Here is a 53,701-nt window from a genome sequence, read left to right as displayed (position 1 = left end):
CCACGCGGGCGCAGAACTTGGCCATCACCAGCGAGTCCGCGCCCAGGTCGTGGAAGAAGTTGGCGTCCACCGGCACGTGCTCGATGCCCAGTACATCGGCCAGCACCTCCGCCAACCGGTCCTGCACCTGCGCCGTCGCCGATGTCTCTTCCTCCGGTGCCAGGAACGCGGCCAGCGCAGAGATTGAAGGGTGCTGGTAGATGTCCTTGATCGACACGGCCGGCAGGTCCGGCTGTTTGCGCACACGGGCGCAGAACTGCGCCATGACCAGCGAGTCCGCGCCTAATTCGAGGAAGAAGTTGGCGTCCACCGGGACGTCGTCCTTCTTCACAACTGATGCGAGAAGATCCGCTAGGCGGCGCTCCAAGGCAACGACCGCACTCGTGGCCGGAGAGCCGTTCCCTGCCTGAGCCGCGGATGCCGCGGGATTCGTCGGAATTATCGGAATCGTGGGACCTGGCGACGTTGACAGCGTGTCCACGGACTTGTTCACTGCGAGAAGCTCCTTAGTGAGGCAGTGGCCACGGAGTCTTTCAACGGGCCGGCTGCGGGAAATTGTGGCCCCGACACCGGGTCAGTCTGTAGACCGGGGTCTGACGTCTGACCCGCGTTGGCGAGCGCCTCGGCCCCGAAGTGGTCGAGCACCCAGTCGGGCTGGTAGATGGTGTCCAGGTACGGGCGACCCAAGTCGGGTGAGATGGTCACCGCGGTGACGTCCTGGGCGTGGTGGTCGGCGAGCCATGTCATGGCGCCGTGGACCACGGTCCCGGTTGACCCGCCGAGCAGCAACCCGCCTGCGGCCAGGCGGTGGCAGGCGCGCACCGTGTCCAGCTCCTCGACGAACACCACATCATCGAGCAAGGACTCGTCGAGTTGGGGCGGCCGCACGCTCATGCCGAGGCCGGGGATCAGGCGGGGCGCCGGCGGGCAGCCGAAGGAAACAGATCCGACGGCATCGACCGCGACGATCCGTACGTCGGGGCGGTACTCGCGGAAGTACCGCGCGCAACCCATCAGGGTGCCCGTGGTGCCGGCTCCGACGAATAGCACGTCGAGGTCGGGAAATTCGGCGGCGATTTCGGGGGCCGTCCAGCGGTAGTGCGCGCCCCAGTTGCCGGGGTTGACGTACTGATTGAGCCAGACGTACCGCTCGTCGGACGCGCACAGTTCCTGGACGTGGTTGAGCCGGGCCCCAAGGAACCCGTCGACGGGATCCGGTTCGGTGACCAGGTCAACCTGTGCTCCGAGCGACTCCATCAGCTGCCGGGTCGTCGGATTGCACCGCGGATCCACCACACAGACAAAGCGGTATCCTTTGCTGGCCGCGATCATGCTGAGTGCGACGCCGAGGTTCCCCGACGAGGACTCCACGAGTGTGGAGCCGGGCCCGATTAGCCCCTCCCGCTCGGCGCGCTCGACCATTTCCCGCGCGGGCTTGAGTTTGATCGAGCCCGCGAAGTTGAACCCCTCGATCTTCAGATAGAGGCGGCGGCCAAGCACCCCTTCCAGGTCGACGAATAGGCTCTGCTCGTTGAACAGGTGCGGATCCTTAATAATCGACATGGTCTCCCTCGTTTTCCAGCCATGAGCTTGGTCACAAGGGTCGCCAGGGAATGGCGGGTCGGATCAGTGAGCATCGCTTGTTTTCCCCAACAGAACCCCAATGAAGCTGCAAGTTTGCAATGTCTTTACAGTGGAACCCCGCTCCCGTTATCGTGCCGTTATTGTGTCGTTATCAGCACGTTAGGCCGGACACTCCTCCCCGCTTGGCGGTATGCAAACTTCACGATGGGTTGACCGTGAGGGCTAATGATCCAAGCAGGTCCCCCCAGAGTTGCGCGCCGTCGGGGACCGACATTTAGCCACTGACATTGCTGTGGGAGGATGTGCTCATGGGCAGGACCGGCGCCATTCCGCCTTGGCTTCATCGAACGGGCATCGAACTGCTCGGCTGGGCCCTCATTGCCGTCGGACTCGCCGCACTTGTACTGCCCGGTCCAGGCCTTCTTGCCCTCGCTGGCGGCCTGGTGGTTCTTTCCCTGCGTTATGCCTGGGCCAAGCGACTGTTGGTGCCGATCAAGGCCGAGGCGCTCAAGATAGCCGAGAAGGAGGTGCGGACGTGGCCGCGCATCGTGGCCAGCGCCGTGGGAGGGCTCGCGGCTATTGCTGCAGGAATCTTGTGGGGCATTCGGCCCCCGATGCCGGGCTGGTGGGCATTCGGTGACCGTTGGTGGCTGCCAGGAGGCTGGATCGTGGGATCGACGTTTGTCGTCTCCGGGCTAGTGGCCCTTGCCCTCATGATCTACAGCTTCCACAGATTCCGTCGGTCACGCACCTCTTCCCTCCGCGGGGACTCTTCCGCATGATTTGAAGTGGCCGGGCAAGGAATGTACGCGATGTTGCGCTCCCTGTCCCATAGACCTGAGACGGGTGCCGGGGCGGGCGGTCTCCCCAAGGACCTGCCCGTGCCCCGCACCGGATGAGCCGAGACGAGCCGCCCGCGAATGTCCTTGCACTCCCCAGTAGCTGGACTCCGGCTTCAGCTCTCGCCATCTGCTGGTTCTAGGGTGACGGAGCAAGCTCAATGCTTGCGCACTGTTAGCTCAAGATTTGATCAAGAAGCCTGCGGTCGTGCCGGCGGCTTGCGGCCATACTGTTTGACCTCCGGTGCTTGTCGCAAGAAAGCTGAACGTGGGATATGCGCGTAACCATTTTCAGGGAAAGCATCGGTGGAAGACTTTCACGGAAAAGCCCCGGCCCGCCCTTGCCGAGGCTCTTCTAGTTCCGCAACCGAAACGCATTGGTGGCCAGCCATACGGCGAGGCCTCCGCTGCGCACTAGATGACAGAAACGATCCAGATAATCAGGGCAATGGCCAACAAAATGCCAACGATTGTCCAGACAAGGTTGCTTCCGCGCATGCTGCTTCCTCCGTTCATTCGCTACCGACGACTCCATTGTCGCCCCTGGCAACCGTTTCATCCATGAAATCAGCAAAAGCTTTCGACAGGAATCTGTAGTCAGCGCTTGACGGCGCCGATTCGGTTCGATTGTGCGGTCCATGCAGCAACGCATGCCTCAAGCCACGGAAACGGAATCATCACAGTAATCACAGGCCCGCTACGACGTGCGGTCGGCAGGTCCCGGACCCGAGTGCCGGGGCGGGCAGCCTCCCCAAAGGCCTGCCCGTGCCCCGCACCGGATGAGCTGAGACGAGCTGGCCCTGAAGATCCGTGTACTCCCCAGTATTCGGACTCCGGCTTCAGCTCTCGCCATCTGCTGCTTCAAGCATGGTGGAGCAATCTCAACACTGTGCCCTGCTTTAGCTCAAGATTGGCTCAAGATGCGCGGGCCGCAACACCGCCGTCCAACGTGGACACAAAGAACGACGGCGGGAGGCCGCCGTCGTTCTTTGTCATTGCACGTTAGATTCCGGCGCCCCGGTTCCTGTCGTCGTCCTCGATGTCTTGCCGCACCCGGTCGGACTTCGCGGCGATCTCTTCCGGGGTCAGGGCCGCACCGGTGTCTACGACCGGCTCGGTGACGATCGGCGCAGTCTCCACCACGGGCGTTGCCGGTACCGGTTCTACTACAGGCGTGACTGGCGCGTCTTTATCGGCACTGTCCTTCTTGGCGGCAGCTACGCCTGCTGCGGCCGCTGCCGCTACACCGACCCCGGCGGCCGCAACCTTGCCGGACACGCCAGCCTTTCCGCTGTCGCCGCGCGATGCGCTGGCGTCCTCGACGCCGGGCGTCCCTGTTGCCGCGCCTTCATTGATCGAACCGCGCCATGCACCAGTGGCGTAGCCCTCAGCCTCGATGAACTCCTTGAATTTTTGCAGGTCCGCTTCGGCCTGCTTCTCCACGATGTTGAGCTTATCGCCCACCTTCTCGACCATGCCCTCGGGCTCGTATTCGAGCGTCATTCGTACGGACGTCTGGCCGCCACCCACGTCCTCGAAGGACACCGCTCCAGCGTTCGTGGCGCCTTCGATTGCCGCCCAGGCAATCTTCTGGTCCGGCACCTGCTCAACAATCCTCGCCTCCCACTGCCGACGGACTCCGCCGATCTCGGCAACCCACTCGAGCCGGTTGTCGCCGAGCTGCTTTACGCTCTTGACGCCGCCCATAAAGTGGGGAAATTCCTCGAACTGGGTCCACTGGTTATAAACCGTGCTCACCGGCACGTTAACCATGACTTGCTTCTCGACCTTCGTGCTCATTGCGTCTCCTTTTGATTGGAAAAGACCGTAGAGGCCTGCGATTGATCAGCATGCTTACCATATCGTTTCTGTCTCTTCTGGGCTAGTACGCAAGCAGCTTTCAGATTCTGTCAGTGCGATATGCCACGGTAAGAGTCGATAGAATTCACGGAATCCACTGGAACGATAAACCGCATTTTTGGCGGCGGAACCAGTTATTGAAAGGAACCTCTTCACGATGCTGGGAGCCCATCATGCCGCCAGTGGAGCCGCCGCCTGGATAGCGCTCACCACCCAGTTTGAAGTTTCCCTCGGTCCCTTGGCTGAGCCCCTGGGCCTCGGCAGCCATTCCGTACTGTTAGGCATGGGTCTGCTGGATGTGGGACCCATCGGCGTCATCTCCGGCGCCTTGGTCACGGCCGGGGCTGCCTTGGTTCCGGACGCGGACCATCACCGGGCCACGATTGCCCATTCGCTTCCGCCCGTGTCCAATGCAGTTTGTGCCGGCGTAGGCACGCTGGCCGGCGGCCACCGGAAGGGGACCCATTCCATCATTGGGATGTGCGTATTCGTCCTGATCGCTTGGATGGCGGGCTTGGTGACGTGGGAGACGGAGCGGTTTGGAACCATATACCCGGCCGCCGGTGTCCTCTGCATCCTGCTGGTCGCCTTCGCCGCCAAAGCCCTCAGATTCATACCCGACCGATTAAAGAAGACCCCTTGGGCGGTTGGAATCTTCGTGGCCGCATTCATCACCTTTTTCGCCCCGGAACAACAGAACTGGTTTCCGCTGGCCATGGGCATCGGCGTAGTCATGCATATCCTCGGTGACATGGCTACAACAGGCGGTGTGAACTTGGCCTGGCCGCTGCGGATCAAACCACCCAGGGCCTGGCGGCGAATTCCCGTATTACGCTGGATCTGGCGTCCCAACGGATACTTTGCCTTACCGATTCTTGGGAACGCAGGTTCCTGGCGGGAGTGGCTGCTGCTGATTCCGGTCAGCCTTTACGTCGTGCTGGTTCTCGCCGGTGCTACCGCCGACCTCGGGCAGGTCGGCATGTCCACATTCGTCGCTTCGCGTTAGTCCGTGCGCAGGTTCGGAAATGATTAGGCGGCCTGCCGTGTTGAACCGATGGCAACATAGTCCAACAGGAGGAACGCCATGACCAGCGCCGGAGCACCCAGCGCCGTAGACCGCGAGCAACTGCGTTTTGCCCGTTACCGGCAGATCCGGCATGAAGCACTGGCCGCCGAGTTCGGCTGGCTGACCCTCACTTCGCTGCAGTGGCTCGGGTCGGAACCGACAACCGTTGAGATGCTTCCCGGTCTTTGGAGCGCCAACACATCCGCCTCGGCCGGCGGAATTGCAACGCTGACCGCTACTGCTGCGGACAACCTGGTCTTTGCCGACACCGGTGAGCCTGTGGACGGCAGGGTGACAGCCCGGCTGGCCAATGAGGAGTCGCTGAACTGGGTGCGGTTCGGCAATATCATGGTGGAACTTGCGGTCCGCGCAGACCGCTATGCCATCCGCACCCGCGACCTCGACTCCCCCGTCTACACCAGATTCAGCGGGGTGCCTACATTCGATTTCAATCCTGACCTCGTCGTGACAGGGCATTTCAAAGCGTACGACGGCGAACGCCAGGTTCCGATCGCCACATCGCATCCGCAGGTGCAGAGCACCGCCACGGCAGTAGGGGAAGTCAGTTTCGAGCTAGGTGGCGCCAGCCACCGGCTGGTTGCGGAGCCGGGCACCTTGGGCGGCCTGACGCTGAACTTCCACGATCTCACCAACGGCACCAGCACCTACGACTGGCGCAAGGTCACCACCGCGAAGCCGCGTCCGGACGGCAGTGTCATCATCGATTTCAACCGCGCAATCAACTATCCCAGCGCCTTTACCCCGTACGGCACCTGTCCGCGGCCCATCCGTGGCAACCAGATCGACGCGCTCATTGAGGCCGGAGAGAAACTTCCCTAGCAGAAGCAGGTCCAGCTGCAGTTGGCATGGCTGGCGGATGCTGTGAGTATGAACGTATGAACCCGGAGCAGCCAACGCGCAATTCCGTCCAGCGCGCCCTGTCCTGGATCAAGGCCGGCGTGACCGGCCCGCGATTCATGCTGGCCATAAAGGCAGCCATTGCCGTCGGAATGGCGTGGTTTGTAGCTGGGTACATGCCGGGCGTAGTCGACGACTATCCGTACTACGCGCCGCTGGGCGCCTTGGTCAGCATGTATCCCACCCTGATGGGTTCAGCCAAGGCCGGTCTGCAGACCCTCCTCGGACTGTTGCTCGGGATCCTGCTGGCAGGCGTGATTGTGCTGTTCGCAGAACCCAGCCTGCTCACGATTTCCGCGGTAGTTGGCGTTGCCGTCCTGTTCTCCGGGGTTCGCTGGCTCGGTCACGGCAAAGACTACGTTCCAATGGCGGCACTTTTCGTTCTGATCATCGGCGGGCAGGATGTTGAGTCCTATTCCATTGGCTATGCGGTCCAGATGACCGTCGGCGTGGGATGTGGGCTGCTGGTCAATGCCGTGATCCTGCCACCGCTGAATTTCAACGCAGCAATTCTGAAATTGTCCCGCTTCCGCACCATGCTGGCGCGGCACCTGGAAGGCATGGCTGACGCCCTGACCGATGAATGGCCGCCGGAACCGGAGAAGTGGACTCGCTACAATGACGAGCTCTCCACGGCCGGGCATGAAGTGCGGGAAGCGGTTTACCACGCGGATGAGAGCCGCAAAGGCAACCCGCGGGCCAAGCTGCACCGGCGCAATCTATCGCAGGACTACCGCGACCTCCGGGCTTTGGAATCTGTGTCGTTCCATGTCAAGGACATTACCGACACCCTTGCCGGCGTTAGCGCCGGCGGTAAGGAGCCGTTGTCCAACGAACTGCCCACCGAACTGCTTCAGCCGGTCAGCGAGGCGCTCCGGGGTGCAGCCGAGATGCTGAAGGCCTGGGAATCCGGATCGGAGCTTCAGGACCGGTGGGAGGAAGTGGAGCGGGCCTTGAACGACTTGCTCGACCAAGTCGATGCACACCGCGACGCCGGCGCCGCGGCCTTTAGCCCGGCCGCCAGTGTGGCTACGGCGGTACGGCGGATTCTTGACACCCTGGAACCTTGTATCAAGCAGGATGCGGCGGCAACGTAGACGCGTTCAGGAGAAGTTCGGTTTCTCCTGGTCGACGTAGGTCCGCAGCAGCTCCATGGCACGGTCGGCAGACTCGGCGCTCTCCTGTCCCAACGCCTCGGCGATAGTTCCGGCCTTCTGCTCTCCGGCAGGGAACGGCGGAAGCAGCGGAGTTTCCGGATCCGTGACCACGTCGATCAAATACGGCCTATCTGCTGCCAGCGCGGCATCCCAGGCGGCGCCAACCTGCTCCGGGTCATCAACCCGCTCGCCACCGAGTCCCAGCAGTTTTGCATAGCCGGCGTAATCGAAATCCGGCAGAGCCTGGCTGGCTTCGAAGCGGGGCTCCCCCTCCATCTCGCGCTGTTCCCAGGTCACCTCGGCCAGTTCCCTGTTGTTCAGCACGCAGATAACAAAGCGCGGGTCCTGCCACGTCTGCCACATTCTGCTGACGGTAATGAGCTCCGCGATACCCGTCATCTGCATGGCACCGTCACCGGTGACGAGCAGCACCGGGCTCCCCGGCTGGTCCAGTTTTGCGGCGATGCCGTAAGGCACCGAACAGCCCATGCTGGCCAAGGTGCTGGACAAGTGGGCCGGCACGCCGAGCGGCAGCCTCAGCTGCCTGGCATACCAGTAGACCGAGCTGCCAACATCGACGGCGAGCCGGCCATCTGCCGGGAACCTGCTGTTCAGCTCAAGCAGCACCCGCTCCGGATTGACCGGATCCGCCTTGGTCATGGCACGCTCGGTGGAAAGCTCGTGCCAATGCGAGACCCACTGCTCCACCTGGCCGCGCCATGGCAGATCCCGCTTGTCCTCCAGCAGGGGCAGCAGCGCTTGCATGGTGCGGGACGCATCCCCGGGCAGCGGCACCTCAACGGGGTACCGGTTGCCGATAGCACCGGAGTCCGTGTCGATCTGGACGGCGCGTGCGGCCCCTGGCGGTGGGTAGAACTCGGTCCACGGGTCATTGGAACCTATGATCAGCAGCGTGTCGCACGCGCCGAGTACCTGGCCGCTGGCGCTGGTACCCAAATGCCCCATGGTGCCTGCAACATTCGGCAGTGACTCGTCCACGTACGGTTTGCCCAGCAGGCTCGTGGTGATGCCGGCACCGAGGCGTTCGGCCACCGCGGCAACCTCTTTCCAAGCGTGCCGGGCACCCTGCCCCACGAGCAGCGCCACTTTGCTGCCGGCGTTGAGCACCTCCGCTGCCGCCTTGAGGTCGTCGTCCACCGGTACATTGGCGGACTGCTCCCAGCGCGGGGCGGTGGCAATGATGCCGTGCTTGTGCTCCAGTTCCGGGGCCGGCATCTTCTGCACGTCATGGGGAACAATAACGACGGCGGGTGCCCTGTTTGCGAGCGCGGCTTTGAAAGCCCGGTCAAGCACCATCGGCAGCGCATCCGGTGTGTTGACCTGCTCGCGGAATGCCGAGGCTACGTCCTTCGTCAGGTCCAGCAGATCGACTTCCTGCATGTAGCCGGAGCCGAGGACACTGCGCGACTGCTGCCCGATGATGGCCACCACGGGAACGCTGTCCAGTTTCGCATCGTAGAGACCATTGAGCAGGTGGATCGCCCCGGGTCCCTGGGTTGAGGTCACCACGCCTACGCCGCCGCTGTACTTCGCGTGGCCCACGGCCATGAAGGCCGCGTTTTCCTCATGACGCGCCTGGATGAATTCCACTGTTCCGGCGCGCCGGAGCGCGCCCATGAAACTGTTGATGCCGTCCCCGCTGTAGCCGAAGACGCGCGGCACCGCCCACGCCTCGAGCCGTTCGACAATGGCATCGGCAACGAGACGCTGCGGCATCCGCTTCCTCCTGTCTGCTTAGTAGGAGATGAATTCGACGAGTTCCCCGACCCTGTCCTCGGGGTAATTGCGGGCGACGTCTGCCTGGCTGAGGATGCCCACGAGGTCGTGGCCGTCGATCACGGGCAGCCGCCTGACCTGGTGCTCCTGCATCGTCTTGATGGCTTCTTCGATGCTGTCGTCCGCGCCGATGGTCACCGGCTTGCCTTCACCTAGTTCTCCCGCCTTCACACTCCGCGGATCGCCGCCTTTGGCCAGGCACTTCACCACGATGTCGCGATCGGTGACAACGCCCTTGAGCCGGTTGTCTTCGCCGCAGATCGGCAGAGAACCCACGTCCAGGTCCAGCATCTTCTTCGCTGCCTGTTCCAAGGTTTCATTCTCACCGATGCACTCGGCGCCGCCTGTCATGATTTCGCGTGCTGTCAGCATCCGTATCAACTCCCGATTGTTGGCTTTACTAAGGATACTTACTGTTTATCACTGACCGCAGAGGATTTGAACCCCCTCCCCGATCTCAGGTCTCGTGAGCCGATCCGGTGAGCCACGCCGTCGTATCCGGGGGCAGCTGATCCCCCATCAGCTTCGAGCTACTGATGAGAACCTTGCCCGGTGGCAGGGTCAGCGGCTCGCGGCCGAAGTTCGTGATCGACTGCCATTGGCCGGGACGCCTGAAATGAAGGGTCGATTCGCCGGTACCGCTGATCCACTCCAAATCCTCATAGCTCTGCAGCTGCCCCCGCAGTTTCAGCGCATGTCGGTAGAACTCCAGCGTGGATCCCGCAATGCCGTCCTGGGCTTCGACGGAGAGGCCGCCGAACCAGTCCGGCTGCGGCAGGTGGGCTCCATTGGTCCCGAACCCGAAGGATTTCCCTTCCGTGGTCCAGGGCAGCGGGATACGGCAACCGTCCCGGCCCTTGCGCTGATGCCCGGTTCGCTGCCAAATGGGATCCTGCAGGGTGGCCGCCGGCAAATCCGGCACCTCGAACAGGCCCAGTTCCTCGCCTTGGTAGAGATAGGCCGATCCCGGTAGGGCAAGCATCAGGAGGGTAGCGGCACGGGCACGGCGGAGTCCTGCAATCCGGTCCACCTCAGGTTCGGAGCCGTCTGTCATAAGCCAGGTACCATAGTCCAGGCCGGCCGGCAACCCATAGCGCGAGGGATGCCGTACGACGTCGTGGTTTGAGAATACCCAGGTTGAGGACGCGCCTGATTCTTCCGCCTGGGACAAGTTGTTCGTGATAACGGAGCGAAACTGCTCCACGTCCCAGTCCGCACGCAGCAGATCAAAGTTGAAGGCCTGGCCCAGACCTTCAGGGCTCGCATACGCCATCCGCCGCGAGGCGGGAACCCAGGCCTCCGCGACGGCGGTGCGGGGCGGGTCATACTCGTTGAAGACCTTGCGCCATTCGGCATAGATGTCGTGGACCTCGTCCCGGTCGAAGAGCGGATCCTTGCCGTCCACCGGAGTGAGCTCGTCCGCCACGCTCGGCTTGCTGCGCAGCGGTTCGCTCATGTCCTTGGCGAGCGCATGGGCCACGTCCACGCGGAAGCCATCGACCCCGCGGTCCGACCAGAACCGGAGCGTTTTCAGGAAGTCTTCGCGGATTTCCGGATTCTCCCAGTTCCAGTCCGGCTGTTCCTTGGCGAAGAGATGCAGATACCACTGGCCGGGCTCGCCTGAAGGCTCGGTGATCCGGGTCCAGGCGCTGCCGCCGAAGTGGGAAACCCAGTCCGAGGGCGGCTTTCCGCCGTCGTTACCCAGGCCATCGCGGAAAATGTACCGCTCCCGCTCGGGCGAACCCTTGCCGGCGGCCAGCGCCTGCTGGAACCACTCGTGCTGGTCCGAGGAGTGGTTGGGGACGATGTCCGCGATCAGCTTGATCTCCGCGGCGTGCAGCCCCGCAACCATTTCATCAAAGTCCTCCAGCGTGCCCAGACGGGGATCCACATCACGGTAATCGGCCACGTCATAACCGCCGTCCGCCAGCGGCGACGGGTAGAACGGGCTGAGCCACACGGCGTCGATGCACAGTGCCGCCAGATAGGGAATTTTGGCGGTGATGCCACGGATGTCCCCCAGACCGTCGCCATCCGCGTCGGCGAAGCTTCGCGGGTAGATCTGGTAGACGGCCGCCTGCCGCCACCAGTTCGGGTCCGGTTTGGGTTTGAACTGGTCAAAAGTGTCGGTCATAGTCGGTTCATTCCTCTCCTGCCGCGGAAACGGTGGTATCGGCTATGCGCATGGTTGCTCCGTCCGGATCCGGCCACTGCCCATCTGTCTAGCACCGTGTTTGGGCCTTGTCGAGGTGCATCAGCATCGTTCGCCCTTATTTGATGACAAACGGGCAGCAGCCTTACTAAAATGGAATGCTCTAGTCAATTAGTTTCTGCGGGGGCCTGCAGGAGGGACACACGATGAAAGATCCAATACCCGGCGGCTCCCTTCAATATGTACTGCTGCCCCAGAAGTTCGGCCGGCACCAGACCGCCGTCACGGAATTTACAGTGCTGTGCGTAGAGATCTGGAGCACCGGCATCGTGGTCAACATGCAACTGCCTCCCGCCAACGGTTCTCAGCCTCCGCAGCCAAGGATTGCCGTCCAGGACCATTTCGGTACCGAGTATTCGCTGGAAAGCAGCGCAAGCATCGGTTCCCGCCACCTGCAGGTCTTTACGCCGTCCGTTCCCGCCGGAACCAGAAGCCTGACTATTACGTCAAGGGACGACGACGGCGCACGCTTTGTGGTGGCGCTGGCCGTTCCGGCGGGCAACTTCCGCGGCGGCCGGCTCAAAGTAGGCCATATTCACCTGGCCGGGTTGCCCGATCTGCCGTCGCCCGAACAGGGACACCGGGGCATGCCGCAGGGGCCCGATCTGACGGAGCATAGGGAAGCTGGCTGATACCTCAGCCGGTCCGCCGAAACTGCCAGCGGCTCTGCTCCTGACAGCCTGCAGCCGGGCAGCCGACGGGCTGCCCGGCTGCAGCGTTCCGGCCCCAGTGCGCCGGCATCAGCTGTTCAGGAGTGGCCCAGGTTCTCTTCGGGATCGGTGCCGGTGGCAGGTCCGTCCGCGAGCGCACCGCCTTCGCCTGCCCACTCTCCGCCCGGACGGTCATCCATCGCCGGGTCGGATGAGACATCCCGCATTGTTTCCGGTCGGCCTGCCGCTGCAGCAGCCCCGACGCCCGCGGCGCCGGAGCCGGCTACTCCGGTTCGCGCCGAAGCAGCACTCGCGTCGCCGCTCCACGCATTCCCGGACGACGCGCGGCGTCCTGCCCGCGGGCCCGTTGACGATCCGCTCCGCACTGAATCATTTTGGCGCGTGTTCCTGGAAATGTTGCTGGCCCACAACTCCTGGGCGGCGTCCCTCAGCTGCTCGTAACTGCCACGGCCCGCGCGTGAGCCGAGGACGAACCCGACTGCGAGCCCGGCTCCCAATATGAGTTTGTTTTTCATTGCTTGCTACTCCTCATGGCCTTGGTCCGAACTCATCTGGTCCTCTGCTGGTGGAGTTTCTCCCGGTGGGACTCCCCCGCCGGGTTCCAGGCCAGTGATGTTCTCCGTCTCCGGATCGGGGTTGACCCTGTCCGCCTTGTCCTGCGAGGACCTGCCCTCTTTCATCGGCGGCTCCACATCCGGAACGTTGCTTTCGTGCTTGTCCATATTGCTCATGATCCTGCCCTTCGTCGTCCTAAACCAGGTCTCTGGGAATTGCGCGCTGCCAATTGTCAGAGTAGACACGAGGATTCCCGCGCTGGGTGTCGAGTTCGTAGGCATCGAGTTGTGCGCTGATGTGGAAGTCCGTCGGTGTTGACGTCAACACCGTCCGGGTCACTATTTCCACCCTCCAGTCATCGCGCTCGAAGCGCCGGATCGTCCGGGTTTCGCCGCGGACGGAATTAACCTCGTTCCAGCGGAAGCTGTACCACTCGTTGGTGCTGCGCCGGACTATGGTGTCCGTTTCGTCGATCCGGAAGCTGCCTTGGTCGTTGGCCACCTCTAAGGTCGACACATTTGTGACCAGATCGCGGGAGACACGCCAGTGGTGCTCGCCCGGTGTCAACGGGGTGATTTCCAGACCCGGCGCCGCTTCGGGCTCGCCGAATTCCCTGAGGGCGGCGTCCTCCGGCCGCGGAGGGCGGACCGGCAGGGTGAGCGTGCTTGCGCCGGCCGTCAACGTCACCATGGCGGCCTCCGGCGAGGGCCAGGCCAAGGGCCAATAGGACGTGGACACCGACAGCCTGAGCCGGTGGCCTGCGGGGATCGTCTGCGCAATCCCGTTTAGGGCGATCTCCACGCGGTATTTGCGTCCCGGTTCCAGCGGCTGCGGGTTTTCGCTGCCGTCCCGGTGGGTCAGATTTAGCAGTCCATAGGTGAACCGCGTGGCTTCGCCGTTCGGCGCCACATCGGACAGGCGGACCGCAAGCATTGCGACAGGCTTGTCCGCGGAGACTTCGAAGGTGACCGAGGGCAGCCCGAAAATCTCCATCGTTTCCTGGAGCGGATCCGTCTCGTAGACGAGTGCTCCGCCGTCTTCCTCGCGTTGGTCGAACGGAAGATCGGGAGTGGCGGCATACGAGGCCCATTTACCGGCGAACATACCCACGCTCAAGGGTGATTGCAGGGTGACGTCGTGACCCGGTTCATCCTTGGCGTCGCCTTGCTCGATGCCATGGCGATTCAGATGGTAGCGGCGTTTTTCGATGGCCGGCGAGGGCCAGCTGTCCTCGGCGACCCAGCGGCCGGGACGGTCAGAGTAGGACGGCTCCGGAGAGACGCTGTCCTGCATCCAGGCACGCAGCATCGGCTCTTCCATCAGGCCGGTGTCCTTGCCCTTGAGCCAATGGTCCCACCACCGCACGACTTCCTGAAGGAAGCCGATGGCCGGGCCTGGAATGCCGATATGGGGATATTTGTGTCCCCATGGACCGATCAGGCCCTTGCGCGGCACGTCCAGGTTCTCCATCAAGCGGAAGATGGCGTTAGTGTAGCCATCGGCCCAACCGCCTACCGCCATCACCGGAACCTGGACATCGCTGTAGTCTTCGCAGACCGAGGCAGGTTTCCAGTAATCGTCGCGGCGCTGGTGTTCGAGCCAGGTTTCAAGCCAGAGCCCGCTGCCGGCAAGGCGTTCGTGCCACATGTCTCGCCAGCGGTCTCCTACAATGGCCGGATCCGGCGGAAGCGAGTTGAAGGCGAACATGACGGTGGCCTCCGACAGGTTGTCGGCCAGCAAGCAGCCGCCCATGTAGTGCATGTTGTCCACATACAGGTCATCGGTCGCCGAAGCACTGATGATGGCTTTCAACGCGGGTGGTCTGCGTGCGGCAATCTGCAGGCTGTTGAAACCACCCCAGGAAATCCCCATCATGCCTACGTTGCCGTCGCACCACCGCTGTTCTGCGAGCCAGGCAATGACGTCCTCAGCGTCCTCGTGTTCCTGTGGCCGGTACTCATCCACGATGACGCCGTCGGAGTCGCCGCTGCCGCGCATATCGACCCGGACCGCGACGTAACCGTGGCCGGCAATGTAGGGGTGGTTCATGGCGTCCCGGCCGCGCGTGCTGTCCCGCTTACGGTACGGAAGGTATTCCAGCACGGCGGGAACGGGAAGCTCCTCGGCGTCCACCGGCAGCCAGATCCGGGCCGCTAGCTGGGCGCCGTCGCGCATGGGAATGAAGGTGTTTTCGATGACCCGGACTTCATGGGGAAATTCGGTGATGGTCTTCATGCGGCTCCCTCCTGGCCGGCGGTCTGATCCACCGGGGCGAACTCAAACGGCAGCTCGGACAGGATGGCGTTGTACCGTTCCACCAGCTGCTCCCGGTTGTCCGCGCCAATGTAGAGCTTGCCCAGAATGTAGCGGTAGCTGTCCTGGCCCGGCAGGTCCGAGAGCTTCTCCCCTTCCTTGACCTGCAGGGTCACGGTAGTTTCCGGATAGCGTTCCCGGATGGCGGCCTTGTCTTCGGCGCTGGGTACGCGCGTCACTATGGCATCTTCGTCGTGGAAGATCATGCATTGTGATGCGACGGCGAAGTTCCCTTTCCGGCGCGGCATCTTCGGCTCGTGGCCCAGCGCAATGTCAATAGCTACTTCGTGATTGGAGACTCCGTCTACCTTCGCAAAGAGGTCACTGTGGGACTGCGAGATGCGCGTGTTGATTTCCACGAGCCACAGCTTGTCCTTGGCCTCGTCCCACATGAATTCGGCATTGAAGCAACCGTTGTCAAAACCGACATGGTGCATGTAGCGCTCGGTGAGGTCGATCATGCGCTGCTGGACACTCTCCGGGACGCTGTTGGCAGGATAATCGAGGCGTTCGAAGCTCGTTCCGGCTTCGTCCTTGTGCATGTCGAAAACACCATGGACGTGGAATTTTCCGCCGAACATTGTTCCCTCAGGGGCGGCCTGTATGCCGGAAATGAACCCCTCGGCCAGACAGGTGTTGCCGTCCGCGTTCCTTAGCTCCGGCGGCAGATCGACCATGGCGAGTACATCGTTGAAGGCGTCGCCAATCTGTTCTATTTGGTCGCGGATTTCCCGGACCGCTTCGTTGAACTGCTCCTCGTTCTGGATTTCGAAGCCGAGGTTTGAGGAGTGCGACTTCACCGGCTTGACCCAGAACGGGTAATCAATGTCGATCTTCGACAGTGCGTCGTCGTCGAACGGATCGAAAGAGGCGAACTGCGGAACACATTCGGGTATCGAGGCTTTTTGCTCGAGCCGGCTCCAGTACTTGTGCTCGCACTTGAGCAGGCTCTCCAACGAGGGTGCAGGCAATCCGTGTTCCTTCGCCAGCAGCGGTCCAATCACACTGGCCGGGAAGTCCCAGTGCGTCACGATGGCGTCTACCGCCCCATCGAATTCCTGCAATTGGCTCCGCGCCTTGGCCAGCAGGCCCTTGAAATCGATTTCCGAGGTGTTTACCACGCTCTCGTAGTCGAGCAGGTTGCGGAATACGTAGTTTTCGGCACCGTTGACAGTTTCCAGTTCCCCCCGCTGAACATCAGTCAGTGCAAGTACGAATACATTCTTGGCTGTCATTGTGCCGTCCCTTCTCCGTTGGCGGGCGAGTTTGCCCGCCGCGGTCTATGGTTCCCCCCAACGATCTGCTCAGCCGGCTTGCGCCGGCCGCTGGTATTGCGCGAGCAGGTTGATGACCTCGGCGTCATCCACTTGGTCGAAACGGTCATAGGCTTGGCCGACGGCGACCAGATCCTGCGGATTCCAAGGGCACACCACCTCGTCGGCGATGCTGCCCACGTCCCTGCAGGTGCCGCTGAGGCCAACCGGAATGGCCGCCACGATGCGCGCCGGCGATTGTTCCCGCAGAACGGTAATCGCCGCCCGCATGGTGGCACCGGTAGCCAGTCCGTCGTCCACCACGATCAGTGTGAGGCCGGCAACGTCCAACGGTGGCCTGTCGGCGCGGTAAACCCGCTCCCTGCGGTCCAGTTCCGCGCGCTCCTTTGCAGCAACCTGGTCAAACGCACCGGAGTCGCCGTAGCGTTTGGCGAATTTGGCCAGCACGTCTTCATTGCGCACGGTGTCAACGGAACCGGCCACCGAAGCCATCGCTCCCATGGCCACCTCCTGATAACCCGGAACGCCGATCTTGCGTACTAGGACTACGTCCAGCGGCGCCTTGAGGCTTTCGGCGATGACTGCGGCTACGGGGACGCCGCCCCGAGGCAAGCCGAGTACCAGAACATCCGGGCGACCACTGTAGGAGTCCAGTTCCGAGGCGAGCGTTCTGCCAGCATCCTGCCGGTCGGCATAGCGCTCCCTGCGGTTCCGGTTAGTAGTCATTGCACTTCCCATCCCTGGCAGTTGGTTCCGTTACCCATGCCGGCGGTTGTTCAGTTCGTGGCGTTTCCTCCACCGTATGACCGATACCCGAAGGTGACAAGGAGCTTGCTGAAGGTGTGACTGGCACCATGGGCTGCGGGGCCATGCCCCGGTTGGACCAGCGGGGACCGGGACAACAACGTCGCCGGCCTACGGGTGGCTGATCGGCTTCAAGCCATTGTTTTCCTGACCGGGCTCCTCTAAGAATGAACTATGTCGGTCACCATGAGGTCCCTTGAAACCGCCGTTCCCGAGACCATTCTGGTCCAGTCCCAGGTACGCGACGTCTTCGCCGCACAGCCGGGCCTGACCCGCCTGGGCCAGAGGCTGGTGGGGACGTCCTTTGACTATTCAGGAATCGAGACGCGCTATACGGCGGTAGAAGAACTGACCCTGGAGCGGCGCTCGGAGACGCCGGTCTTCTTCGATCCGGAGAGCCGGCTCATCCTGAGCCCCAGTACGAGGGTCCGAAACGACAAGTTTGCTGATGCAGCCACTCCGCTCTTCATCGAAGCAGCTTCCAAAGCCCTGGCCGCCTGTCCAGGGATCACTGCTGGCGACGTGACCCACGTAATTACGGTTTCCTGCACGGGGTTTTTCAACCCCGGGCCGGACTACAAAGTGGTGCGGGCTCTCGGGCTGAGCCCCGCCGTACAGCGCTACCATCTGGGCTTCATGGGCTGCTATGCAGCTTTTCCCGCCCTGCGCGCCGCGAAATCTTTCTGCGAGGCCGATCCGGACGCAGTTGTCCTCGTGGTGACCGCGGAACTGTGTACCCTGCACGTGCGCACTTCCAATGACCCGGATACCATCATGGGCTCGTCCCTGTTCGCCGACGGCGCCGCCGCGGCGATCGTCACCGCCCGGGACCTGCCGTCGTCGTCCCCTGGTATTGTGTTCGATCATTTCGAGACGGTGCTGACCCCTGTCGGCGAGGAATCCATGGCCTGGAACATTGGCGATGAGGGCTTCGAGATGGTGTTGGGCACTTATGTACCGCACATCATCGACGAGCATATCGTCGGCGCGCTGGAACCCCTGCTGGCCCGCGATGCCTCCGTGCATGGCCGGCCCTATGAAGAGATCGAGCATTGGGCCATCCACCCCGGGGGACGCAGCATCCTGGACAAGGTGGAAGCAAAACTGCAACTGCGCGAAGACCAGCTGGTCCCGGCCCGGGAGACCTTGCGCGACTACGGCAACATGTCCAGTGCCACCGTGATGTTCGTGCTCAAGCACATTATGGACGCGCCGTTCGCCGGAGACGACGAACGCATCTGCTCCATGGCCTTCGGTCCGGGGCTGACTGTGGAAACCGGACTGTTCACCAAGAGCGGCGCTCCGACGATCACGACGTCGCGGGCAGCGGCCAGCGAGCCGGCTACTGTCTAGGCACGGCAGGCAGCAGTAGTGGGTTTTCTGGCGGAGCGGGCGGTCGACGCCGTCGAGGAGATGGACCGGCCTGACTGCGATGAGCGGAAGCTGGAGCGCACCTACCGGCAGTTTCCGGTCATTAACTGGGCGGTGTCGGGCTGGCACGGCGTTTACCGGCGGCAGCTGCGCCCGTTGCTGAGGCCGAACGGGCCCAACACCTTGCTGGATATCGGCTCGGGCGGCGGCGACATTCCCCGGGCGATCGCCAAGTGGGCCGCCCGCGACGGCATCCCGCTGGAGATCACCGCGATCGACCCGGATGAGCGGGCCCACGCGTTCGCCGTCTCCCGGCCCAAGGTGGACGGTCTGGTATTCCGCCGAGCGCTCAGTTCCGAACTGGTGGCACAGGGGCGCACCTTCGACCTGGTGACGTCCAACCACCTGCTCCACCATCTGGACGCCACCCAGCTGCCGGCGCTGCTGTCTGACTCGCAGCAGTTGTGCCGCCGCGCGGCTTTGCACAACGATATCCGCCGCAGCCCGCTGGCCTACGCGCTTTTTTCCGCCGGGACGCTGCCGTTCTTCCCCGGTTCCTACATCCGCAGGGACGGACTGACTTCCATCCGCCGCAGCTACACCTCCAGCGAACTACAACAGCTCGCGCCGCCAGGCTGGACGGTCAGCACCAAGAGGCCGTTCCACCACCTGCTCACCTACAGGCCGCAGAGCCATGCATGACGTGGCTATTGTGGGCGCCGGTCCGGTAGGGCTGCTGCTCGGAATCCTGCTTCGACGGCGCGGCCTCGACGTCGTTATTCTTGAGCAGCGCAGGCAGCGCAGTGCTCACTCGCGTGCGATAGGTATCCACCCGCCCGCGCTCGCCGTCCTGGCCGAAGCCGGGGTTGCCGAAGAGCTGATTGCCTCCGGGGTGCGGATCAGGGACGGAGTGGCGCGCCGCAGCGGCCGCGACATCGCTGTTCTGGACTTCGGATGCGTGCCCGGACCACATCCGTACGTGCTCGCAGTGCCCCAGGTGATGACGGAACGGATCCTGGAGCAGCAGTTGCAGGCTCTCGGCGGCAGGGTTCATTACGCCAGGACGGCCCAAAGGATTGACGACGGCGGGGGCAGGGTCACGCTGGAAGTCGGCCGCTGCAGCGGGACAACCGGCAACGCCGGCGGCAGCACCGACCGGGAACTGGAGAAGGTCTACGCCCGGCTGGCAGTGGCGGCCGATGGTGCCCGTTCCACCATCAGGGACGTTTTGCAGGTGCCCGTGGCCTCGCGGCGCTATCCCGATACCTACCTGATGGGCGACTTCGCGGACACTACGTCCGACGGAGCCACCGCCGTTCTCTACCTGGAGCCGGACGGCATCGTCGAGTCCTTTCCACTGCCCGGGGGCCTCCGCCGCTGGGTGGTCAGAACCCCTGCCCTGGACCATGAGCCGCAGCCGGAGCGGCTGGCCGATCTGATCTCTGGGCGCACCGGCCGGAACGTGGACGTCGCCACCAATTCGATGCTCAGTTCGTTCGCCGTGCGCTCGCGGAGAGTCCGCCGGATGGTCCACGGCCGCGTTGCCCTGATCGGGGACGCCGCCCATGAAATCAGTCCCATTGGCGGACAGGGCATGAACCTGGGGTGGCTGGACGCTGCCGCGCTTGCCCCGATCATTTCCGCGGCACTTCAAGGGCAGGACACCGGTGAACAATTGCGCGTATTCGAGCGCAGCCGGCGCGCAGCTGCGGCCACTGCAGGATGGCAGGCCCATCTGAATATGGCGCTCGGCCGGCCGCTTCCGCCGACGGTCCTGGACGTCCGGAACAGGCTGCTGCTGCCCGCCCTGGCCGTCCCCGGTGCAGCCGCACTGGTGGCCCGCCGGTTCACCATGCACTAACCCTCGCTGAAGCTGCCCTGCCAGACGGCCCGGGCGCCGGATTCGCCCACCTGGACAATCATGACCGTGGCCCCCACACACACGGCAGCAACCACCAGCACGGCCAGGGCCGCCAGAACCCGGGTCCCCACCTTGCCGAGCTTGCGGCGGATGCCCGCCGCCGCCGTCGTGCCGTAGCGGAACCACAGCCACTGGCCCAGTGCGGCGATAAAGATGCCGATTACCCAGGGCAGCATCATTTCGCCCAGCGCTTGGTGCTCCTGCACCAGCGGTGTTACATCGATCCGCGTTAGCAGCCAATCCCCGGCCTGCTGTGTGATGGGCACCAGCACCAGGGCTGCAAGGGCGATCAGCGGGGTCACAATGCCAAGCCTTCGCCGCGCGGTCGGCCAGACCAGGCTCAGAATGGTGCACAACGCCGCAACCGGAATCACGATGACCGTGGCATGGACCAACAGAACGTGCATCGGCAGTCCATTGACTTCGTACTCCATGACGGTGTTCCCCTCAACTCCGATGGCTTTCGTTGCCAACTCCGTCGGCTTTCGTTGCCGCGGCAGGCTGTGACGTTTCATCGACCCGAACGCGTTTACTGATCCAGACGCGTCCGGACGGCAGAAGGTTCAGCACCGACTAAAGTTGATGCTACGTCCGCCAGCCCTGAGGGAAGGAAGCCCATGCGCCCCCTGCGCCGAATTGCGGTCCTTTCCCTCCATACCTCGCCGCTGGCTGTGCCCGGCGGCGGCGACGCAGGCGGCATGAACGTTTACGTCCGGGCAGTCTCACGGGAACTGATTGCGATGGGAGCGCAGGTGGATGTCTTCACCCGCTCCACGGTGGAGGATCAGGAGCCGGTGGAGTATCCGCGGCCTGGGGCGCGCGTCATCCACCTGCCCGGCGCCCCCGCGGACACCGTGCCCAAAGAGGAACTCCCCCGGCTGCTGCCGCGGCTGGAGGCAGAACTGCGCAGGTTTACCTCCGCCGACAACGCCGGCGCTTACGATGTCATCCATTCCCACTACTGGCTCTCCGGCGCCGTAGGGCTTCAGTTGCAGCGCGATTGGCGAGTGCCCCTGGTGCATTCGATGCACACCTTGGCCAAGGTCAAGAACCGACACCTGCAGTCCGGCGAATCCCCGGAGCCGCAAATCAGGATCACGGGCGAACAGGACGTCGCAGACGGCGCGGCGCGCCTCATCGCCAACACGCTCACCGAGGCCGGCGAGCTCAAGGAGCTGTACGGGACCGCCGGAGACAAGATCGATGTGGTTCCGCCCGGGGTGGATCTGTCGAACTTCACGCCGGAGGGCCGGGACGAGGCGCGGCGCAACGCGGGCATCGCCCCGGAGGTTTTCCACATTTGCTTCGCCGGGCGGATCCAGGCCCTGAAGGGACCACAAGTATTGGTCAACGCGGCGGCCCGGCTGAAGGAGCTCTGCCCCGACATGCGTCTGCAGATCACCATCATCGGTGAAGCCAGCGGCGCGAGCAAACTGGAACTGGGACCGCTGATCCACCAGCTGGGCCTGGAGGAGACGGTCCGGCTGCTGCCGCCGGTGGACGCCGCGGAACTGGCCGAACACTTCCGCAGCGCCGACGTGGTGGCAGTGCCCTCCTACAGCGAGTCGTTCGGCCTCGTGGCGCTTGAGGCACAGGCCTGCGGCACGCCGGTGGTCGCCACCAACGTCGGAGGCCTGCCCTCGGCGGTCAGCCACGGCGTTACCGGGCTGCTGGTGGACGGGCATGCGGCACAGGACTGGGCCTCGGCCCTGCGCGAGCTGTACGAGTACCCGGGCTTCCGCCACCGGCTGGGGGTCAGCGCGGCGATCCATGCCGCGGCCTTCGGCTGGGAACAGACCGCTGCCCTGACCGCCCACAGTTACCAGCATGCGGTGGATCACTTCGCGTAGCGCCGCCGCCGCCATTCCGGTCCTGTCCGGCCGGGCCGCCGGCTGGCAGCCGCGGTCAGCCGAGCGCGAGTTCCGCCTGGATCGCTGCCACCCCGACATAGACTTCTTCGAAACTGGTGGACAAGGGCGATAGTCCCAGCCGCAGGCCGTCGGGTTCGCGGAAGTCCGGAATGATTCCCTGCTCCCAGAGCCTGCCCACCACCTTCTTGAACGAAGGATGGTCGATGGTGATATGGCTGCCGCGCTGCGCGGGGTCCCGGGGTGAGGAAATAACGACGCCGTGGCCCGCCAGCAGCTCCTCCGTCACCTCGACGGCAAATTCCGTTAGGGCCACGGACTTGGCACGGACATGCTTGATCCCGGCGGTGCCGATCAGGTCCACCATGTCCTGGATGGCCGTCATGCCGATGATCGGCGGCGTGCCGCTGTCGAACCGGCCGATGCCCGGGGCGGGCTCATAGCCCTGCCCCATCTCAAAGGGATCTGCACTGCCGATCCACCCTTGGACCGGCTGCCGGAAATGGTGATGCTCGGCCCTGACATAGGCCCAGGCCGGGGCGCCGGGACCGCCGTTGAGGTACTTGTAACTGCATCCGACGGCGAGGTCCACGCCCCAGGCGTCCAGCTCAACCGGGACGACTCCAACGGAATGGCACAAATCCCATAAGACCAGAGCCCCGGCGTCGTGCACCGCCTGGGTAATGGCGGGCATGTCGGCCAGATACCCGGACCGGTAGGCCACATGGCTGAGCAGCACCAGTGCCGTGTCCGGACCTACGACCGATCGGACGAGTTCGGCGTCCACACCGCCATCCTGCGGTGCCTCGAGCCAGTCGAGTTCGAGTCCGCATTCGTCCGCGATGCCCTCCACGATGAACCGGTCGGACGGAAAATTGTCGCGGTCAATGACAATCCTGTTACGTCCGGGGCGGGCCTGGATCGCGGCCCGGGCCAGTTTGTACAGCAGCACCGTGGTGGAATCCGCCACGATGCACTGGCCCGGCGCAGCACCCAGTGCCACGCGGCCCAGCTCGTCCCCGATCATTTTCGGCAACTGCAGCCAGGTTTCGTCCCAGCCGCGGATCAGACGGCCGCCCCACTGGTGCACCATCAGTTCCTGGACCCGCTCCACGCTGGCCTGGAGCGGGCGTCCCAGGGAGTTGCCGTCCAGATACGAGCGGACGGTGGCGTCGTCGTGCCCCACGAAGCGGGTCCGGAACGACGCCAACTGGTCCGCCGCGTCCAGCTCGCGGGCACGCTTCAGCAATCGGTGGTCTTCAGTCATGGTGCCAAGCATACTTCCGGCGGGTCAGAGGGCGCGGACGCTGCCGCTGAAGTGCTTGCGGTGGCTGCGCTCGCCCCAGCCGGTGAAGTCCGCAGAATCCCACCGGCCGTCCGCTTCGTGGTCCTCAATCCGCAGGGCAACCGTGGCCGGCAGGAACACCGGCGCGGCGAACTCGATGTCCCAGGCGAATGGCTCCGCCGCAACGGCCTCGACACTGTTGATGACCCGGGCAGCCAAATACATGCCGTGGGCAATTGAACGTTTCAATCCCAGGATCTTGGCAGACAGCGCGCTCAGGTGGATCGGGTTGAAGTCGCCGGAGACGGCGGCATACTCCCGTCCCGCTTCCGGACCAAGGCGCCATTTGGCCGTCGGTTGGGGCGGCACGAAGTCCTGCCGTTCGGGGCGGCTCGTCTTGTCCAGGCCGGGCAGGTACAGTCCCTTGGCCAGATAGGTGGACGTGCCTTCCCAGACGTTCTCCCCCGTTGCCTGGACATCGACACGCACGTCCACACAGGTACCCGCGTGATGGCCGGCCAGGTTTTCCGCCCACGCCGTGACCGTCAGGGGTTCACTGAAGTCGATGCTGCGCAGGTGCCGAACCCGGTTGCCCAAGTGGACCATGCCCAGCAGCGGGAGTGGGAAATCCGGACGCGTCAGCACACTCATGACTACCGGGAACGCTACCGAGTGGACGAACACAGAGGGCAGGGTGTCCCGCACCGTGCCGTGCAATAGGTGCTGGAACGTGGTGACGTGCTCCAGGCTGACCTGCACGTCCGCGACGGTGTGCTGCACGTGGGGCAGGGCATGGCTGCGTTCCAGCGACCCCAGCTTGGTCCTTGCGGCCGTCGAGAGGGCGCTGACATACAGCTTGGACAGGGACGGCAGTTCCGGGAGCGCAATGGCTTCGCGGGTGCTCATGCGCCCACCAGGCTCTGGCCGCAGACCCGCAGTGTCTGTCCGTTAATGCCCCCGGCCGCATCGCTGACCAGGAAGGAGACCGTCTCGGCGACGTCGAGCGGAAGTCCGCCCTGCTGCAGGGACGGCAGCATCCGGCGTGCGATTTCCCGGGTCGCCAGGGGAATCCTCGCCGTCATCTCCGTTTCGATGAAGCCGGGAGCGACGGCGTTAATGGAACCGCCGCGTTCGGCGAAGGCCCCCGCGGAGGCGGCAACCATCCCGATGACCCCGGCTTTGGAAGCCGCATAGTTGGTCTGCCCGCGGTTGCCGGCGATACCGCTGATCGAGGCAAGCGAGACCACGCGCGGAGCCTGCGGGAACAGCTCGGAGGCCAGCAGGACCTCGTTGATCCGCAGCTGGGAGGCGATATTGACGCTGATCACCGAATTCCACTTGGCTTCATCCATGTTCGCCAGCAGTTTGTCCCGGGTAACACCGGCATTGTGGACCACGACGTCCAGCCTTCCGTAGCGGCTGTGGGCATGTTCCAGGATTTTCTGCCCGGCACCGTCACCGGTGATATCGAGCTGCAGCGCCGTTCCGCCGGTTTCGTTGGATACCTTTGCCAGCTGCTCGCCGGCGGAGGGTACATCCACGCAGATAACCCGGGCGCCGTCGCGGTGCAGGACCTTGGCTATGGCAGCGCCAATGCCACGGGCTGCACCGGTAACGACGGCGACCTGCCCCGCCAGCGGCCGGTCGAAGTCTGCCGGCAGCTGCCCTTCTGGTGACCCGACGAGCAGGAACTGGCCATCCACGTAGGCACTGCGGCCGGAGAGGAAGAAGCGCAGCGCCGCCAATGCACTGGGGGCCTTGGCATCCACGCCTTCGTCGAGCAGGATGCCGTTGCCGGTGGCGCCGCCACGGAGTTCATGCGCGAGGGAGCGCAGCGCGCCTTGGACCCCCTGCCGGGCTGCCGCCCGTGCCGGGGCTTCCGCAGCGGACGCCGGGCGGGAGATCGTCACGACGCGCCCGCCCGGCAGGAGGCTCCGCAGCGAGGAACCGACGGCCAACATCGGCTCGGCAAGTTCCTCGGGATCGGATACCTCGTCCAGCACGGCGATAATCGCCCCCAGCTTGTCCTTGGGCCCGGCGTGGCGGCGCACATCGAGTCCCCACGCCAGCAGCTCCGTGGCCAGCGCCTCGGTACCGGCACTGCTGCCGATCAGGAGCACGGGTCCGGGAACCAAGGGCTGGCCCGGGTGGTAGCGCCGCAGGATGGCCGGCCGTGGCAGGCCAAGCTTCTTCGCAATGTTCTTGGACAATCCGCTGTTGACGAGCGTCAGGTAGGAATCCGTCATGGCTTAGCGGGCCTCCAGGATGGCGACGACGCCCTGGCCGCCTGCTGCGCAGACCGAGATCAGTCCGCGTCCGCGGTTGCCCTCGGCTGCCGCTTTCTCGTGGAGCAGCTTGGCCAGCGTCGCTACGATCCGTCCCCCGGTAGCGGCGAAGGGATGACCGGCCGCGAGCGATGAACCGTTGACGTTGAGTTTGCTGCGGTCGATGGCCCCGAGCGCTTTGTCCAGCCCGAGCTTGTTGCGGCAGAATTCTTCGCTCTCCCACGCGGCCAGGTGGCACAGTACGGTGCCGGCAAATGCTTCGTGGATCTCAAAGTAGTCGAAGTCCTCGAAGGTGAGGTTGTTCCGCGCCAGCAGCCGCGGGACGGCGTAGGCCGGTGCCATCAGCAGCCCTTCCTTGCCGTGCACGAAGTCCACGGCTGCCGCTTCCGAGTCGACTATGTCCGCAAGCATGGGCAGATCGTGCGCGCGGGCGTAGTCTTCCGAGCCAATGAGGACGGCCGACGCACCGTCGGTCAGCGGCGTGGAGTTGCCGGCGGTCATGGTCGCCTTCTCGCCGAGGCTCTTGCCAAATACCGGCCCCAGCTTGCCGAGCTTCTCCAGCGAGGTGTCGGCGCGAAGATTCGCATCGCGGGTGAGGCCGTGGTAGGGGGTGACCAGATCGTCGAAGAAGCCGCGGTCGTAGGCGGCGGCGAGGTTTGTGTGGCTGGCCAGGGCCAGTTCGTCCTGTGCTTCCCGGGAGATGTTCCAGGCGGCAGTGGTCAGGGCCTGGTGCTCCCCCATCGACAGCCCGGTACGGGGTTCGGCCGTACCAGGGGCATTGGGCGCCAGGTCCTTCGGCCTGAGTTTGGCCACGGCGGTGAGCTTCTGCTGCAGCGTCTTTGCGCGGTTCAGCTCCAGCAGCACAGCGCGCAGTCCCTCGCTGACTGCTATCGGCGCATCTGAGGCGGAGTCGACACCGCCCGCGATTCCCGATTCGATCTGGCCCAGTTTGATCTTGTTCGCCAGTCCCATGACCGTTTCCAGTCCCGTGGCGCAGGCCTGCTGCAGGTCGTAAACGGGCGTCTCCGGCGAGAGCGCGGAGCCGAGCACGGCTTCGCGGGTGAGGTTGAAGTCCCGCGAATGCTTGAGTACCGCCCCGGCGGCGACCTCGCCGATGCGTTCGTCCTGCAGTCCGAAACGGGCAACCAGGCCGTCGAGGGCCGCGGTGAGCATGTCCTGGTTGCTGGCTTTGGTGTAGGCGCCGTTGGCGCGGGCGAAGGGGATGCGGTTTCCACCGATGACTACCGCCTTGCGGATTCCCGCACCAGCGGCGGAGTCAGTGGAAGCGGCGGACACATCGGGTGAAGCAGCCATGGGGGCGTTCTCCTCGGAGCTCGGTGGCAGATCAGGTAGTTACTGCTACCTAGCGTACCTGATACGCTGAGTATCGTGAATACAGCTCTTGCCCATGGACAACCTGCGGCAGATGGACGATCGGCTCGGTGGGATGCCCACCGGGCTACCCGGCGCCGTGAGCTCATCAGGGCGGCCCGACAGGCTGTGCACCGGCTGGGCCCGGACGCGTCGATGGAAGAGATCGCCGCGGCAGCAGGCACCTCGAAACCAGTCTTTTACCGCTACTTCGGCGATAAGGCGGGTCTCCAGCGGGCGGTCGGCGAAGTGGTGATCGGACGCATGCAGGACAAACTGCAGGAAGCGGCGGAGACCGCCACAACAGCCCGCGAAGGGCTGCATGCGATGGTTTCGGTCTACCTGCAAATGGCTGAATCATCGCCCCATGTCTACGCCTTTGTTACCCGGCCCGGCGGAGCGGAAACCTCTTCAGTGACGGGAATCGAGGCGGACGGTGCCGGTGGCGCGGCGGTCCTGAGCCACTTCTTCGCCGCCGTGACGGCCATGATGGAGGCTCCGTTCCGTGCCCATCTCACAGCCGGCAAGAGCACCGAAGCCCAGCTCAAAGCCGCCGCATACTGGCCTCCCGCCGCCATCGGTATGGTCCGCGCAGCTGGCGAACATTGGCTCGGAGCACCAGAAGGCGACGACAAGCCCAGCAGGGAGCAAATGACGGAGCAGCTCACCGGTTGGCTCTTTGACGGCATCGCCCAGATCGCGTCGAACGCCGGCGGCAGCACTAGCAACAAGAACAAAACCACCATCTGAAGGATCAAGGATGACCCAAGTGACAGTCACCAACACAAGCGCCCCCGAACTCCCGGAAGACGGCATCACGGCCCCGGTCGCCGTGGATGTTGCTGCGCTGGGCGGCCATCTGCTCGGCAACTGGGCGGACATCCGCCGGCAGGCCCGCGAGCTGGCCGGCCGCCCCGAGGTCCAGGGCATTGACGGGCTGACCATGACCGAACATCGGGAACGAGTATCCGGTCAGCTCAAATACCTCGTGGACAGCGGCGCGGTCCACCGCGCGTTCCCGAAATACCTCGGCGGAGAAGACAACCACGGCGGCAACATCGCAGGCTTCGAGGAGCTCGTGGTGGCGGATCCGTCCTTGCAGATCAAGGCCGGTGTCCAATGGGGGCTCTTCGGTTCAGCCGTGCTCCACCTGGGCACGAAGGAACACCACGACAAGTGGTTGCCGGGGATCATGAACATGGATATTCCGGGCGCCTTCGCCATGACGGAAACGGGGCATGGCTCCGACGTCGCCAGCATCGGCACCACCGCGACATACGATCCGCAGAGCCAGGAGTTCGTGCTGCACACACCGTTCCGGGCAGCGTGGAAAGATTACTTGGGCAACGCGGCCAAGGACGGGCTTGCCGCCGTCGTTTTTGCGCATCTGATCACCCGCGGGGTCGACCACGGTGTGCATGCCTTCTTTGTCCCTATCCGCGACGAACAGCGGAACTTCCTGCCCGGCGTCGGCGGTGAGGATGATGGCCTTAAGGGCGGTTTGAACGGCATCGACAACGGTCGGCTGCATTTTGACCACGTCCGTATCCCCAGCACCAACCTGCTCAACCGCTATGGGGACGTTGCCGCAGACGGCACCTACAGCTCCTCCATTGCCAGCCCGGGCCGGCGCTTCTTCACTATGCTGGGCACGCTGGTGCAGGGCCGAGTGTCCCTGGACGGTGCCGCCGTAGCCGCAAGCAAGGTAGCGCTGTCCATCGCGATCAAATATGCCAACGAGCGGCGGCAATTCAATGCGGCTTCGGACACTACCGAGGGAGTGCTGATGGACTACCAGCGCCATCAGCGGCGCCTGCTGCCGCGGCTCGCGACTACGTATGCAGCCTCCTTCGCCCACGAGGAACTGCTCGAGCAGTTCGACGGTGTCTTTTCGGGAACCCACGATACCGACGAAGACCGGCAGGACCTGGAGACGTTGGCCGCGGCCCTCAAATCCTTGAGTACCTGGCACGCCCTTGACACCATTCAGGAGTGCCGCGAGGCCTGCGGCGGCGCCGGCTTCCTCGCGGAGAACCGGCTCCCGTCGCTGCATGCCGATCTGGATGTCTACGCGACCTTCGAGGGTGACAACAACGTCCTGCTGCAGCTGGTCGCCAAGCGTTTGCTGGCCGACTATGCCAAGGAATTCCGCCATGCCGACTTCGGCGTGATGGCCCGCTGGGTGGCCCACAAGGCCGCAGACGCCACGCTGCATAGGACCGGCCTGCGGCAGGTCGCTCAGACCTTTGTGGACAGCGGCTCCGAGAAGAAGTCCGCCAATTACCTCAAGGATGAAAACACCCAGCGCCAATTGCTGACCGAGCGGGTGTCCGCGATGGTCAAGGAGGCGGGTAACGCTTTGCGCAGCGCCAGCAGATTGCCGCAGGCCGAAGCCGCAGCGTTGTTCAATGAGCACCAGAACGAGCTCATCGAAGCGGCGCGCGCGCATGCCGAGCTGCTGCAGTGGGAGGCCTTCACCCGGGCGCTACCTGGAATGGAGGACCGGGACACCCGCCAGGTGCTGACCTGGGTCCGGGACCTCTTCGGGCTGGGTCTGGTGGAGAAGAACCTGGGCTGGTACCTGATGAACGGCCGGCTCTCCGCACAGCGCGCCCGGACGCTCGGCGACTACATCAACAGGCTGCTTGCCCGTCTGCGCCCGTTCTCGCTGGACCTGGTGGATGCCTTCGGCTACGGCCCGGAGCACCTTCGCGCGAAGATCGCCTCCGGTGCTGAAGGCATGCGCCAGGAAGAAGCCATGGCCTATGCACGCACACGCCGCGCCAGCGGCGGGGCTCCCGTGGATGAGAAAATTCTGATCGCCCGCCAGAAGGCGGCAGCCAAACGGGAGAAACGCCAGGCAGCAGCGGGGAACTGACCCAACGCTCAGCCCCGCCGCCAGGGCTACCGGTTCGGCGGGGCTCTGCGCTCTACTTCAGTACGCTGCGGTAGACCTCAAGCGTGGTCTCCGCGATGGAGTGCCAGGAGAAATGCTCTTCCGCGCGGCGGCGTCCGGCCTCGCCCTGCTTCCGGGCGCGGGCCGGGTCGCTGACCGTCTCTGTCAATGCGGCCGCGAAATCCTGCACGAACTTTTCGGGATCCAGCGGCGTTCCCGTGCCGTCCTGGACCTGTTCCAGTGGGACCAGCGTGCCGGTGACGCCGTGGTCGACAACCTCCGGAATGCCTCCGGTGGCGCTGGCGACGACCGCGGCACCGCAGGCCATGGCTTCGAGGTTGACGATGCCGAGGGGTTCATAAATGGACGGGCAGGCAAAGGCCGTCGCATGGCTGAGCACCTGGATGAGCTCGTTCCGGGGAAGCATCCGCTCGATGAGCACCACGCCGTCGCGTTCCGCGCGCAGGTCTTCGATCAGGGCGTTGACCTCGGCACCGAGTTCCGGGGTATCCGCCGCGCCGGCGCAGAGCACAACCTGCACCTCGGGCGGAAGCAGCTTGGCCGCACGCAGCAGGTACGGCACGCCCTTTTGGCGCGTTATCCGGCCCACGAACACCACGCTGGGACGGGACGGATCAATACCCAGGGCGCGAACGGCGTCGTCGTTTTCGTCCCGGTGCCACAGTTCGACGTCGATGCCGTTGTGGACGACCTTTACCTTGTCGGGGTCCACATCGGGGTAACTGCGCAGGATGTCGTTCCGCATTCCGGCGGACACCGCGATGATTGCCGCCGCGGCCTCGTAGGCAGTCTTCTCCACCCAGGACGAAACCGCGTAGCCGCCGCCGAGCTGCTCGGCCTTCCACGGGCGCAGCGGCTCGAGTGAATGCGCGCTTAATACGTGCGGAATGTTGTGTAACAGGCTGGCCAGATGTCCGCCCATGTTGGCGTACCAGGTGTGTGAATGGACCAGGTCCGCGCCCTCGATGCCCGCGAGCATTTCGAGGTCAACTCCGAGTGTCTGGACCGCGGGATTGGCCTCGTTCAGGGACGCCGGAACCGCATAGCTGCGCACCGTCGCCCCGTGGAAGTCAGCCGGGCGGTCAGCCCCGAAGGCGTGGACACGCAGATCCACTTTGTCTGCCAGCACACGGCTGAGCTCGGCCACATGAACACCGGCGCCGCCATAGATGGCAGGGGGGAATTCCTTCGTCACAATATCTATCCGCACGAAACCTAACGTAGTGCACCCGGGGGTTCTCCTCTAGTCTGAAGTCGTGGGGGACTTCATAGTTGGTTCACGGACGAACTAAGCGACTGAACGGGGAAGATGCAATGCCACAGAAGAAAGTTCTCGCCGTAGTCTTAGCAGGCGGCGAGGGCAAGCGGTTGATGCCATTGACGGCAGACAGGGCCAAACCGGCCGTGCCGTTTGCCGGCAGCTACCGGCTGATCGATTTCGCGCTGTCCAACCTGGTCAATTCGGAGTACCGGAAGATTGTCGTGCTGACCCAATATAAGTCGCACAGTCTTGACCGGCACATCTCCGAGACCTGGCGGATGGCAACCCAGCTGGGCAACTATGTGGCATCCGTGCCGGCGCAGCAGCGCCGCGGCAAGAGCTGGTTCCTGGGCAGTGCCAACGCTATCTACCAGTCGCTGAACCTGATCCATGACGAAAATCCGGACATCGTCGTCGTAATCGGTGCGGACCACGTGTACCGGATGGATTTCTCCCAGATGGTTGAGGACCATATTGCCAGCGGGGCACCGGCCTCCGTCGCCGCCGTCCGCCAGCCGCTGAAGCTCGCTGACCAGTTCGGCGTGATCGAAACCGACCCGCAGGCGCCGACACGCATCAAGGCCTTTGTCGAAAAGCCCGCCAGCACCCCGGGCCTGCCGGATGATCCGGACAGCTTCCTGGCGTCCATGGGCAACTACGTGTTCAATACCGATGCGCTGCTGGCTGCCTTGGAAGCCGACGCCGAACGGCTGGACACGAACCACGACATGGGCGGGGACATCATCCCGTATTTCGTGAACCGCGGTGAGGCTGCCGTCTACGACTTCACCGCCAACGACGTGCCCGGTTCGACGGCTGCCGACCAGCAGTACTGGCGCGACGTCGGAACGCTGGATTCCTACTACGACGCGCATATGGACCTGATCAGCCCGCTTCCGGCATTCAACCTGTACAACCTTGAGTGGCCGATCTATACCCGGCAGTCCGTCTCCCCGCCCGCCAAACTGGTCCGCGGGGTCAGCGGGGCCGCCGGGACCGCGCTTGATTCGATCCTGTCCCAGGGTGTTGTGGTCTCCGGTGCCGAGGTCTCCGGTTCGGTTCTCGCCACTAATGTCTTTGTGGCCGAGCGGGCGGAAGTGTCGGACAGCGTTCTGATGGACAAGGTGACCGTGGGCGAAGGCGCTGTCATCCGCCGGGCCATTCTGGACAAGAATGTGCACGTGCCTGCCGGCGCCAGCATCGGCGTCGACGCCGAGCTGGACCGCGCGCGCGGATTTACCGTGACCGATTCCGGGTTGACGGTGTTGAGCAAGGGCCAGGAGGTCCTGCTCCAGAACCCGTCGCCGGTGGCTACCCCGTAGGCTCCTGTCCCCCGGGTTCAACGGACGGAGCCCGGGGGCAGTAAACTTGGCAAGGCCCGGTATCAATGCGGGCCATCCCCTGCCAAGTCTTCCGGAGTGAAACAGCACCACATGAGCAAGCCAGACCTGACCCCGGAAGAAATCGCCGCGTGCGTGAAAGTGCTCGAGCAGATCCATGTCCTGGATGAGGACCATCCGGACTATGTGGCAGTGCGCCGCGCCACCGGGAAGATGTTCAAGTCCGTCAAACGGCACCGCAAGATCCAAAAGCGCGACGCCGTTGCTGCCGCCGACCGGGAGGTCATGTCGCGGACTGCTACCGCGGCCGAGGACCGGATCGACGACGAAACCCAGGGGCTGCAGCTGACCTCCTCCGCCCGGGGCGACGTGGCCGGACATCTGATCCGGCCGCGGAACTGCTACATCTGCAAGCAGCCGTACACCCAGGTGGACGCCTTCTACCACCAGCTCTGCCCCGAATGCGCGGCATTCAGCCACGGCAAGCGGGAAGCGCGGGCCGACCTGCACGGCAAGCGTGCCCTGCTGACCGGCGGCCGCGCCAAAATCGGCATGTACATCGCCCTGCGCCTGCTGCGCGACGGCGCCCACACCACGATCACTACCCGTTTCCCGAAGGACGCGGCGCGCCGCTTCATGGCGTTGGAAGACAGCGCGGACTGGATCCACCGGCTGCGCATTGTCGGGATCGATCTGCGCGACCCGGCACAGGTCATCGCCCTGGCCGATTCAGTCGCCGAAGCGGGACCGCTGGACATCCTGATCAACAATGCCGCCCAGACCGTGCGCCGCTCCCCCAATGCCTACCGTCCCCTCGTCGACGCCGAATCGGAGCCGCTGGCTGCCGGGGCCGGCACCGTCCCCGAACTGGTGACCTTTGGCCACGCCCATGACAAGCATCCGATCGCCCTGGCCGGCTCAGTTTCCTCCCACCCGGTGCTTGCGGCGGACGAGATCACGGCCCTGGCATTGACCGCACGTTCCGCGACGCCGGAACGGATCAGCAACGGAACAGCGATCGACGCCGGTGGACTGGTCCCCGACATCACGCACATTAACAGCTGGACGCAGGTTGTTGACCAGGTGGATCCGCTGGAAATGCTCGAAGTCCAGTTGTGCAACGTGACGGCGCCGTTCCTGCTGGTCAGCCGGCTGCGCCCCGCCATGGCTGCCTCGTCCGCGCGGCGGAAGTACATCGTGAACGTGTCCGCCATGGAAGGGCAGTTCTCGCGTCGTTACAAGGGTCCCGGCCACCCGCACACCAATATGGCCAAGGCATCGTTGAACATGCTCACCCGAACCAGCGCGGAAGAAATGTTCACCGAGGACGGCATCCTGATGACCGCCGTGGACACCGGCTGGATTACCGATGAGCGGCCGCACCACACCAAGATGCGGCTGGCCGACGAAGGTTTCCACGCCCCGCTGGATCTCGTCGACGGTGCTGCCCGTGTCTACGATCCCGTGGTCCAAGGGGAGGAAGGCGTGGATCTCTACGGCTGCTTCCTGAAGGACTACAAGCCATCACCATGGTAGATCCAGATACAAAGTCTGAACGTCGTGCTTACCTAGGCTTGCTGTTGCCGCCACTGTTCAACCTCGGCCAGCAATTCGCGCCGGCGCGTGTCCGTCAGGAAGGCTGACCTGACGGAGTTGGCGGCCAGATCGGCTAGCTGCGCGGTGCTCAAATCGAAGGCCGCGCGCACCTGGCGGAAATTCTCGTCGATATAACCACCGAAGTAGGCTGGATCATCCGAGTTTACGGACACGTTCAGGCCGCGCTGCAGCATCTGCGGCAGAGGGTGCTCGGGCAACGTGTCCACAGCCCGCAGCCGCACATTGGATAGCGGGCATACAGTGAGCGGAACCTGCTCGGCGATGAGGCGCTCCACCAGTTCCTCGTCCTCCATGCACCGGATGCCGTGGTCGATCCTGTCCACCGCCAGCAGGTCCAGCGCTTCGCGGATATAGTCCGGCGGCCCCTCCTCTCCCGCGTGTGCCACGCATTTGAGGCCCGCTTGGCGGGCCCTCTCGTACAGTGCCACGAAGTTCCGGGGCGGGTTGTCCCGCTCGGCTGAATCCAGGCCGATACCGATGATCGGTACTTCCATCTCAAGCAAGTCGTCCAGTACGGCGAGTGCCTCTTCCGCGGGGCGATCCCGCAGGAATGCGGCTATCAGCTCTGTGCTGACTCCGAATTCGGATTCACTCTTCGCCAACACTTCGGCAACGGCTCCCACCGAGGTGGCCAAAGGGATTCCGCGGGACAGGTGGGCCTGCGGGTCCATCATGATTTCCGCGTGGCGGACCCCCGCGGCCGCCGCCCGCGTCAGGTACGCCCTGGTCATGTCGGCGAAATCATCCGCGGTCCGGAGTACGGCCATATTGCTGTAGTACAGGTCCAGGAAGGACTGCAGGTCGATGAACTCATAGTGCCGGCGTAGCTCTTCGATATCTCCATACGGCAGCTCGATGCCGTTTCGTTCGGCTAGCCGGAAGATCAGCTCCGGCTCCAGCGTTCCCTCGATGTGGATGTGGAGTTCCACGGTAGGTAGCTCGCTCATTTCGCTCCTCTGCGTCTTCATGCCAGCCGGGTTACCTCGACCTGCACCTTGAGTTCGGACCGGCCGCCGCCGGAGAGTATGCCCTTCAGCGGAGAGACATCGCGGTAGTCCCTGCCGCGGGCCACGGACACATGCAGGTCGCTGATCGGGCCGGCGTTGGTGGGATCCCAACTGCGCCATTCTCCGTCCCACCACTCCAGCCAGGCGTGGGACTCCCCCGTTACCGTCTCGCCGATCCCCGCGTCCGGCTTGGGATGCAGGTACCCGGAGACGTACCGGGCGGGAATACCGAGGCCGCGCAGCGCGCCGATGCCCAGATGTGCCAGGTCCTGGCAAACGCCCTTGCGGTGGTTCCACACCTCCTCAGCGTTGGACTGCACCCCGGTGACGCCGGGGACGTACTGCATTTCCGCCTTGAGCCAGGCCATCAGGGCGTGGGCGGCCTCATGCGGCGGCAGTCCATCCGTCAACTCGCGCACCGATCTCAGGACCTCCTCGCCAGGCTCGCTGAGAGGGGTCTGGGGCAGCCAATCGGCGTAGTCGTCCAAGACCGGATCGGACCGCAGCACGTACCAATCCGCCGTTTCCTCCGCGGCCGGAATCCTCTGGCTGCGATGGACTTCTACTGTGGTCAGCGAGGTGACTTCGAGGAAGTCGTGCGCCGTCTGCATATCGAAGGCCGTGACTCGGGTGCCCCAGTAATCGCGGTAATTGCTGACGACGGCGCTCGATGGGCTGACCGTCAGGGATGATTCCAGCACCACTTGCTGGGAGTCGGTGAGGGGCGTCATCCGTGCCTCGTTGTAGGAGAGCGTGACGCTGCGGTCGTAGCGGTACCCGGTCCGGTGTTCGATGCGCAGCCGGCTCATGAGACTTCCCCCACCCAGGACAGATCGATGGGCTGGGCGAAGTAGGTCCGGGTGACGGCATCGGAAGCCTGGGCGCAGGCCCTCTGGACGCGGTCCATGTGCTCGGGCAACTCGGCCAGCAGATCATCGGGCTGGTGGAACTCCAGGAAGGTGCGGGCCTGGCCAACAATCCTGCGCGCGTCGTTGATGAAGCCGATCCGCTGATAGGACGGATCCAGGCGCTCGAGGGCCTTTTCCGCGTCGCTGAGCGCGTAGACAATGGACCGCGGAAACAACCGGTCCAGCAGCAGGAACTCCGCGGCCTGTTCTTCACCTGAGGCCCCGCGCCGGGTGCGCAAGAAGGACTCGTAAGCTCCCGCGCAGCGCAGCATGTTCACCCAGGACAGCCCGGCAGAGAGCACCCCTTGGGTGGAGAGCATGCGGGCCGTCATGTCCGCCCTTTCAAGGCTGCGGCCCAGGGCGAGGAACTGCCAGCTCTCGTCGTGGCTCATGGTGGTATCGGCCAAGCCTTTGATCATGGCGGTGCGTTCCAGCACCCAGTGGCAGAACCGGTAGGTGCCCACCACGTCCTTACGGTGCTGGCTGAGCCCGTACCAAGTGGTGTTCAGCCCTTCCCAGAGCGTTGAGGAGACGGTCTCGCGCGCCCGGCGGGCGTTTTCGCGTGCAGCCCCGAGCGCACCGGCGATGGAGGTCGGACTCACCCGGTCATAGGCCAGCTTGTTCAGCAGATCGCCCAGGCCGAAGTCGTCACTGTCCGGGCGCGAGCCCATGATCCCAAGCAGTTGCCGCGCCACCAGGCGCTGCTCGTCCGGCTGCAACTGGTTCAGCCGCTCCAGATTGACGTCCAGAATGCGCGCCGTACCATCGGCGCGTTCCACATACCGGCCTATCCAGAACAGGGATTCCGCAATGCGGCTCAGCATCGGTTCGTGCCTCCTTGGTTCAGTGTCACAACGTCCTTTACTGTTCCGGCTGGCTGTCGGGCCAGTTTGAATCCACCGGCCAGACACTCGCCTGTTCCCGCGCCGGCGGGGCAGGCACAACGGCAGGACTGCCGGTCGTTTCGACCTGCGTGTCCGACGAATCGTCGGCGAGCACCCAGGTGTCCTTGGACCCACCGCCTTGGCTGGAGTTGACGATCAGCGACCCCTCCTTCAGCGCCACCCGGGTCAATCCGCCGGGCAGCACCCAGACGTCGTCGCCGTCGTTAATCGCAAAGGGGCGCAGGTCCACATGGCGCGGGCTGAACTGGCCGCCGGACATGGTGGGGACCGTGGACAGCTGGAGCACCGGTTGGGCAATCCAGCCGCGCGGATCCTGGAGAACCTTGGCGCGCAGCGTCTCCAGCTCCTCTTTGGTGGCATCCGGCCCGATCACGAGTCCTTTGCCGCCGGAACCGTCCACTGGCTTGACCACCAGTTCATCGAGCCGGTCCAGGACTTCTTCGCGGGCCTGGGGTTCCTCCAACCGGAAGGTGTCCACGTTGGGAAGGATAGGCTCTTCGCTCAGGTAGTACCGAATCAGGTCCGGCACATAGCTGTAAACGAGTTTGTCATCGGCGACGCCGTTGCCCACTGCATTGGCGATGGTCACGTTGCCGGCCCGGGCCGCATTGACGATGCCGGGGCAGCCCAGCATCGAATCGGACCTGAACTGCAGCGGGTCGAGGAACTCGTCGTCGATCCGCTTGTAGATCACGTCCACGCGCTGCTCGCCGCCGGTAGTGCGCATGTAGACCCGGTTGGCACGGCAGATCAAGTCCCGGCCTTCGACCAGTTCCACGCCCATCAGTCCGGCCAGCAGGGTGTGTTCGAAATAGGCGCTGTTGAAAACGCCGGGAGTGAGTACGACGACGGTCGGATCCTCAGCGCCGGCAGGTGCGGTTTTGCGCAGCGCCGTCAGCAGCCGCCGCGGGTATTCCTCGACCGGGCGGATGGGCTGCTGCCCGAATGCCTCCGGCAGGCCCTTCGCCATGGCGCGTCGGTTCTCGATCACGTAGCTGACGCCGCTGGGAACGCGGACGTTGTCCTCCAGGACACGGAAGGTGCCGGACTGGTCCCGGACCACGTCGATTCCGGCGATATGCACGCGCACGCCTCCGGCCGGATCGAAGCCGTATGCTTCCCGGTGGAAGTTGGCGCTGGAGGTGATGAGCTTGCGCGGAATCACGCCGTCCGCCACCACCGACATCCGGTTATAGACGTCGTCCAGGAAGAACTCCAGTGCCCGGACCCGCTGGGTGACGCCGCGCTCCAGGATGTTCCAGTCGGACCCTGAGATGATCCGCGGCACGAGATCCAGCGGAAAGGGCCGTTCCTCGCCGGCGAAGTCGAAGGTGACGCCGCGGTCCAGGAAGGTCCGGGCCATGGAATCTGCCCGTGAGGTGACATCCGCCAGCGTCAATTCCCCCAGTGCTGCCGCCACATGCGCGTACTCGGCGCGCGGCATCTGGCCGGCGCCGAACATCTCGTCGAAGGCAGGGCTGCGTTTCGCCGCGGTGGCGTAGTCCTCAAACAAGTCCGACATGGCAAAAGCGTTTCACGTATTTGGCTCCGGCACACGCTTTTGCTCCACAACAGCGTGTTTACCGCGGACCAGTGCGCTGGCCACCATGGTTAAATGGGCCGGGTGAAGAACGAGAATCTTAGCCGGTCCGAGGCCCGCCGACGGTCAGAACTCATCGAAGTCGAGAACTACGATGTAGCGCTGGACCTGCGAGGTGTCCTGGACCCGGAGGCAACCGGCTACATTTCCCGCTCCGTCATCACGTTCAAGTGCAATGAACCGGGAGCCGGGACCTTTGTGGACTTTATCCACGATGGCATCCACTCGGTCATGCTGAACGGGATCCAGCTGGATCCGAACGCCGTCGTGGACGGCTCGCGTATCCACCTCGCGGACCTGGCCGCCGAAAACCAAGTCACCATCGTCGGTACTGCCCCTTACAGCCGCAGCGGCGAGGGACTCCACCGGTTCGTGGACCCTGCGGACGGCCGGATCTACCTGTATACGCAGTATGAGCCGGCGGATGCCCGCCGGGTCTTCGCCAACTTCGAACAACCTGACCTGAAGGCCAGCTTCACCTTCAATGTCGCTGCGCCGTCGGACTGGCAGGTGTCCTCCAACAGCCCGCTGGCGGTGTGTGAGGAGATGACCTCTACGCCCGGATTCTCGATCCGGCGCTTTGCCCCGACCGAGCGCATCTCCACCTACATCACCACGGTCCTCGCCGGCCCGTACCACTTCGTCGAGGACAGCTGGAAGCGCACCCTTGCGGACGGCACCGAACTGGAGGTCCCGTTGGGGGCCTATTGCCGGGCATCGCTGGCGGAGGCTTTCGATGCGAAGGAAATTCTCACGCTCACCAAGGCCGGACTGGACTTTTTCCACGAGTTGTTCGAGTACCCCTATCCCTTCGGCAAGTACGAGCAGGCCTTCGTGCCCGAATACAACCTCGGTGCCATGGAAAACCCGGGGCTGGTCACTTTCACCGAAACCTACGTCTTCAAATCCAGGGCCACGGATGCCCAGTACCAGGCACGCGGAAACACCATCATGCACGAGATGGCCCACATGTGGTTCGGCAACCTCGTCACGATGCAGTGGTGGGATGACCTCTGGCTCAAAGAGTCCTTCGCCGACTACATGGGCTCGCTGGCGCTGGTGGAAGCCACCGCGTGGAAGGACGCCTGGGTCGCGTTCGCCAACCGCCGCAAGGCCTGGGCCTACGTGCAGGACCAGCTGCCCACAACGCATCCGATCGTCGCCGACATCCGGGACCTGGAGGCCGCCAAGCAAAATTTCGACGGGATTACCTATGCCAAGGGCGCCGCGGTGCTCAAGCAGTTGGTCGCCTATGTCGGCTTCGACGCCTTTATCGGTGCCGCCCGCCAGTACTTCCGGGACAACGCCTACTCGAACACCAGCCTTGATGACTTCCTGACCGTCCTCAGCGACGCCTCGGGGCGGGATATGCGCCGCTGGTCCTCCCTGTGGCTGCAGACTGCCGGCATTTCCACGCTGGTTCCGGAGACTGAGTACGACGGCGACCGGCTGGCCCGGGTGCGATTGGTCCAGGAGGCAATGGATCCCGTCACCGCCCGGACCGTAGAGAGGCCGCACCGGCTCCGGCTCGGTTTCTACAACTTCGACGCCGGTGGTGCCCTGGTGCGGACCGATTCCGTGGAGCTGGACCTGGCCGGAGCGGCGACGGACGTTCCGGAGCTCGCGGGGCGGCCAGCCCCGGCGCTGCTGCTGGTCAATGACGACGACCTGACGTACGCCAAGGTCCGGTTCGATGCCGCCTCGCTGCAGACCGTGCTCTCTGCCTTGGACAAGATCACCGATCCGTTGGCCCGCGCCCTGTGCTGGTCAACCTTATGGAACATGACCCGCGACGGGCTGCTGGCACCGGCAGACTACCTGGGCGCCGTGGAACGCTTCGCTCCCGCCGAATCGGACAACGGTGTGCTGCAAATGCTGCTCGACTGTGCCAGGACAGCGCTGGATCGCTACCTGCCCGCAGTTGAGCGGACGGTACAGCGGGAGCGCTTTGTTGACTCCGTGCGGCTGGAACTGGGAAAGGCCGCGCCCGGCAGCGACCAGCAGCTGACCTGGGCCCGGTCCCTGGCCGCATTATCCCGCTCGACCCCGCGCTATGCCGGCTACATCGCAGACCTGCTGAACGGCACTGAAAGCGTTGCCGGGCTGACGCTGGACACCGACCTGCGCTGGCGTTTCTGGCAGGCACTCGCCGCCACCGGCCACGCCAGCCAGGAGCAGCTGGACACGGAGCTGGCGGCGGACCTGAACGCAGCCGGCAGAGCAGGGCACCTGACAGCCATGACAGCGCGTCCCGATCCTGCAGTCAAGGCGCAGGCTTGGGCTGACGCAGTGGCCGGCTCCGAACTGTCCAACCAACTGCTCGATGCGACCATCGACGGCTTTACCGCCGCCGACCATGAACTGTTGGATCCCTACGTCGAGCCGTACTTCCAGAGCATCGAAAGCGTCTGGGCGCAGAAGAGCATCGAGATTGCCAGCCGCATTGTCAGGGGTTTCTATCCCCTTGCCCAGGACCTCGAGCCGGGCGCCGAGCCGCGGCAGCACGCCGTCGTTGTTCGTACGGACGAATGGCTGGCCGGCCACAGCGACGCGCCGGCCGCCCTGCGCCGGATCGTCATCGAGCAGCGCGACCATCTGCTCCGCGCCCTGACTGTGCAGGGGCGGCAGTTGGTCCAGGCATTCTGATCAGGTTACCCAGGCCACGTTGACGCGTGAGTCTGGGAGGTAGACGCAGTAAGTCCCAGTCCGGATGGTCCGCTCGAGGTGCTCCGCCAACGGCGGGTCGTGCTCACGAATCCGGTCCATGGCATGGCGGATTGCCCGGGTCACGCTGACGCGGGCGCGTTCGGATGCGGAGCCGGCGCGCCGGCCACGCCCGCTGAGTCCGACAGCCCTAGATAGCTCGCGGATGAGGAACTCGCGTTCCGCCTCCGCCTGGACAACACGCCCGCGGTCCCGCATGAGACGGGCCTCATCGAGGTCCTCATCGATCTCCGCAAGTCGCCGACGATAGGCGTTCTTCGCCTGGTCGTCCAGCATGGGGCCTGCGTCTCCCCAGCCGGAAGACGGGAGCTCGGGATCAGGCAGACCCGCATGGACCGCAGCTGGATCAGTCCCGCTCGATACGAGGTCGAGCACGTGGAACTCCCTGCCGGGATGTGCGAGGAGCCGCGCCAGATAGTGAAGCCCCTTCAGATCGCGCAGGGCAACAGTGTTTTCCTCGAATGAGATGAACCAGTAGTCGCCTGTCCGGCGGAGGGAGTTGGGCCCGCTTTTGCGTTCTTCTGCCTGATGGCCCGCTCTAAGGATTTCGACGGCAGCATCGGCAGCCGCCTGCTCCAGGCCGGCACTGATTTCATCCCCCGCAGCGCGGTGCGCCTGTGCGAGCCCGGTGCGCGCCAAGGCGACTTCGTAAGGTGCTCCTACCAGGCTCCACAGCTGCACGGCACTCTGGAAGGCACTCCGGGCTCCGGGCACCTCACCGGCGGCGAGCCGCACTCGTCCGTTCGCCATAGCCGTACTGGCAGACAATGCCCTGCTCTCGAACGAGGCGGCTATCTGGGCAAGTTCGTCGGCGGAGTCACGGGCGGCCACGAGGGCTCCGGCCGCCGCTTCGATCTCGACGCTTGCGGCCAGCAGCGGAGCCCGGCGTAGTGCGGTGTTCGGCGGGAGTTCCTTGGAAGGGACGGTCACGGGATGTTCGAGTGAGTCCCGGATGGATGCGGCCGCCAAAGCCACGTCGCCCTGAGCCAGCCGCACAAGGGCGAGGCCCGGTTCCGGATCCCAGCCAGCCTGGCGAGCTGCGAGGAAAGCTTCCTCCGCACCGTTTAGATCGCCTAACTGGTATCGCGCGCGGCCCAATTCTGTAAGTGGCCACCCGAACTCGCGCCGAAGATATGGCCGGAGCTCCGCGCACGCCGCCAGGGCCACCTGCTCCGCTTCGGCGGTTGCCCCGCGAAGCCGCAGGATCTGGGCACGGTGGACACGGCAGCGACCATGGGTGCTGCCGATACCGTTTCCGTGGCGCCACCGCTCCATGGCCTCCGTCCACTCCTCGGCGAGGTCGTACTGAGCGAGCCCCTGGAGCATGCACACGAGCTCGCAGTAAACCATTCCCGTCGACATGGCATCCAGTTCACCGGAGACGGCGGCCACCGCGGCTTCGTCGACAAGTATCAGGCCCCGGCGGACGTCCCCCTCCAGAATTACCGCGTGGGCCTCTGCCACCCTGCCGACGGCAGCCGCTGCCGGGTTGCAGCTCGAACCCACCTCGACCGCCCGGGCGGCCCATTCGCGCGCGGCGCCGACGTCGCCTATCATCAGGCGCTCGTAGCTCCTGATGACCGCCAGCCAGGCATGGACCGGCGTCTCCTCCTGGCCCGCCAAGAGCCGCTCTGCCCGTTTGACCCACCCGCGGATCGGCGCCATCAGAGCAGTATCCATGAGCAGATGCAAGGCTACGCGGGCCGCCGCACCGGCCGCTGCGATCGGGTCGCCGAGGCGCACAGCCTCCGCATGCGCGCGTTCCCACGCCTCGATCGTCACGTCGAGATGACCGGCGCCATAGGCGGCTTCGGCCAGAAGCCCCAGGTCCTGCACCGAAAGTCGGCCGCGCGCGTCCAGTCCGACGAGCAGGTCGTACGCCTGCGACCACTCGCCGCTGGAGTATGCCTCGCGCGCCTGCTCCACCAGCGGCGCTTCGGCGTCGTCGTACATCGCTCACCGATCCCCAGCCATGCCTGCTCAGACCCGGCCCCGGTGTAACACCGGGGGTTACCCATGTAACAGTGTTCCCCACGCGTAGGGGTTTACCAAGCCCGATCTCTGGCCGCGGGAGACGCCGCGAGCCGATGACGGGTCACTCACAAGGAGCATCAATATGAACACGAACCAGGCAAAACTGCCATCAGCGGGCACGGTGCAGACGAACGGGCAGGTGCTGTATTACGAAATTCATGGAGAAGGACCTGAACTCGTCCTGGTGATGGGAATAGGCTACGACTCGTCGCTCTGGACGTTGGCGCAGGTCCCGGCCCTGTCCACCCAGTTCCGGGTGGTCTTGGTCGACAACCGCGACGCGGGCCGCAGCTCGAAAGCCAGCCATCCGTACACCATTGCGGACATGGCGGACGACCTGTCCGGCCTGCTTGACGCGCTGGGGATTGCCCGGACCCACCTGTTGGGGCTTTCCATGGGCGGGATGATTGCCCAGGAATTCGCCCTACGGCACGCCGACCGGCTGGATCGGCTGGTGCTCGCCGCATCGGGAGCCGCGCCGGCCAGAAGCGCCGTCGACCCGATCCAGATCTGGAGCTGGGTCAAGGCGAACGACGCTACGGGGCAGGTGTTTGGCGGCCAGCAGTTCGTGTCGCTGTTCTCCACAGCCTTCCTCCGGAACCACGAGGCTGTGCGGGACACCGCCGCGCTATTGGCAAGCAATCCGTATCCGATGAGTCCCGAGGCCTACGGGCGGCAGGCAGATGCCTACCTGCAGTTCGACGCCCTTGACCGGTTGGGCGCAATCACGGCACCCACTCTGGTCCTCGTTGGCGAGCAGGACCTGCTGACGCCACCCTGGATAGCGCGCGAGGTCGCCGACGCGATCCCCGGCGCACGGTTCGAAGTCATCCGTGGAGACGGGGCCTCGCACGTTGCGGCGATCGAGCGCGCCGACGACTTCAACCGCCTCGTTTCGGAATTCCTTGCACCGAAGGTTCAGGGCACGCGGTTGAGCCATTCGTCGGTGGCGAACTTGGTGGCCGCGAGTTCCTTGGCGGCAGCCAGTTCCTCTTCGGAAATCCCGGCCTCCACCGCCCCGTAGCGGTCCTTGAAGGTATCCATCATGGTGTTGATGATCTCGGCGCGGGACAACCCGGTCTGACGGCGCAGCGGATCGACCCGCTTTTTGGCACTGCTGATGCCCTTGTCGGAAAGCTTCTCCTTGCCGATCCGGAGCACGTTGGTCATCTTGTCCGCATCGATGTCATAGGACATGGTCACATGGTGCAGCATGGAACCGCTGGCCAGCCGCTTCTGCGCAGCCCCGCCGATCTTGCCCTCCGGCGTCGCAATGTCATTGAGCGGCTGGTAGAAGGCTTCTACGCCCACCTTCTTCAGTGCGGCCATCGCCCAGGCGTCCAGGAACGAATACGAGGCTTCAAAGGACAGTCCGTCCACGAGGGTCTGCGGCAGATACAGGGAGTACGTGATGGCGTTGCCATGCTCCATGAACATCGCTCCGCCACCGGTGATCCGCCTGACTACCGTGACGCCGTGGCGCTCGGCTCCGTCCGGATCCACCTCGTTGCGCACGGACTGAAAGCTGCCGATGACCACAGACGGCTCGTCCCAGTCCCACAGGCGCAGCGCGGGCGGCCGTTTGCCTTCGCCCACCCGCCGTGCCAGTACCTCGTCCAGGGCAACGTTGAGGTGGATGGGCAGCGTCTGCGGCCCGATGACCTGCCAGTGATGGTCAAGCCATCCAGTTGCTTTGGCCAAGGCGCGCCGCACTGCCACGGCCACCGCATCGGCCGAAAATCCGAAAAGCACGACGTCGGCAGCCAGCGCGGCGGAAATGGCTGCGGAATACTCGCCGTGGCTGGCCTCCGTGGACAGTCCGTTCAGGGCTGCGTTGATGTCCGCCAGCGCCTCGTCGGGCTCGAGGAAGAAGTCCCCGCTGATTGAAACGTTGGCCAGCCGGCCATCAAGGACGTCGAGGTCGGCGACAACCAGCTTGCCGCCGAGGACCTTGTATTCACCATGCCGGTGTTCTGACATCTGCGCTCCCTGTGCTCCACGCCTACCAACTTAACGTTCCAGTCTTACCACCGACGGCGGCCAGTGCGCGAAGCGGGGCAGGTCAGCTGCGCAGCGTCTTCATCGCCCCGGCCCAGGCAATGACCTGGTCGAAGAGCGGCGTGAGGGCTTCGGTGGCCTCGTCCGTGGGGACGAAGTCCTGGTCGTCGTCGAATTCATCATCGAAGGGCAGGAAGACCTGGGCCCTGACATCGGCCAGCTGCAGTTCGGCCGCAATCCCGCGCAGGTGTTCCACCACACGGGTGCCGCCGGCACTGCCGTAGCTGACGAATCCGGCCGACTTGTTGTTCCACTCCGCGTACAGGAAGTCGATGGCGTTCTTCAGGGCGCCGGGAACCGAATGGTTGTACTCCGCGGTGACGAAGATGTAGCCGTCGAACGGGGCAATCTTCGCCGACCACGCCTTGGTATGGTCCTTGCTGTATTGCCCGGTGGACGGCGGCATCGGCTCGTCGAGCAGAGGCAGGTTCTGCTGGGCGACGTCGATCAGCTCGAATTCGGCATCCGTACGCTGGCGGGCGTGCTCATAAACCCAGTTGGCCACGGGCGAGCCAGTGCGGCCGGGGCGGGTGCTGCCGAGGATGATCGCGATTTTCAACATGGCGGACTTCTCCATTCGACGAAGGCGGTTCAGTCGTGCTCGTATCTGCGGCGCGGTGGGCCTAGTCGCATCCTAACCTCCCGAGGGCGTGAGGTTCCGTTAAAGCACGAATGCCCGCACCAGAACGGTACGGGCATTCGCGGAAAGCTGTGGGCGAAGAATTACTTCTTGCCGAAGCCCTTGAAGCGTGCGTTGAAGCGCTCCACACGGCCGGCGCTGTCCATGATGCGCTGCTTGCCGGTGTAGAACGGGTGCGACTCGGAGGAGATTTCAACCTCGATCAGCGGGTAGGTGTTGCCGTCTTCCCACTCAACAGTCTTGTTGGAACCAACAGTGGACTTGGTCAGGAAGGAAACGCCGGACGCCAGATCGCGGAAAACAACCGGGGCGTACTTCGGGTGAATATCAGACTTCATTGTGTAACCTTTGATCGCGCCCCTGGATTTTGCCAGCGGCTTTAAGGATTGGAAAGAGAGCAGTCCACACAGGACCAGCAATAAACACTACCGTATCCAAGCCCCCACGTCGAAACCGGAAGGCAACCCGGCTTGGCAGCGGGCCCGTCGCGGCGCGCACCCATGCTCCGGACATTTCAGTCCGGGCGGCAGGCCCAGAAAGCCACCGCGCTGGCGGCGGCCACGTTGAGGGAATCCACGCCCGCGCGCATGGGGATCATGACTTTCAGATCGACGCCGGCCAGGGTCTCCGGCAGCATACCTGCACCCTCGGTGCCCAAGACCAGGGCGAGCTTGTCGAAATCGCGTGACTCGAGTTCATCGAGGGTGATGGCGTCCTCGGTAAGTTCCAGCGCCGCCGTCGTAAATCCTTCTTGGCTCAACAGGGCGAGTTCACCCGGCCAGTCGTCCAGCCGTGCCCACGGGATCTGGAAGACCGTCCCCATACTCACCCGGATGCTTCGGCGGTAGAGCGGGTCCGCGCAGCGGGGGCTGATCAGCACCGCGTCCATGCCCATGGCGGCAGCGGAACGGAAAATGGCGCCGACATTGGTGTGGTCCACGATGTCTTCCAGCACGGCCACGCGGCGGGCGCCGGAGAGAACCGCGGCGACCGGCAGCGGGGTAGGGCGGTTCATCGCGGCCATTGCACCGCGGTGCAGGTGGAAGCCGGTGATCGCTTCGAGGACCTCGGGCGCGCCGACGAACACCGGGACATCCGGGAACTGCGTGATCACATCCTCCAGGTCCGCCAGCCATTTTTCGGCCAGGAAGAAGGATCGCGGGGTGTGGCCGGCGCCGATGGCCCGGCGCAGCACCTTGGAACTCTCCGCAATGTACATGCCTTCGGCCGGTTCGCGGCGCCGGCGCAGCGCCGTGTCGGTCAGCTGGGTGTAGTCGGCCACGCGGGGATCCTGGGCCGAGGACAGATACTGCAAGTTCATGCGATGAGGTTCGAGATCATCACGTAGAGCGCCACGAGGCCGAGGACAACGATGATGCCGCGCAGGACAATAGGCTTGAGCCGCCGGCCCACGGCGGAGCCTGCCAGGGCGCCGATGAGGGAACTGACCGCGATGATGAGCACCACCCACCAGTCGATCCGGTCGAACGCGAAAATCATGTAGGAGATGGCGGCAATGATGTTGACGCCCAGCACCAGCACGTTCTTTATGGCGTTGGCCTGCTGGATCGTGCCGTGCAGGAACACACCAAGGATCCCGACGAGCAGGACGCCCTGGGCGGCGACAAAGTAGCCGCCGTATACGCCGGCGAAGTAGACCAGGAACAGCAGCACCCAGGGGTGGCTCTTCTCCCGGGCCTGGGCGGCCTCGCGTTCACGCACCCACTTCTGCAGCCGGGGCTGGAAGACCACGAACAGCAGGGCGATCACGATCAGGAACGGGGCGGCGTATTCAAACACTGCTTCGGGCAGGTTCAACAGCAGGGCCGCTCCGGTGATGCCGCCGAGCAACGAGGCAGGCAACAGGACCTTGAGGGTGCTGCGGAGCCCGGAAAGTTCACGCCGGTAGCCGTAGACTCCCCCGACGTTGCCGGCGATCAAACCCATGGCATTGGAGATGGTCGCCGTCACCGGGGCGAAGCCGAGCGCCACCAGGATGGGGAAGGTGACCAGCGTGCCGGAACCGACAATGCTGTTGATCGTTCCGGCCCAGAGCCCGGCCAGGGCAATGATTCCAGCCTGCAGTAAATCCATCTAGGGGCAGAGCTTAGCTGCGCCGGGCGACGGCGGTGTAGCGGCCGCCGTCTTCCTTGAGTTCAAGCGGCATATCGAAGGCCGAGCTGAGGTTTTCTTCGGTCAGGACTTCGGTTATGGGGCCCTGCGCCACCACGCCGCCTTCGCGCAGGAGCATGGCATGGGTGAAGCCCGGCGGCACTTCTTCGAGGTGGTGGGTGACCAGGACAAGGGCGGGAGCATCCTCGTCGGCGGCCAGTTCGCTCAGGCGCTGCACCAAGTCCTCGCGGCCGGCCAGATCCAGTCCGGCGCCCGGCTCATCCAGCAGCAGCAGTTCCGGATCCGCCATCAGTGCACGGGCGATCTGCACGCGCTTGCGTTCGCCTTCGCTCAGGGTGGCGAACGGGCGGTTCAGGAAGGTGGACATGCCCCACTGGTTCAACAGTCGGAAGGCGCGGCGTTCGTCCATCTTTTCGTACTGCTCGCGCCAGCGTCCGGTGACACCGTAGGAGGCCGTCACCACGACGTTGAGGACCGTTTCATGCTCGGGTATCTGGCTGGCCAGCGCCGCCGATGCCAGGCCGATCCGGGGCCGCAGCTCAAAAACATCCACCGAGCCCATGGTCTCTTCGAGGATGCCGGCTTCGCCCTTGGTAGGATGGAGACGGGCACCGGCGATCTGCAGCAGCGTCGTCTTACCTGCACCGTTCGGACCGAGAATAACCCAACGCTCACCGTCCTTGACCTGCCAGTCGACGCTGTCAAGCAGGGTCTTGCGCCCGCGGACAACGCTGACTCCGGCAAATTCAAGAACATCGCTCATAGGAGTAGACATTAGGCTAAAAGCCGTAGCATTCGCCAAACGCTACGCCGGTTACCGATGATGGGATCCGGCACATTTCCCCGTTGTTTATCCGTCCGGCCCCGCAGTTAAGATAAGGATCTATCCCGCATGCTCTCGCTTTTCCGCGTTGTTTCCTACGGCGTCGAACTCCCCGACGACTATCTTGCCGCCGTCCAGCACGCCGTGTCCGAAGCCGGCGGGGACATTGTGGAACTGGAAAACTTCAAGAACGACCGCTTCAAGGCCACCATACTGACCGTCGGGTACGACGGCGATACCGCCGCCGGCCTCTCGGCGCTGCGGGCGGCGGTCAAACCGGTGATCACCGATACCTTAGGAACGGCGGTCATGCCGGCCGAACTGGCGGGACCACGCCGCAAGATGCTGATCATGGACGTGGACTCCACGCTGATCAAGCAGGAAGTGATCGAACTGCTGGCCGAGCACGCCGGCACGCATATGGAGGTCGCTGCCGTGACCGAAGCGGCAATGCGCGGCGAAATGGACTTTGCCGAGAGCCTCCATGCGCGGGTGGAGACACTTCGGGATCTGCCCGTGGACGTGACCGAGCGGGTCCGGGAGACCGTTCAGCTCTCTGACGGGGCCGCCGAGCTTGTGGAAGCATTCCTTGACGCGGGGCATGTGGTGGGCGTGGTATCCGGCGGCTTCAGCCAGATCCTCGACCCGCTGGCCGAGGATCTGAAACTCCATTACTGGCGGGCCAACCTGCTGGGCACGGCGGAAGGTGCCCTGACCGGATTGGTGGATGGCGCCGTCGTCGATCGGGCTGCCAAAGAAGCCTCGCTGCGTGAGTGGGCCAAGGCCGAGAACATCGACCTGGCACAGACCATCGCGATCGGTGATGGTGCCAACGACCTCGACATGCTGGCCGCCGCCGGCCTTGGCGTGGCCTTCAACGCCAAACCGGCCGTGCGCGAAGCCGCCGACGCCGCTATCAACATCCCTTATCTGGACGTCGCCAGGCTCTTCGCCGGCGTCTGACCGGCTTCGAGAGGTTCTGGTCTTTCTAGTTGCATCGACTGGCAGTGCGCTTAAATGGCCGGCGGCTGCCGCGGAAGGACTCCGCTGCAGCCGCCGGCTCAGGTCCCGGTTGAGGTCCCGGTTGAGGGACTCAGGCCTGGGCGTTCTGGAACCAGTCGGCTCCGCCGACCAGCTCGGTGTGTCCCGAAGGAACGTCCGCCCTCGCCATTCTGGCAATCTCCACGGCAAACTCCTCGACTGAATAAAGCTTTCCTGCCGCCTCACGGCGGGCCTCGATGGCCCCGGGCGCCGCGCGGTCCAGCAGGGTGGCGGTCACGGTGCCTTCGATCATGTCGCCGGAGACCACCACCAGCGAGATGCCCTTCTCTTCCAGCGCCGGCAGTTCGGCCCGCAAGGCGTCCTCGCCGGCCCGCTTGCTCCGGGCCACCGGCTCATACTCGGGCATCGTGGGGACGGTGTCGATGAAGTGCGCCTGGTGGCTGGTGACGAAGACGACGCGCGAACCCGAGGGCATGACGTCCACGGCGGCCTTGAGCATGTTCACCTGGGCGTCACGGTTCAGGCGCATGGCGTAGTCCTCACCCAGCCCGGTCTCCATGCCGCCGGACGCATTGAGGACCAGCAGGTCCAGTCCGCCGAAGTTTTCCTTGGCTGCGTCGACCAGCGCCTGCGCGCCTTCCGGCACGGTGAGGTCCGCCCCGACGGCCACCGCGCGGCCGCCGGCTTCTTCGATCTGCGTCACTACCTTGTTGGCGCGGGGCGCCTTCTGGCGGTAGTTGATGACTACGGAAGCGCCTTCAGCGGCGAGGTTCTTCGCTACGTCTGCGCCGATCCCGCGGGACGAACCCGTCACGATGGCCGATTTGCCTTCCAATGCGCCCATGGCTGCTCCTCAATTTTTGCGGGGGACTCCCCTGCGCCTCCTTGTAGGAAACGCTTAACGGTAATGGTTGTCTGCTTCCATACTGCCAGTACGTGAAGCCGGACCTGTTGTAGGAAACCGACAAAATGCAGCCGAGGCCGCGAGGCCGCCGCTAGTGCCCCATGCCAAGGCCGCCGTCAACGGGGATGACGGCGCCGGAGATGTAGGCGGCCTCGTCGCTGGCGATCCAGCGGACCACATTGGCCACCTCCTCCGGTTCGGCGAAGCGGCCGGCCGGAATGCTGGCAAGGTAGTTCTTCTGGGTATCCTCGGGCAGCTCGGCCGTCATGTCCGTGTTGACAAATCCCGGGGCAACCACGTTGGCGGTGATGCCGCGGGAGCCGAGCTCGCGGGTCAGCGACCGTGCCATGCCGACCAGGCCGGACTTTGACGCGGCGTAGTTGATCTGGCCGGGGGAACCGTACAGGCCGACAACGGAGGAGATCAGGACAACGCGGCCCTTGCGCAGCCGGATCATGCCCTTAGAGGCCCGCTTGATGACGCGGAAGGCGCCGCCAAGGTTCGTGTCCACGACGTCAGTGAAATCGTCTTCGCTCATCCGCAGCAGCAGCGTGTCGCGGGTGATGCCGGCGTTTGCCACGACTACTTCCACCGGGCCGTGGGCGGCCTCGACCTCGGTAAAGGCTGCGTCAAGGGAAGCGGCATCGGTGACGTCGGCCTTGACGCCCAGCAGACCCTCGGGAACGTCACCGCTGCGGTAGGTGATGGCTACCTTGTCGCCGTTGGCCAGAAAGGACTTGGCGATGGCCAGTCCGATCCCGCGGTTACCGCCCGTGACCAGGACGCTTCGCCCGGTCTGCTGTTCGTTGCTCACTTTTACCTCCGTTGAACGCGGTTTATTTCTAAAGAATCCTAGCCTTCTGCAGGCTGCGGACCCGCATGTGACCATGGCCATCCCGGCGATCCCGGCCACGGACTTCGTCTGGGTTCCGGCACGTGGGAGAATTGAAGTGGGTCTTTGGAGCGTGATGAATAAGCAGCCAGATGATGATCGGGAAGTCCTCAGCATTACGGATGTCCCCGAAAGCCACACGGACGAGATGCACCGTCGGATGGTCAAGTATTCCCTTGCGATGGGAATCCGCTTGGCCTGCCTTCTGCTGTTCTTTTTCATCGACGGCTGGGCCAGGTGGCTCTTTGTTGCCGGAGCAGTCTTCCTGCCCTGGATCGCGGTCGTGATTGCCAATGGCGGCAGCGACCAGAGCAATCTCAAGCACAGCGATGCGTTGCTGGACCGCGCACCCGCCGGCGAACTGGAATCCGCGGAAGCCGCTGCGAAGGCCGCTGAACCCGTGGTGGTGCCCGGCGAGATCGTGGACGAGGAACAGGAAACCGCCACGGCGGCAGGCCCGGCCGCACCCGGCGAAGGACCGGAACGGGCAACCGGCTCGGAAACAGTTCACCGGCGCGCAGGACCTGCCGCGCCCGTTCATGACAGCTATGAGGTCTTCGAGGGCAATCTGAGCCCGGTGACGAAGCGCCGGAAGGACGAAAGCGCCGCGTGAGTATTTTTGACCAGCTGTCCGGAGGCGGGCAGCCAATGCCGGCTGAGACGGTGTGTTCCAGAAAGGGCTGCCGCGCTGCCGCGGTTTGGCAGGTGCGGTGGAACAACCCGAAAATCCACACGCCCGAACGGCGGAAGGTCTGGCTGGCCTGTGAGGACCACCGCGGCTGGCTGGAAGACTATCTCAAGCTGCGCGGGCTGTGGCGCGATACTCAGCCGCTGGACACTCCAGTAGAGGGAAGCTAGCCGATGTACCGTTTTCTGTTCAGCGCCAAGTGGCTGGGCTGGCTCCTTCTGGTGGTGTTGCTCGCCTCTGTGTGCGTGCTGCTGGGCAACTGGCAGATGGACCGCAGGGACCAGGCCCACAACGTTATTGCGGCGATTGAATCCAATTACGACGCCGACCCTGTCGATTTTGAAACCGTGCCGGATATCTTCGCCGAAGCCGACGACGCCGATGAATGGACGCCGGTGGTGCTGCGCGGCGAGTATGACGAAGCGGGCCAGCGGGTGGTGCGCAATCGCCCGCTCAACGGCCGTCCGGGATACGAGGTCCTGGTCCCGTTGAAGCTGGACTCAGGCGCGGCGGTCGTTATCAACCGCGGTTGGCTGCCGATTGGCAATGACGTGGCCGGGCACCCGGACACGGTTCCGGCTGCCCCGGAGGGTGACGTCACCGTCGTCGCACGTGTTAAGCCCGGTGAGTCATCAGTGGACCGCGGTGCTCCGGAGGGACAGCTGGCATCGATCCAGCTCGACGAGTATGCAGCCGAGCTGGACTACCCGATCTTCACGGGCGGCTACGGCTTGATGGCAGCCGAAAATCCCGCCCCGGCTGAGCGTCCCGCCCTCATGCCCAAGCCGGCAATCGATGAAGGCCCGCACCTGTCCTACTCCATGCAGTGGTACGCCTTCGGTGTGCTGTTCTTCGTCGGCTATGGCTACGCCGCCCGGCAGCAGGCAAGAATGGACCGGCTGCAGGAGGAAGATGAAGAAGCCGGCTACCACGAGGCCAATCCCGCTCCACGGCCAGCCGCGCAGAAGCGTTCCCGCAAGCGCCCCAGCGCCGAGGAAGAAGAAGACGCCGTGCTGGACGCCCAGGGATTCCGCACGGATGGCTCCCTGCTGAGCGAGCGGGACTAAGCCCGCCGCCAGCAGCAGCCGTCAGCGCTA

50 protein-coding genes (1 of these 50 running past the window's edge) are annotated in these 53,701 nt (G+C 64.4%); 19 read left to right on the top strand and 31 right to left on the bottom strand.

Going from position 1 to position 53,701, the window contains the following annotated elements:
- Both AC3A4M_RS10230 and sbnA read right to left on the bottom strand, forming a co-directional pair.
- Window positions 1-493, bottom strand: a 493-nt coding sequence (locus tag AC3A4M_RS10230) for an acyl carrier protein (RefSeq protein WP_498735669.1), incomplete at its 3' end; no start/stop codon positions are given.
- On the bottom strand, window positions 490-1,563 hold the full coding sequence (gene sbnA, locus AC3A4M_RS10225; protein ID WP_498735668.1) for a 2,3-diaminopropionate biosynthesis protein SbnA: 1,074 nt from the start codon (window positions 1,561-1,563) through the stop codon (window positions 490-492). The genes sbnA and AC3A4M_RS10230, both read right to left, overlap by 4 nt.
- 329 nt (window positions 1,564-1,892) lie before the next feature.
- Between sbnA and AC3A4M_RS10220 the strand changes: the two genes are divergently transcribed.
- Window positions 1,893-2,366, top strand: a complete 474-nt coding sequence (locus tag AC3A4M_RS10220; protein ID WP_498735667.1) for a PGPGW domain-containing protein — start codon at window positions 1,893-1,895, stop codon at window positions 2,364-2,366.
- Between the two features lie 1,059 nt (window positions 2,367-3,425).
- On the opposite strand, the gene AC3A4M_RS10215 is transcribed toward AC3A4M_RS10220, so the two are convergent.
- Window positions 3,426-4,223 carry an SRPBCC family protein gene (locus AC3A4M_RS10215; protein WP_498735666.1) on the bottom strand — a complete coding sequence of 266 codons (798 nt, stop codon included), beginning with the start codon at window positions 4,221-4,223 and terminating at the stop codon, window positions 3,426-3,428.
- Between the two features lie 217 nt (window positions 4,224-4,440).
- Between AC3A4M_RS10215 and AC3A4M_RS10210 the strand changes: the two genes are divergently transcribed.
- The 3 genes from AC3A4M_RS10210 to AC3A4M_RS10200 all read left to right on the top strand — a co-directional run bounded on the left by AC3A4M_RS10210 (window position 4,441) and on the right by AC3A4M_RS10200 (window position 7,364).
- Entirely contained in the window at window positions 4,441-5,289 is an 849-nt protein-coding gene (locus AC3A4M_RS10210) for a metal-dependent hydrolase (RefSeq protein WP_498735665.1), read from the top strand.
- Window positions 5,290-5,367: 78 nt separating this feature from the next.
- Window positions 5,368-6,189, top strand: coding sequence for a DUF1684 domain-containing protein (locus AC3A4M_RS10205; RefSeq protein WP_498735664.1), 822 nt, complete (start codon window positions 5,368-5,370; stop codon window positions 6,187-6,189).
- A gap of 56 nt (window positions 6,190-6,245) precedes the next feature.
- Complete coding sequence (locus tag AC3A4M_RS10200; protein ID WP_498735663.1) at window positions 6,246-7,364, top strand: FUSC family protein; 1,119 nt, start codon at window positions 6,246-6,248, stop codon at window positions 7,362-7,364.
- A 6-nt stretch (window positions 7,365-7,370) separates the two neighbouring features.
- On the opposite strand, the gene AC3A4M_RS10195 is transcribed toward AC3A4M_RS10200, so the two are convergent.
- From AC3A4M_RS10195 to AC3A4M_RS10185, 3 genes are all read right to left on the bottom strand, one after another.
- Window positions 7,371-9,161, bottom strand: a complete 1,791-nt coding sequence (locus tag AC3A4M_RS10195) for a thiamine pyrophosphate-requiring protein (RefSeq protein ID WP_498735662.1) — start codon at window positions 9,159-9,161, stop codon at window positions 7,371-7,373.
- An 18-nt stretch (window positions 9,162-9,179) separates the two neighbouring features.
- Window positions 9,180-9,593, bottom strand: coding sequence for a CBS domain-containing protein (locus AC3A4M_RS10190; RefSeq protein ID WP_074702400.1), 414 nt, complete (start codon window positions 9,591-9,593; stop codon window positions 9,180-9,182).
- A gap of 85 nt (window positions 9,594-9,678) precedes the next feature.
- The gene (locus AC3A4M_RS10185) at window positions 9,679-11,355 is read right to left on the bottom strand and encodes a glycoside hydrolase family 13 protein (RefSeq protein ID WP_498735661.1); all 1,677 of its coding nucleotides are present in this window, start codon (window positions 11,353-11,355) and stop codon (window positions 9,679-9,681) included.
- A 224-nt stretch (window positions 11,356-11,579) separates the two neighbouring features.
- On the opposite strand from AC3A4M_RS10185, the gene AC3A4M_RS10180 reads away from it, so the two are divergent.
- A complete protein-coding gene (locus tag AC3A4M_RS10180) occupies window positions 11,580-12,065 on the top strand; it encodes a hypothetical protein (RefSeq protein ID WP_498735660.1) in 486 nt (161 codons plus the stop codon).
- Window positions 12,066-12,181: 116 nt separating this feature from the next.
- On the opposite strand, the gene AC3A4M_RS10175 is transcribed toward AC3A4M_RS10180, so the two are convergent.
- From AC3A4M_RS10175 to AC3A4M_RS10155, 5 genes are all read right to left on the bottom strand, one after another.
- Window positions 12,182-12,619, bottom strand: coding sequence for a hypothetical protein (locus AC3A4M_RS10175; protein WP_498735659.1), 438 nt, complete (start codon window positions 12,617-12,619; stop codon window positions 12,182-12,184).
- Between the two features lie 6 nt (window positions 12,620-12,625).
- On the bottom strand, window positions 12,626-12,784 hold the full coding sequence (locus tag AC3A4M_RS10170) for a DUF6480 family protein (protein WP_498733939.1): 159 nt from the start codon (window positions 12,782-12,784) through the stop codon (window positions 12,626-12,628).
- 70 nt (window positions 12,785-12,854) lie between these two features.
- On the bottom strand, window positions 12,855-14,894 hold the full coding sequence (locus tag AC3A4M_RS10165) for a CocE/NonD family hydrolase (protein ID WP_498735658.1): 2,040 nt from the start codon (window positions 14,892-14,894) through the stop codon (window positions 12,855-12,857).
- Window positions 14,891-16,207 carry an ATP-grasp domain-containing protein gene (locus AC3A4M_RS10160; RefSeq protein WP_498735657.1) on the bottom strand — a complete coding sequence of 439 codons (1,317 nt, stop codon included), beginning with the start codon at window positions 16,205-16,207 and terminating at the stop codon, window positions 14,891-14,893. Before AC3A4M_RS10160 ends, AC3A4M_RS10165 begins: the two co-directional genes overlap by 4 nt.
- Window positions 16,208-16,276: 69 nt before the next feature.
- Window positions 16,277-16,972 (bottom strand): phosphoribosyltransferase, encoded by a 696-nt coding sequence (locus AC3A4M_RS10155; RefSeq protein ID WP_498735656.1) that lies wholly within the window; start codon window positions 16,970-16,972, stop codon window positions 16,277-16,279.
- A 252-nt stretch (window positions 16,973-17,224) separates the two neighbouring features.
- Here AC3A4M_RS10155 and AC3A4M_RS10150 point away from each other — a divergent pair, with 252 nt between their 5' ends.
- Genes AC3A4M_RS10150 through AC3A4M_RS10140 form a run of 3 tightly spaced genes read left to right on the top strand, consistent with a single transcriptional unit; the run spans window position 17,225 to window position 20,282 of the window.
- The gene (locus AC3A4M_RS10150) at window positions 17,225-18,403 is read left to right on the top strand and encodes a type III polyketide synthase (RefSeq protein ID WP_498735655.1); all 1,179 of its coding nucleotides are present in this window, start codon (window positions 17,225-17,227) and stop codon (window positions 18,401-18,403) included.
- 18 nt (window positions 18,404-18,421) lie between these two features.
- On the top strand, window positions 18,422-19,123 hold the full coding sequence (locus AC3A4M_RS10145; RefSeq protein WP_498735654.1) for a class I SAM-dependent methyltransferase: 702 nt from the start codon (window positions 18,422-18,424) through the stop codon (window positions 19,121-19,123).
- Complete coding sequence (locus AC3A4M_RS10140; protein ID WP_498735653.1) at window positions 19,116-20,282, top strand: FAD-dependent oxidoreductase; 1,167 nt, start codon at window positions 19,116-19,118, stop codon at window positions 20,280-20,282. Before AC3A4M_RS10145 ends, AC3A4M_RS10140 begins: the two co-directional genes overlap by 8 nt.
- On the opposite strand, the gene AC3A4M_RS10135 is transcribed toward AC3A4M_RS10140, so the two are convergent.
- Window positions 20,279-20,815, bottom strand: coding sequence for a hypothetical protein (locus tag AC3A4M_RS10135; protein ID WP_498735652.1), 537 nt, complete (start codon window positions 20,813-20,815; stop codon window positions 20,279-20,281). The genes AC3A4M_RS10140 and AC3A4M_RS10135 overlap by 4 nt on opposite strands.
- Before the next feature lie 144 nt (window positions 20,816-20,959).
- Here AC3A4M_RS10135 and mshA point away from each other — a divergent pair, with 144 nt between their 5' ends.
- A complete protein-coding gene (mshA, locus tag AC3A4M_RS10130; protein WP_498735651.1) occupies window positions 20,960-22,192 on the top strand; it encodes a D-inositol-3-phosphate glycosyltransferase in 1,233 nt (410 codons plus the stop codon).
- Between the two features lie 55 nt (window positions 22,193-22,247).
- Here the strand turns inward: mshA and kynU are convergent, their stop codons facing one another.
- The 4 genes from kynU to AC3A4M_RS10110 are packed head-to-tail and all read right to left on the bottom strand — an operon-like array spanning window position 22,248 to window position 27,094.
- Window positions 22,248-23,477 (bottom strand): kynureninase, encoded by a 1,230-nt coding sequence (gene kynU / locus AC3A4M_RS10125; RefSeq protein ID WP_498735650.1) that lies wholly within the window; start codon window positions 23,475-23,477, stop codon window positions 22,248-22,250.
- 24 nt (window positions 23,478-23,501) lie between these two features.
- The gene (locus AC3A4M_RS10120; RefSeq protein ID WP_498735649.1) at window positions 23,502-24,401 is read right to left on the bottom strand and encodes a MaoC/PaaZ C-terminal domain-containing protein; all 900 of its coding nucleotides are present in this window, start codon (window positions 24,399-24,401) and stop codon (window positions 23,502-23,504) included.
- Window positions 24,398-25,741 (bottom strand): 3-oxoacyl-ACP reductase, encoded by a 1,344-nt coding sequence (locus AC3A4M_RS10115; protein ID WP_498735648.1) that lies wholly within the window; start codon window positions 25,739-25,741, stop codon window positions 24,398-24,400. The genes AC3A4M_RS10120 and AC3A4M_RS10115 overlap by 4 nt, the downstream gene beginning before the upstream one ends.
- Window positions 25,742-25,744: 3 nt before the next feature.
- The gene (locus tag AC3A4M_RS10110; protein ID WP_498735647.1) at window positions 25,745-27,094 is read right to left on the bottom strand and encodes an acetyl-CoA C-acetyltransferase; all 1,350 of its coding nucleotides are present in this window, start codon (window positions 27,092-27,094) and stop codon (window positions 25,745-25,747) included.
- A 75-nt stretch (window positions 27,095-27,169) separates the two neighbouring features.
- Between AC3A4M_RS10110 and AC3A4M_RS10105 the strand changes: the two genes are divergently transcribed.
- On the top strand, window positions 27,170-27,901 hold the full coding sequence (locus AC3A4M_RS10105) for a TetR family transcriptional regulator (protein ID WP_498735646.1): 732 nt from the start codon (window positions 27,170-27,172) through the stop codon (window positions 27,899-27,901).
- Window positions 27,902-27,911: 10 nt separating this feature from the next.
- On the top strand, window positions 27,912-30,029 hold the full coding sequence (locus AC3A4M_RS10100; RefSeq protein WP_498735645.1) for an acyl-CoA dehydrogenase family protein: 2,118 nt from the start codon (window positions 27,912-27,914) through the stop codon (window positions 30,027-30,029).
- Window positions 30,030-30,081: 52 nt separating this feature from the next.
- Here the strand turns inward: AC3A4M_RS10100 and glgA are convergent, their stop codons facing one another.
- Window positions 30,082-31,278 (bottom strand): glycogen synthase, encoded by a 1,197-nt coding sequence (gene glgA, locus AC3A4M_RS10095; RefSeq protein ID WP_498735644.1) that lies wholly within the window; start codon window positions 31,276-31,278, stop codon window positions 30,082-30,084.
- A 104-nt stretch (window positions 31,279-31,382) separates the two neighbouring features.
- Here glgA and glgC point away from each other — a divergent pair, with 104 nt between their 5' ends.
- Window positions 31,383-32,651: a glucose-1-phosphate adenylyltransferase gene (glgC, locus tag AC3A4M_RS10090; RefSeq protein WP_498735643.1), complete on the top strand. Its 1,269-nt coding sequence runs from the start codon at window positions 31,383-31,385 to the stop codon at window positions 32,649-32,651.
- Window positions 32,652-32,762: 111 nt separating this feature from the next.
- Window positions 32,763-34,205 carry an SDR family NAD(P)-dependent oxidoreductase gene (locus AC3A4M_RS10085; protein WP_498733919.1) on the top strand — a complete coding sequence of 481 codons (1,443 nt, stop codon included), beginning with the start codon at window positions 32,763-32,765 and terminating at the stop codon, window positions 34,203-34,205.
- 32 nt (window positions 34,206-34,237) lie between these two features.
- Here AC3A4M_RS10085 and AC3A4M_RS10080 read toward each other — a convergent pair whose 3' ends face one another.
- The 4 genes from AC3A4M_RS10080 to AC3A4M_RS10065 are packed head-to-tail and all read right to left on the bottom strand — an operon-like array spanning window position 34,238 to window position 38,628.
- Complete coding sequence (locus AC3A4M_RS10080) at window positions 34,238-35,233, bottom strand: adenosine deaminase (RefSeq protein ID WP_498735642.1); 996 nt, start codon at window positions 35,231-35,233, stop codon at window positions 34,238-34,240.
- A 17-nt stretch (window positions 35,234-35,250) separates the two neighbouring features.
- Window positions 35,251-36,102 (bottom strand): transglutaminase family protein, encoded by an 852-nt coding sequence (locus tag AC3A4M_RS10075; protein ID WP_498735641.1) that lies wholly within the window; start codon window positions 36,100-36,102, stop codon window positions 35,251-35,253.
- A complete protein-coding gene (locus AC3A4M_RS10070) occupies window positions 36,099-37,025 on the bottom strand; it encodes an alpha-E domain-containing protein (RefSeq protein ID WP_498735640.1) in 927 nt (308 codons plus the stop codon). Before AC3A4M_RS10070 ends, AC3A4M_RS10075 begins: the two co-directional genes overlap by 4 nt.
- Window positions 37,026-37,062: 37 nt before the next feature.
- Entirely contained in the window at window positions 37,063-38,628 is a 1,566-nt protein-coding gene (locus AC3A4M_RS10065; RefSeq protein ID WP_498735639.1) for a circularly permuted type 2 ATP-grasp protein, read from the bottom strand.
- A gap of 102 nt (window positions 38,629-38,730) precedes the next feature.
- On the opposite strand from AC3A4M_RS10065, the gene pepN reads away from it, so the two are divergent.
- Entirely contained in the window at window positions 38,731-41,352 is a 2,622-nt protein-coding gene (pepN, locus tag AC3A4M_RS10060; RefSeq protein ID WP_498735958.1) for an aminopeptidase N, read from the top strand.
- On the opposite strand, the gene AC3A4M_RS10055 is transcribed toward pepN, so the two are convergent.
- Window positions 41,353-43,383: a hypothetical protein gene (locus tag AC3A4M_RS10055; protein ID WP_498735638.1), complete on the bottom strand. Its 2,031-nt coding sequence runs from the start codon at window positions 43,381-43,383 to the stop codon at window positions 41,353-41,355.
- Between the two features lie 163 nt (window positions 43,384-43,546).
- Here AC3A4M_RS10055 and AC3A4M_RS10050 point away from each other — a divergent pair, with 163 nt between their 5' ends.
- A complete protein-coding gene (locus AC3A4M_RS10050; protein WP_498735637.1) occupies window positions 43,547-44,488 on the top strand; it encodes an alpha/beta fold hydrolase in 942 nt (313 codons plus the stop codon).
- Here AC3A4M_RS10050 and lplAB read toward each other — a convergent pair.
- The 6 genes from lplAB to AC3A4M_RS10020 all read right to left on the bottom strand — a co-directional run bounded on the left by lplAB (window position 44,383) and on the right by AC3A4M_RS10020 (window position 49,058).
- The gene (gene lplAB, locus AC3A4M_RS10045) at window positions 44,383-45,444 is read right to left on the bottom strand and encodes a lipoate-protein ligase LplAB (RefSeq protein WP_498735636.1); all 1,062 of its coding nucleotides are present in this window, start codon (window positions 45,442-45,444) and stop codon (window positions 44,383-44,385) included. The genes AC3A4M_RS10050 and lplAB overlap by 106 nt on opposite strands.
- Before the next feature lie 82 nt (window positions 45,445-45,526).
- Window positions 45,527-46,084: an NADPH-dependent FMN reductase gene (locus tag AC3A4M_RS10040; RefSeq protein ID WP_169998357.1), complete on the bottom strand. Its 558-nt coding sequence runs from the start codon at window positions 46,082-46,084 to the stop codon at window positions 45,527-45,529.
- A 161-nt stretch (window positions 46,085-46,245) separates the two neighbouring features.
- Window positions 46,246-46,500, bottom strand: coding sequence for a type B 50S ribosomal protein L31 (locus tag AC3A4M_RS10035; protein WP_074702428.1), 255 nt, complete (start codon window positions 46,498-46,500; stop codon window positions 46,246-46,248).
- Window positions 46,501-46,676: 176 nt separating this feature from the next.
- Window positions 46,677-47,483, bottom strand: a complete 807-nt coding sequence (locus AC3A4M_RS10030; RefSeq protein ID WP_498735635.1) for a TrmH family RNA methyltransferase — start codon at window positions 47,481-47,483, stop codon at window positions 46,677-46,679.
- Window positions 47,480-48,256, bottom strand: a complete 777-nt coding sequence (locus AC3A4M_RS10025) for a sulfite exporter TauE/SafE family protein (RefSeq protein WP_498735634.1) — start codon at window positions 48,254-48,256, stop codon at window positions 47,480-47,482. The genes AC3A4M_RS10030 and AC3A4M_RS10025 overlap by 4 nt, the downstream gene beginning before the upstream one ends.
- 13 nt (window positions 48,257-48,269) lie before the next feature.
- Complete coding sequence (locus tag AC3A4M_RS10020) at window positions 48,270-49,058, bottom strand: ABC transporter ATP-binding protein (RefSeq protein ID WP_498735633.1); 789 nt, start codon at window positions 49,056-49,058, stop codon at window positions 48,270-48,272.
- Between the two features lie 129 nt (window positions 49,059-49,187).
- Between AC3A4M_RS10020 and serB the strand changes: the two genes are divergently transcribed.
- A complete protein-coding gene (gene serB, locus AC3A4M_RS10015) occupies window positions 49,188-50,081 on the top strand; it encodes a phosphoserine phosphatase SerB (protein WP_498735632.1) in 894 nt (297 codons plus the stop codon).
- A 130-nt stretch (window positions 50,082-50,211) separates the two neighbouring features.
- On the opposite strand, the gene AC3A4M_RS10010 is transcribed toward serB, so the two are convergent.
- Window positions 50,212-50,964 (bottom strand): SDR family oxidoreductase, encoded by a 753-nt coding sequence (locus AC3A4M_RS10010; protein ID WP_498735631.1) that lies wholly within the window; start codon window positions 50,962-50,964, stop codon window positions 50,212-50,214.
- A 151-nt stretch (window positions 50,965-51,115) separates the two neighbouring features.
- Window positions 51,116-51,838, bottom strand: a complete 723-nt coding sequence (locus tag AC3A4M_RS10005) for a beta-ketoacyl-ACP reductase (RefSeq protein ID WP_498735630.1) — start codon at window positions 51,836-51,838, stop codon at window positions 51,116-51,118.
- Window positions 51,839-51,992: 154 nt separating this feature from the next.
- Between AC3A4M_RS10005 and AC3A4M_RS10000 the strand changes: the two genes are divergently transcribed.
- Genes AC3A4M_RS10000 through AC3A4M_RS09990 form a run of 3 tightly spaced genes read left to right on the top strand, consistent with a single transcriptional unit; the run spans window position 51,993 to window position 53,671 of the window.
- The gene (locus tag AC3A4M_RS10000; RefSeq protein ID WP_498735629.1) at window positions 51,993-52,529 is read left to right on the top strand and encodes a DUF3099 domain-containing protein; all 537 of its coding nucleotides are present in this window, start codon (window positions 51,993-51,995) and stop codon (window positions 52,527-52,529) included.
- Window positions 52,526-52,774: a hypothetical protein gene (locus AC3A4M_RS09995; protein ID WP_498735628.1), complete on the top strand. Its 249-nt coding sequence runs from the start codon at window positions 52,526-52,528 to the stop codon at window positions 52,772-52,774. Before AC3A4M_RS10000 ends, AC3A4M_RS09995 begins: the two co-directional genes overlap by 4 nt.
- A 3-nt stretch (window positions 52,775-52,777) precedes the next feature.
- Entirely contained in the window at window positions 52,778-53,671 is an 894-nt protein-coding gene (locus AC3A4M_RS09990) for an SURF1 family cytochrome oxidase biogenesis protein (RefSeq protein WP_498735627.1), read from the top strand.
- A 27-nt stretch (window positions 53,672-53,698) separates the two neighbouring features.
- On the opposite strand, the gene AC3A4M_RS09985 is transcribed toward AC3A4M_RS09990, so the two are convergent.
- A protein-coding gene (locus tag AC3A4M_RS09985; RefSeq protein WP_498735626.1) for an ABC-F family ATP-binding cassette domain-containing protein crosses the window boundary here: on the bottom strand, window positions 53,699-53,701 show its 3' end. It continues 1,596 nt past the right edge of the window; the window shows 3 of its 1,599 coding nt (coding positions 1,597-1,599); its start codon lies off the right edge, out of view; its stop codon occupies window positions 53,699-53,701.

It is taken from the genome of Arthrobacter sp. Soil_C_60, from assembly GCF_057656375.1.
The sequence above is the reverse complement of the archived record's forward strand: the minus strand, read 5'-3'. Positions and strand labels throughout refer to the sequence as shown.

Bases quoted from the DNA above. Each gene is read 5' to 3' on its own strand.
- lplAB (WP_498735636.1), bottom strand. From the start codon at position 45,444: ATGTCAGAACACCGGCATGGTGAATACAAGGTCCTCGGCGGCAAGCTG.
- serB (WP_498735632.1), top strand. From the start codon at position 49,188: ATGCTCTCGCTTTTCCGCGTTGTTTCCTACGGCGTCGAACTCCCCGAC.
- AC3A4M_RS10200 (WP_498735663.1), top strand. From the start codon at position 6,246: ATGAACCCGGAGCAGCCAACGCGCAATTCCGTCCAGCGCGCCCTGTCC.
- AC3A4M_RS10175 (WP_498735659.1), bottom strand. From the start codon at position 12,619: ATGAAAAACAAACTCATATTGGGAGCCGGGCTCGCAGTCGGGTTCGTC.
- AC3A4M_RS10000 (WP_498735629.1), top strand. From the start codon at position 51,993: ATGAATAAGCAGCCAGATGATGATCGGGAAGTCCTCAGCATTACGGAT.
- AC3A4M_RS10055 (WP_498735638.1), bottom strand. From the start codon at position 43,383: ATGTACGACGACGCCGAAGCGCCGCTGGTGGAGCAGGCGCGCGAGGCA.
- glgC (WP_498735643.1), top strand. From the start codon at position 31,383: ATGCCACAGAAGAAAGTTCTCGCCGTAGTCTTAGCAGGCGGCGAGGGC.
- AC3A4M_RS10195 (WP_498735662.1), bottom strand. From the start codon at position 9,161: ATGCCGCAGCGTCTCGTTGCCGATGCCATTGTCGAACGGCTCGAGGCG.
- AC3A4M_RS10035 (WP_074702428.1), bottom strand. From the start codon at position 46,500: ATGAAGTCTGATATTCACCCGAAGTACGCCCCGGTTGTTTTCCGCGAT.
- AC3A4M_RS10100 (WP_498735645.1), top strand. From the start codon at position 27,912: ATGACCCAAGTGACAGTCACCAACACAAGCGCCCCCGAACTCCCGGAA.
- AC3A4M_RS10085 (WP_498733919.1), top strand. From the start codon at position 32,763: ATGAGCAAGCCAGACCTGACCCCGGAAGAAATCGCCGCGTGCGTGAAA.
- AC3A4M_RS10150 (WP_498735655.1), top strand. From the start codon at position 17,225: ATGTCGGTCACCATGAGGTCCCTTGAAACCGCCGTTCCCGAGACCATT.
- AC3A4M_RS10050 (WP_498735637.1), top strand. From the start codon at position 43,547: ATGAACACGAACCAGGCAAAACTGCCATCAGCGGGCACGGTGCAGACG.
- AC3A4M_RS09990 (WP_498735627.1), top strand. From the start codon at position 52,778: ATGTACCGTTTTCTGTTCAGCGCCAAGTGGCTGGGCTGGCTCCTTCTG.
- AC3A4M_RS10170 (WP_498733939.1), bottom strand. From the start codon at position 12,784: ATGAAAGAGGGCAGGTCCTCGCAGGACAAGGCGGACAGGGTCAACCCC.
- AC3A4M_RS10070 (WP_498735640.1), bottom strand. From the start codon at position 37,025: ATGCTGAGCCGCATTGCGGAATCCCTGTTCTGGATAGGCCGGTATGTG.
- AC3A4M_RS10140 (WP_498735653.1), top strand. From the start codon at position 19,116: ATGCATGACGTGGCTATTGTGGGCGCCGGTCCGGTAGGGCTGCTGCTC.
- AC3A4M_RS10190 (WP_074702400.1), bottom strand. From the start codon at position 9,593: ATGCTGACAGCACGCGAAATCATGACAGGCGGCGCCGAGTGCATCGGT.
- AC3A4M_RS10075 (WP_498735641.1), bottom strand. From the start codon at position 36,102: ATGAGCCGGCTGCGCATCGAACACCGGACCGGGTACCGCTACGACCGC.
- AC3A4M_RS10165 (WP_498735658.1), bottom strand. From the start codon at position 14,894: ATGAAGACCATCACCGAATTTCCCCATGAAGTCCGGGTCATCGAAAAC.
- AC3A4M_RS10020 (WP_498735633.1), bottom strand. From the start codon at position 49,058: ATGAGCGATGTTCTTGAATTTGCCGGAGTCAGCGTTGTCCGCGGGCGC.
- AC3A4M_RS10030 (WP_498735635.1), bottom strand. From the start codon at position 47,483: ATGAACTTGCAGTATCTGTCCTCGGCCCAGGATCCCCGCGTGGCCGAC.
- AC3A4M_RS10025 (WP_498735634.1), bottom strand. From the start codon at position 48,256: ATGGATTTACTGCAGGCTGGAATCATTGCCCTGGCCGGGCTCTGGGCC.
- AC3A4M_RS10215 (WP_498735666.1), bottom strand. From the start codon at position 4,223: ATGAGCACGAAGGTCGAGAAGCAAGTCATGGTTAACGTGCCGGTGAGC.
- AC3A4M_RS10120 (WP_498735649.1), bottom strand. From the start codon at position 24,401: ATGAGCACCCGCGAAGCCATTGCGCTCCCGGAACTGCCGTCCCTGTCC.
- AC3A4M_RS10155 (WP_498735656.1), bottom strand. From the start codon at position 16,972: ATGACTACTAACCGGAACCGCAGGGAGCGCTATGCCGACCGGCAGGAT.
- sbnA (WP_498735668.1), bottom strand. From the start codon at position 1,563: ATGTCGATTATTAAGGATCCGCACCTGTTCAACGAGCAGAGCCTATTC.
- AC3A4M_RS10185 (WP_498735661.1), bottom strand. From the start codon at position 11,355: ATGACCGACACTTTTGACCAGTTCAAACCCAAACCGGACCCGAACTGG.
- AC3A4M_RS10115 (WP_498735648.1), bottom strand. From the start codon at position 25,741: ATGACGGATTCCTACCTGACGCTCGTCAACAGCGGATTGTCCAAGAAC.
- AC3A4M_RS10160 (WP_498735657.1), bottom strand. From the start codon at position 16,207: ATGACAGCCAAGAATGTATTCGTACTTGCACTGACTGATGTTCAGCGG.
- kynU (WP_498735650.1), bottom strand. From the start codon at position 23,477: ATGACTGAAGACCACCGATTGCTGAAGCGTGCCCGCGAGCTGGACGCG.
- AC3A4M_RS10010 (WP_498735631.1), bottom strand. From the start codon at position 50,964: ATGGGCGCATTGGAAGGCAAATCGGCCATCGTGACGGGTTCGTCCCGC.
- AC3A4M_RS10220 (WP_498735667.1), top strand. From the start codon at position 1,893: ATGGGCAGGACCGGCGCCATTCCGCCTTGGCTTCATCGAACGGGCATC.
- AC3A4M_RS10040 (WP_169998357.1), bottom strand. From the start codon at position 46,084: ATGTTGAAAATCGCGATCATCCTCGGCAGCACCCGCCCCGGCCGCACT.
- AC3A4M_RS10180 (WP_498735660.1), top strand. From the start codon at position 11,580: ATGAAAGATCCAATACCCGGCGGCTCCCTTCAATATGTACTGCTGCCC.
- AC3A4M_RS10080 (WP_498735642.1), bottom strand. From the start codon at position 35,233: ATGAGCGAGCTACCTACCGTGGAACTCCACATCCACATCGAGGGAACG.
- AC3A4M_RS10210 (WP_498735665.1), top strand. From the start codon at position 4,441: ATGCTGGGAGCCCATCATGCCGCCAGTGGAGCCGCCGCCTGGATAGCG.
- AC3A4M_RS10065 (WP_498735639.1), bottom strand. From the start codon at position 38,628: ATGTCGGACTTGTTTGAGGACTACGCCACCGCGGCGAAACGCAGCCCT.
- mshA (WP_498735651.1), top strand. From the start codon at position 20,960: ATGCGCCCCCTGCGCCGAATTGCGGTCCTTTCCCTCCATACCTCGCCG.
- AC3A4M_RS10110 (WP_498735647.1), bottom strand. From the start codon at position 27,094: ATGGCTGCTTCACCCGATGTGTCCGCCGCTTCCACTGACTCCGCCGCT.
- AC3A4M_RS10205 (WP_498735664.1), top strand. From the start codon at position 5,368: ATGACCAGCGCCGGAGCACCCAGCGCCGTAGACCGCGAGCAACTGCGT.